Origin of the sequence: Streptomyces sp. NPDC059816 (assembly GCF_042732055.1) — a bacterium.
In the GTDB taxonomy this organism is placed as follows: domain Bacteria; phylum Actinomycetota; class Actinomycetes; order Streptomycetales; family Streptomycetaceae; genus Streptomyces.
Genome location: NZ_JBHWIQ010000003.1, coordinates 260225 through 316056, shown reverse-complemented (window position 1 = coordinate 316056; position 55832 = coordinate 260225). Strand labels below are relative to the sequence as shown.

The window sequence follows — 55832 nt, the reverse complement described above, 5'->3', positions numbered from 1 at the left end:
GGACGCCACTGCCTCGGCAGGATGGCCTAGGAGTAGCTGGCACGCTGCCCTTTGGGCCTCGACGTACGCGGGGACGCAGTATCCGCCGAGTTGGTCAGCCCGGGTGGCCCGGGTTCCCGCGGCGAGTTCGTGTGCGGTCGCTATGGCACGGGCCGCCTCGGTGCCGTCGCCGGCCAGGGCATGGCCGTGGGCCCGCTGAATGTGTGCGGAGGCCCGGACGCGTTCCGGTACATCGCCTCGGACGAGCAGTGCGGCCGAGGCCAAGCCGATGGCCCGCTGTCGCTGGTTCAGGCCGACGGACTGCTGGGCCTTGCGCATCAGGACGAATGCTTGAAGCGCGGGGTCGTCCGCCTCCTGTGCCCATTCCATGGCGCGGTCGGACCACCACAGTCCCACCTCCGGCTGCCCGAGGTCCTCGTGGAGCCAACCGGCGAACTCGGCCCATTCGGAGGCTGTCCGGAGGACACCGGCGCGGAGGTTTCCCGAGGCCGAGGAGAGGACCTGTTCCTCGATCACGGCGAGGTGGTCTCGTACCGCCCCGATGACGCAGTGCGGGCCGTAGAGGCTGTCGGACTGGACGAGGGTGGCACGGAGACCGCGGAGATGAGCGACAACGGCAGGGTTCAGGGGACGACGGCGCGAGCTGTCGCCGGACGGCGGCAGACCCAAGCTGGCGGCCGTGCCGAGGAGCTGACGCCGGTTCATCGGACGAGTGGTGCCTGCACGGTGATTGTAGGGGCCGTTCCCCGCGAGTCCGAGGAGGGTCGGGGAGATACCGAGCCGGTCGGCGACCATCGAGAGCACGTCCATGTCTTTGGCTGACTGGCGTCCGCGCTCCAAGCGACTGACCGTGGATTGGCTGTATCCGCACATGTCCGCGAGCTGCCGCTGAGTCCATCCACGCTCTCGTCGTGCGGTTCTGATGGCCTGGCCGTTGCTGCGGTGACGGGGTGTCTGCTCCATGCTCCGGTCCCGGGATGCGGTGGCAGGGGGTCGTCCCAGGGATACCCAAGGTAGTGACTTCGGTTCGAGTCTGTATGCAGCTCGTGCATAACGACAGCGTGTGCTGCATACGGGCAAGCCTGCTGGGCGAAGGACGCGTTCTCCTTGCTGCAAGAGCTCATCCTCAGGGAGACGATCATGGACAGTAGGCGGCGGCAGCTGACGCCGGACGCGGCAGCGCGCACCCGCACAACGAGGGGCGGCACGGCACCGCGTCGGCTCCTGATCGTCACGTGCGTGGTGCCCCTCAAGGACCGGGGGACCGCCCCACCCGTGCGCCCAGCGGCCGACAGGACCGCGTTCACCCAGTCGCTACCGAGGGCGCCGCAGTCAGCGGGGGTCGCACGGCGTCTGGTCTCCTCGGCTCTTCGAGCCTGGGGGGCGGATGCGGTGGAGGACGCGGCGTGGCTGGTGGTCACCGAGCTCGTGTCGAACGCCGTCGTGCACACAGGGGTCGGTTCCGTTCGACTGACCGTGACCCGGCGCAACGAACGCTTCGTACGGATCGCCGTAGCGGACCGGTCGCTACGGGTACCGCGGTCGTTCTCCCCTGACCCGGGTGACGAGTCAGGGCGAGGACTCTCGATCGTGGCCGCGCTGTGCGGTGGTCGATGGGGCGTGGACCGGCTGAGTCGGGGCAAGTGCGTGTGGGCCGAGTTGCCCGCCACCGCCGAGCCACCGCGGTGAACTCGGCGTCGGCCCGTTCCCCCGGTGGCGACTCACGGGGGCCCGGGGCCGAGCAGGGTGAAGGCGCCGTACGCACCGGAGGCGAGTGCCGCCGCACCCACGACCGCCCCCGCCAGGGCCCCGCGCCGCACCCCCGCGAGAGCCACCGCCGCCGGGAGCAGCAGGGGGAACGCCGGCATCATCAGCCGCGGCCTGGAGCCGAAGTACCCGGAGCCGATCAGTGAGATCACCACGACCGCGGTGCCGTAGACGATGACAGGGAGGGGCTGCCGCTGGCGCAGGCACAGCCATCCCACCCAGAAGAGGAGACCGAAGGCCGCGCACAGCCCGAGGCCCGCGAGGACGTTGCGGCCGAACTGCTCCACCACGAACGAGGCGAGCGCCACGCCCCCGTCGATCCGGTTGTTCCACCCCGCCTGTACGTCGAAGTACGCGAACGGCCGGCCCTCGTGCACCGCCACGAAGACGATGTACGCGAGCCAGCCCAGCGGGGCCAGACAGACCCCGGCGATCATCCGTGCGTGCCCGCGCAAGGACTCGCCCGCGCGGTACGCGGTCACCAGCCGCCACACTGCGGTGATCCCGATCGCCGCGATCAGCGCCGCCGCGGTCGGCCGGGTGAGCCCGGCCCCGGCGCACAGCAGCCCGGCCGTGATCCAGCGCTCGGTCAGGACGGCGTACAGCGCCCAGGCCGCGAGCGCCGTGAACAGCGTCTCGGTGTACGCCATGGACTGCACGAACGCGGTCGGGTAGGCCCCCCACAGCGCGGCCAGCAGAACGCCAGCCCGAGGCCCGTACGCCCGTGCGCCGACGGCGTAGATGCCCCAGGCGGCCACCAGCGAGGCGAGCCACGACACCAGCAGGCCCGCGCCCGCGGCGTCCAGCGGGAGCAGGGCGGACAGGCCCCGCTCCAGGGCGGGGAGCAGCGGGAAGAACGCCAGGTCGGAGTGGACCGAGCCGTCCGCGAGCCGGACCTCGTACCCGTAGCCGTTCTCGGCGATCCGCTGGTACCAGACCGCGTCCCAACGGCCGCTCAGCCGGTGCAGCCCGTCCCCGTCCGTGGCGGCCGAGACCACCGAGAGGAGCGCGAGGCCGGTCAGCCGCACCGCGGCGTACGCCAGCAGCGCGGGCGCGGCCCGCCGCAGGGTCGGCCGTGGCGGGTGGACACCGGGACCGGGCGCCGCCGTCGTCGGCGCGGGCAGGGTGAGGGGGGCGGCCTTGGTGTCGGGCATGGGGGCGATTCTCCCGGACCCGAAAGCGGGGCACCCCGGCGGAGTCAATTCCCCGGGCGCCGCGGTGGCGAACGGCCGGGCCGGCGTATCTGCGGCACGGAAATCCGGGGAATTCGCTCCGGTATACGGGAATGATCAGCGGACCGGCCCGGCGCCCCGGACGGGGGAGTCCGGTGGCGGGTGGGCACCCGGTCGGTGAGAGTGGCGTCGAACGGCCGCGGTCGCCCGGGGCGGGCCCGGGCGCCGCGGGGGCGCACGTGTGACGAACGCGACCCCTCGGCGCGCCGACGGGACCGGGGGCGCGGGTGAGAAACGCGGCCATCCGGGAAACTGAAGAAGGAACGGTAAGCACAGGTGAGCGTGTGGGAACACACGGCTACGGCCGGGCGTTCTTCCGTAACGGAAGGGGAAAGATCCTCCCTAGGCACTAGGGGAGATGCTTTGCCCGCACATTACTCTTGAGGCCAAGGCCGCGCAGCGCGGCCATGGAGGAGTGAAATGAGGAGCAGTAACCCGGTCTTCTCGCGTCGGGGGTTCAGCCGCGACAACGGCTACGCGGGGTTCAACGCCGCGCCGCAGGCCGGGGGACCCGCCGTCCAGACCCAGGGCAACCCGTACGCGCAGGGCGCCCCCGCGCCCACCAACCCGTACGCCCAGAACCCTTACGCCCAGCCGGACGGCCTCCAGGGCACCGGCACGTCGGCCCCGGCCGGCACCGGACGCATGACGATGGACGACGTCATCATGCGCACGGGGACGACCCTCGGCATTCTCATCGTCACGGCCGCACTGGCCTGGGCGCTGCTGCCCGTGGACGACGCGAACATCGCGCGGTCCATCGGGGTCGCCGTCGTCGCGGGTCTCGCCGCGATGGTGCTGGGCCTCGTCCAGTCCTTCAAGCGCAAGGCGTCGCCCGCGCTGATCGTGACGTACGCGGCCCTGGAAGGCGTCTTCCTCGGCGTCATCTCCAGCATCGTGGACAACCGCATCGCGAGCGGTGCGGCAATGCAGGCCGTGATCGGCACGATGGCGGTCTTCGCCGCGGTGCTCGTCGCCTACAAGGCCGGCTGGATCCGCGTCAACCGCCGCTTCTACGGCTTCGTGATGGCGGCGGCGCTCGGCTTCATGCTGCTGATGGCCGTGAACCTGCTGTTCGCGGTGCTCGGCGGCGGTGACGGCCTCGGCTTCCGCAGCGGCACGCTCGGCATCATCATGGGCATCGTCGGTGTCCTGCTCGGTGCGGCGTTCCTGGCCATCGACTTCAAGCAGGTCGAGGACGGTATCGCGTACGGTGCGCCCCGCGAGGAGGCGTGGCTGGCCGCGTTCGGCATGACGCTGACGCTCGTGTGGATCTACATGGAGTTCCTGCGGCTGATCGCCATCCTCCAGAGCAGCGACTAGTCAGTTCCGACGGCGGCCCCGCGAACCCTTCCGGTTCGCGGGGCCGTTCCGTTTCCCCGCGGCCCCTTCGGGTGCGTTCACCTGGCGGTGAGCTGTCCGGTGCGGTGCGCTGGGCCGTTGCGCAGTTCCCCGCGCCCCCTTCGGGTGCGTCCCCCTGAGGGTTCGCTGTTCTGCTCGGGTGCGCTGGTGTTTCGCGCAGTTCCCCGCGCCCCTTATCGGGCCGCTTCCAGCGCGGGTGCGCCCTGCCGTGCGGATGGGCGGACGACGGCGGCGAGGAGCGCCCCAGATCCAGGGGCGCGGGGAACTGCGCGAATCCACAGCGCACTGCACAGGACAGCGCACCTCCAGTGGAACGCACCCGAAGGGGCGCGGGCGAGCAGGACAGCGCAGCCAGAGGCGGACGTACCGAAGGGGCGCGGGGAACTGCGCGGGCAACCACTACGCACCCGCGGTGAACAAACGACCCGCTAGGGTTCGTACCGTGCTTGATACGACGCCGCTGACCGCCGCCGTGGACCGTTTCGCCGACCACCTGAGAGCGGCCCCGCAGAGCCGGCTCCAGCGAGGCGCAGCGGCCGAGGCCCTGTCCCTGGCCAGGGAACTCTCGGTGCGGGCGCAGCAGATCGAGGCCCCCGGCACGGAGCCCCGGGAGATGCCCGACGCGGGCATGTTCGCCGTCGCCGACCAGATCACCGTGGCGGGCCGGGACCTGGCGGTGGCCCTCAGGGAGCCCGATCAGCTCGCGGAGGCGATCGCCTTGGTCGAGGAAGCGCAGAAGCGCGCCGGCGTCTGACCCGCGCCGAGGGCGTGCGCCCCGCGCCGGACACGTCAGGCCCCGGGACGGCCGGACCCCGGGCTCAGAGCGAGGCGATGACGCGGTCCGCGAGTATGTACACGGTTTCCGTGCCGCAGGAGAAGGTCAGCGCGTACGCCCCCGACAGCCCGGAGCCCCCGAGCAGCACGGGCGGCTCGCCGGACCGCAGCGCGGAGGCGAGCCGTTCGGCGGTCTCGCGGTGGCCGGGGGTCATGCAGAGCGTGGTGCCGTCCTCGAAGACGTAGACGTCCAGGGTGCCGAGCGGGCCGGGCCGCACATCGGCGAGGGCGGCGCCGGTCGCCGCCAGTTCCTCCAGGCACAGCACCGTGCGCTCGTGGTCCCCGGTCGGGGTGAACGGCCCGGAGTGCGTGGCCTGGGCGGGGACGAAGTCCGGGTGCGAGGGGTGGCGACGGCGGGCGGCGGCGAGTTCGGGGGAGTCGCCGGGGTGGCCCTCGACCGTGTCGGGACCGGTGAGCGTCGCGGTCTCGGTGTGCCCTTCCGCGGCATCGGCGCCGGGACCGTCCGACCCGTCGACGCCGTCCGGTGCGTCGAGGTCGGCGGATTCCACGAGGCCCACGAAGTCGGCGTGCCGGGGCAGGTACAGATCGTCGTCGGTGAGACCGAGCAGTGAGGGGGCGTCGGCGGCGTCCCGGGCCTCCTGCGCGGCCCAGAAGGCGCGCGCCTCGGCCAGTTCGCGCTCGCGCTCCTGGGCGAGGGCGGCGACGACCGCCGCGCGTATCTCCTCGGTGTCGGCGGACCGGGCCGCGGGCACCAGCGCGCGGGTGTCGGGAGCCGGGTGCCGGGCGAGCTCGGTACGCAGGGCGGTGATCTGGCGGCGCAGTCCGAGCACGACGTGCAGGGCGGCGGCGCCCACGGCCGTGGCGGCGGCCGTGGTGACCAGCAGAACGATGGGCAAGGCGCTCACGAAGTACTCCCGGTGTCAGTCGACCCCCGACTTCCTACCTCAGCTTGAAGTGCGGACCCCTGGCCTGTCAGTGCATTACGTCACGAATTGGACAGGTTTCTGAAGTGGGGGTTTGCCTCAGGATCAAGTGTGAGCTGCGCAAACGCGTCTCCCCCAGGAGATACATCACATCCTGGGGGAGATTGGGTCACGATTCGCCGTGCGCGCCCGGGGCGCACTCCGTCAGCTGAGCCGCTCGATCACCATCGCCATGCCCTGGCCCCCGCCCACGCACATCGTCTCCAGCCCGAACTGCTTGTCGTGGAACTGGAGGCTGTTGATCAGCGTCCCGGTGATCCGGGCCCCGGTCATCCCGAACGGGTGCCCCACGGCGATGGCGCCGCCGTTCACGTTGAGTCGGTCGAGGTCGACGCCGAGTTCCCGGTACGAGGGGATCACCTGCGCCGCGAACGCCTCGTTGATCTCGACCAGGTCGATGTCCCCGATGTTCAGTCCCGCCCGGGCGAGGGCCTGCTGGGAGGCCTCGACCGGGCCCAGGCCCATGATCTCGGGGGAGAGCGCGGACAGCCCGGTGGAGACGATCCGGGCGAGCGGGGTGAGCCGGAGGTCCCGGGCCTTGGTGTCGCTCATGATGACCAGGGCCGCGGCGCCGTCGTTGAGCGGACAGCAGTTCCCGGCGGTGACCAGGCCGTCGGGGCGGAACACCGGCTTCAGGCCCTCGACGCCCTCCAGGGTGACTCCGGCGCGCGGGCCGTCGTCCCGGCTGACGACGGTGCCGTCCGGGGTGGTGACCGGGGTGATCTCGCGTTCCCAGAAGCCGTTGGCGATGGCCTGCTCGGCGAGGTTCTGGGACCTGACCCCGAACTCGTCCATCTCCCGTCGGGTGACGCCCTTCCATCGGGCGAGGTTCTCGGCGGTCTGCCCCATCGCGATGTACGCGTCGGGGAGCACCCCGTCCTCGCGCGGGTCGTGCCAGCCGGCGCCCGACGACTGCGCGACCGCCGCCGTGCGGGCCTCCGCCTCGGCGAAGAGCGGGTTGCGCGTGTCGGGCAGGCTGTCGGAGTTGCCCTTGGTGAAGCGGGACACCATTTCGACGCCCGCCGAGACGAAGACGTCGCCCTCGCCCGCCTTGATCGCGTGCAACGCCATCCGGCTGGTCTGGAGGGACGAGGAGCAGTACCGCGTGATCGTGCAGCCCGGCAGGTGGTCCAGGCCCATCTGCACGGCAACGATCCGGCCGAGGTTGTTGCCCTGTTCGCCGCCGGGCAGGCCGCAGCCCAGCATCAGGTCGTCGATGTCCCGCGGGTCGAGTCCGGGGACCTTGGCGAGGGCGGCGCCGATGATCGTGGCGGTCAGGTCGTCGGGGCGCAGGTCCTTCAGCGAGCCCTTGAACGCGCGGCCGATCGGGGACCGTGCGGTGGAGACGATCACGGCTTCGGGCATCGGGGTTCTCCTTGCCGGGGGGGCTCGGGTGTCGGTGTGCGGCGTCCGTGAGGGGGCGTGCCCGTGAAGTTACCGCTACGTAGCGCGTGGGTCACGGGGGTGGCCGTGTGACCCGGACCGCAATTTCCAAGCGCTTGCTCAGCGTACGCCCCGGCCCCGCACACCGGTTGTCGCCCCGGTCGGCCCGCTACCCGCCCTGTACGAGCTGGATCAGGTTCCCGCAGGTGTCGTCCAGGACCGCGACGGTCACCGGGCCCGCCTCCAGCGGCTCCTGGGTGAAGCGCACCCCCAGCGCGCGCAGCCGGTCGAACTCCGCACGGACGTCGTCCACGGCGAAGGCGGTGGCCGGGATGCCGTCCCTGACCAGCGCCTCCTTGTACGGCTTCACCGCGGGATGGCCGTCGGGCTCCAGTAGCAGTTGGGTGCCGTCGGGATCTTCCGGTGAGACCACGGTCAACCACCGGTCGGCGCCCACCGGGACCTCGACCTTCTTCACGAAGCCCAGGACGTCCGTGTAGAAGCGCAGGGCCTTGTCCTGGTCGTCGACGAAGACGCTGGACAGGTGGATCCTCATGGCTGCCCTCCGGTGCCCCGGGCCCGCGCCGGACCCGCGGATTCTCGTATGCGGATTCCAGTATGGGGAGCCGCCCGTCGATCGCGCACCGGGGGCGGCCCCGGGTCAGGCGGTGCGAGGGGACAGCAGTTCGTCCAGTTCGGCGGCGAAGAGCAGGGCGGGGTCGAAGTCCATGCCGGCGAAGTGACCGGCCACCTCCAGTGAGAGGAGGCCGTGCACCCGGGTCCACACGATCAGGGCCCGGTGCAGTGCGGCGGGCGGGGCCGGATGGTCGCCGGCCCACTCCCGGTGGGCCGCCACGTGGGTGTCGAACGGTGTCGCGGAGCCGTCCTGCACGAGCGCCGCGCACGCGTCGAGCAGGGTCGCCATGATCTCGGAGGAGATGCCGGTGATGTCCTCGGGCGCGTGGTAGCCGGGGACCGGGGTGCCGTAGACGAGCAGGTACCGCTGGGGGTCCTGGAGGGCCCAGTCGCGCAGGACGTGCACCAGTGCGGCCAGGTCGGCGCCGTCGTCGGAGGCCGCGCGCAGGGTCCCGGCGAGACTTCGGTACGCCTCTCGGACGAGTTCGGTGATCAGGTCGTCGCGGCTGGCGAAGTAGCGGTAGAGCGCGGGTCCGCTCATGCCCATCCGTTTGGCGATGGCGTTGAGGGACAGCGCGGACGCCCCCGCCGTCGCGATCTGCTCCCGGGCGTGTTCCTTGATCTCCGCGCGCACCTGGGCGCGGTAGCGCTCCCGCGGTGTCGTCGCGTCCCGCTCCGGCATGGCCCGCGCTCCCTCTCTCAGCTGTGAGGCTATAGCTCTGAAGTTTAGTTAGAAGGTATCACGAAGGCTGTTGACCTCCCGGGTTGCATGCAGTTATAACTTCTCACTAGAGCGAGATGGCGTCATCTTCGTTCGGTGTGCGGTGCGGCGACGCGCCCACCCGACGGCTACGGCGCGCTCGCCGAGCGGTCCACTCACCCACCGACAAGGGGAACCCCGTGCCCGGCACCCGCCACACCCGCACCCGCGCCGCCCTGTTCACCGTCCCGCTGCTCGCCGGCCTCCTCGGCACCGCGACCACCGTCCCGGCCGCCGCGGCCTCCGCCTCTGGGCCCGGCGCGTCCCTCACCTGCCGCGGGGAGGGCGTCGACCCCGACGCACGCGTCCGCCACCGCACCGAGACCGTGATCCACGCGCCGCTGCGCACCGTGTGGAAGCTCCAGACGGACGTGGAGCGCTGGCCGTCCTGGCAGGCCCACCTCACCGGTGTGGACCGCCTCGACCACGGCCCCTTCCGGACGGGCTCCGCGTTCCGGTGGACGGTGCCGGTGCCGCCCAATCCCGTCACCCCCGCCACCGAGCTGGACATCACCTCGACCGTCGAGCAGCTGCGCCGCCACTCCTGCATCCGCTGGACCGGTCCCGCGGTCGGTGAGGGGGTGCACATCGACGGCGTGCACGTGTGGACGTTCACCGAGGTCAAGGGCGGCGTCCGGGTGCGCACCGAGGAGACCCACGCCGGTCCGCAGGTCGATGCGGACGTTCCCGTCGCGACGGCGATCCTGAGTCAGGGTCTCGAAGCGTGGCTGCGTGAGCTCAAGGCCGCGGCTGAGGCTCCTGCCCGGCGCCACTGACTCCGTGCCGTTCCGCCCCGTGGCTCTGGTGCGTTCACCGTCCGGTGTGGGGTTCCGTGAGGGTGCGCTGTTGTTTCGCGCAGTTCCCCGCGCCCCTGAATGGGTGCGTTCACCTGCGGTGCGCTGTCCTGCGGGGGTGCGCTGGTGATTCGCGCAGTTCCCCGCGCCCCTGGTCGGGTGCGTCTACTCCCGGTACGGGGTTCCGTGCGGGTGCGCTGGTGCTTTTGCGTAGTTCCCCGCGCCCCTGTCGGGGCCGCTCCGGCTTGGGTGCGCTGGCCCGTGCGGGTACGGACAGCCGGACTCCCGGACGAAGCGCCCCATCCAGGGGCGCGGGGAACTGCGCGAATCATCAGCGCACCCGCACGGAACCCGGTACCGGCAGGTGAACGCACCCGTTCAGGGGCGCGGGGAACTGCGCGGAACAACAGCGCACCCGCGCAGGACCCCGTACCGGGAGGTGGACGTACCGGGACGCCCCCGGAGGGCTACGCGGTGCGCGTGGCACCGCCCTCGTGGACATCCGGACCGGGACTGTGGATGCGCCGGCGCCGCCGCCGCTTGAGCAGCGCCCAGGGCCCCCGGGGCCCCGTCTGCGGCGCGGCCGTCACCTCCGTACCGCCCTCCTGCGCAGCCCGCGCCGCCGCCCGCGCCACCGGCAGGAACCCCTCGTCGCGGGAGGCGTCGGGCCGCTCCTCCTCGGGCCACACGCCGAGCGCCGCGCACACCGTCGGCAGCACGGCCATCGCGGCGGTGGCGTACCCCTCGGCCGAGGGGTGGAAGTTGTCCGGCCCGAACAGTTCCCGGGGGTTCGCCGCGAACTCCGGTCCCAGCAGGTCCCCCAGGGACACCGTCCGCCCGCCCTGCTCCACCGACCCGATGGTCTGCGCGGCGGCCAGCTGCCGGGAGGTCCGCCGGGCGAGCCAGCTCAACGGCTGGTACACCGGTTCGATGGTCCCCAGATCGGGGCAGGTGCCGACGACCACCTCCGCCCCGGCGGTCCGCAACCTGCGCACCGCCGTGGACAGCCAGCGCACCGACTGCGTCGGCGGGATGCGGTGCGTGACGTCATTCGCCCCGATCATGATCACGCAGACGTCCGGCATCCGCTGCGGCTCCGCCAGGACCAGCGCCACCTGGCGGTCCAGATCGTCGGAACGGGCGCCGGGCAGGGCGACCGTACGCAGCTCGACCGGCCGGTCCGCCACCGCCGCGAGCCCCGAGGCGATCAGCGCCCCCGGAACCTCCCGCGCCCGGTGGACCCCCACGCCCGCCGCCGTGGAATCGCCGAGCATCACCAGCCGCAACGGCTCCCCGCCGCCCGCGAGCCCCGCCCCGTAGCGGCCGTCGGCGCGCGGCGGCGCGGCGCCGTCCCCGCCGTGGTTGCCGACCCGCCGCTTCGCCAACTGCACCTCGGCCAGGACCACCCCGAGCGTCGCCACGCCCAGCAGACCGATCCCGCCACCGCCGTACGCGGCACCCGCGGCGATCCGCCGTGCCACTCTCGCCCTCGACATGCGTCGCAGCCACCTCCTTCGAGCCGTACACCCACTCCTTGCCCCGCCGGGGCGGTGGGCCAATCGCGTGCGACGGGTGAACGGTCCGGGGCCGAACGGCTGCGAACACCCGGCCGAAGCCGCCGGGGCGCGTGCGCGGGGCGGGGCGGACGGGTCGGGAGGGTCGACGGCCCGCGGCAGGCCCCGGGTACCGGTGCGGGGCCGTAGGGTGAGGGGCAAATCCTGTCCTTCTTCGCAGCCCGGAGACAACGGTGCACTTCCACGACTCGATGATCAGCCTCGTCGGCAACACCCCGCTGGTGCGGCTCAACCACGTCACCGACGGCATCCAGGCGACGGTGCTGGCGAAGGTCGAGTACTTCAACCCCGGCGGTTCCGTGAAGGACCGCATCGCCGTACGCATGATCGAGGCCGCCGAGCAGAGCGGCGCGCTCCAGCCGGGCGGCACCATCGTCGAGCCGACCAGCGGCAACACGGGCGTGGGCCTGGCGATCGTGGCCCAGCAGAAGGGCTACAAGTGCATCTTCGTCTGCCCCGACAAGGTGTCCACGGACAAGATCAACGTGCTGCGCGCGTACGGCGCCGAGGTCGTCGTCTGCCCGACCGCCGTGGACCCGGAGCACCCCGACTCCTACTACAACGTGTCCGACCGGTTGGTCCGTGAGACCCCCGGCGCCTGGAAGCCCGACCAGTACAGCAACCCGCAGAACCCGCTGTCGCACTACCACTCCACCGGTCCCGAGCTGTGGGAGCAGACCGAGGGGAAGATCACGCACTTCGTCACGGGCGTCGGCACCGGCGGCACCATCTCCGGGACGGGCCGCTACCTGAAGGACGCCAGCGACGGCGCGGTCAAGGTCATCGGCGCGGACCCGGAAGGATCGGTGTACTCGGGCGGCTCCGGACGGCCGTACCTGGTCGAGGGCGTGGGCGAGGACTTCTGGCCGACCGCGTACGACCGGACCGTCGCCGACGAGATCGTGCCCGTGTCCGACAAGGACTCCTTCCAGATGACGCGCCGGCTCGCCAAGGAGGAGGGCCTGCTCGTGGGCGGCTCCTGCGGCATGGCGGTCGTCGCGGCGCTGCGGGTCGCCGAACGGCTCGGCCCGGACGACGTCGTCGTCGTGCTGCTGCCGGACAGCGGCCGGGGCTACCTCTCGAAGATCTTCAACGACGAGTGGATGGCGGACTACGGCTTCCTGGAGGACAGCGGCAACTCGGCCCTGGTCGGGGACGTCCTGCGGGACAAGGAGGGCGCGATGCCCTCGCTGGTGCACATGCACCCCGACGAAACGGTCGGCCAGGCCATCGAGGTGCTGCGCGAGTACGGGGTCTCGCAGATGCCGATCGTGAAGCCGGGCGCGGGGCACCCCGACGTGATGGCCGCGGAGGTCGTCGGTTCGGTGGTCGAACGCGAGCTGCTGGACGCGCTGTTCACCCAGCGGGCCTCGCTGGCCGACGCGCTGGAGAAGCACATGTCGGCGCCGCTGCCGCAGGTCGGTTCGGGGGAGCCGGTGGCCGACCTGATGTCCGTCCTCGGTGTGGCGGACGCGGCGATCGTCCTGGTCGAGGGCAAGCCCACGGGTGTGGTGAGCCGTCAGGACCTGCTCTCCTTCCTCGCGAAGGCGGCGGGCTAGCCGTCTGCGGAACGGGCTGACGTGGGGCGGGTCTAGCGCAGCAGCGCGAGGACCCGCCGCCGCAGCGAACGGTCCAACGCTCGTACCGTGGAGGAAGTCGACCGCTTCGCCCCCGTTCAGCGAAGAGAAGTAGTGCTCGGTCGTGCTGTAGCGGCTCACGTGCTCGCCCGCGTTTGTCGCGGACGTATCCCGCAGGCGAGTGGTGGGGGCGGGGTCGTCGGGGTGGGCTCCGTGCGCTGCGCCCGGGCTGGTTCACGTGGTGAGGCCCGTTCGCTGGGCCATCCCCATCAGCTTCGGGCGCGCCCTCTGGTGCAGGACGAAGAGCACTCGGACGACTTCTCGGGCCATGGGATGCACCTCGGCCATCTGAGGTGCGACCAGGAACGCCTTGTCGAGGGCTTCCTCCGTACCTGCGTAGTCCTTCACGTCGAGCCGAGCCCGAGCCATGTCGATGTACATGCGGCCCAGGCGGTTCGGAGTCAGTGTGGTGGGAGGTCGCTCAAGCAACGGACCGGCCATCTCGGCCGCCTTGTGCGGATTCCCCAGCTCTACGTGGGCGGCCAGTTCGTACAAGGCCGTGTTCTCCTGGCCGAAGGTCAGGTTGTGCCGCAACACGTCGTGCGGAATTCCCTCGGCGTACAGCTTGGCCTTCGCCAAGTGATCTGCGGTGGCCTGTTTGTCCTTCTCCCGGGAAGCCAGGACGATTCCCCTGAGGTGCAGGGAGCCGAGGGAGACCGCTTGAGTCAGTGAGCTGCTCCCGGACGCCCTCTCGTACCGGATGACGGCCCTCTCCACGATGGCCAAGCCGTCATCGTATTGTCCGGCTGACTGGTAGGTGCCGGCCTCGTTCCAGGCCGCGGCGACCTCGGCCTCCGGGTTCCACGTCTGGCGGGCAGCCCAAGCCTGGCGGGACACGATCATGTCGGCGAGGTCCGGCTGCGCCAACCGGTGTGCAGCGGCGTAGGCACAGCCGTAGACGTCTACCACCTGGGTCCAGGCGCCCGCTTCTCCCGAGGCGGAGGACAGCGCCGTCGCGGTGACCTGGCCCAACAACTTCGGGAGCACCCCGAGGAGTTCCAAGTAGTTCGTATCCGCCCGCAGTTGCATGGCCCTCGCCACGTCCGCCGCCAGCTGCCCCGGAGCGGGCACGTCCTCCCGTGGAAGCGTGTACCGCCGCACGGTGCTCCGGAGGTCGTTGAGGAGGTCGGCCTGCTCCGATGGGCCGAGGAACGGTTGTCCGTAGATGCGTTGCGTGGGGACGCGCATGGCCTTGGCCAAGGCGGCGACGACGGGAGGCGTCACCGGCCGCGTGCCGACCTCGATCTTGCTGAGATAGGACACGGAGATTCCAGCCGTCCGAGCCAGCTTGGCCTGTGCGAGGCCACGTGCCTTGCGCAGGACGGCGATGTTCTCGCCGGGTGCGGGGGTGCTCTCCATGTACTCAATGTTCCACGTTCCTCCGAAAGCGATCCGTCAGATTCGGTGCCTTCGCGCTGCGTTGTGCTTCTTTTGTGTGAACTGATCTTGGTCTGCCGCAGTTGACTGTTTGCCGATAGCGAGAGGAGACGTGATGGCAGACGAAGTCGAATGTGGCGCGGCCGGCAAGGAAATCGAGCCCATCGATGTGGTGAGGGTCTACGAGATCACGGACAAGGTCATGGGGTTGTCACTCGCCACCTCGACACGGGACGTCATCATGGCCCACGCGGTGACCCTCTCCCGTCATCTGGACCGGCTGGTGCGCGAGGAACTGGGGGCCGACGCGGATACCGCTGCGCGGGATCTCATCCGGAAGGCGTACGCCCTCTTGGCTGCAGGACCTCCAGAGGAGGGGACACCGTGCTTCAGCGCCTACTCGTACATGAAGGAAGCGGCGAGCATCACCCGGAGTCTCCTCTGGATCTGGGCGGAACGGAACGCCTTCGAGGCTTGCCACGGCCCACACGTCGAGTTGTCCGTAGAGGCAAGGAACCAGGATCCGTCGCAGGTGAACGAGGAGCGATCATGACTGCGAACCTCGCGGTGCATCACTTGGACCGCATCCGCCCCCGCGTCCAGGAGGAGACCCGGCGCGCCCGATGGGGTGTGTACCGGTGAGGGCGGTGGACGTGCGGGCCGGGACCGTCGGCGAGGACGTGTTGACCGTGCACGCCCTGGAGGTGCGGCAGGAGGACGACCGAGCACCGTACGCCCGGCCCCTGTGCGACGCCGGGCAGGACGGCGACGAGACCTGCGAGTGGTTGCGCCGCGTCAACTGCGAGGCGTGCCTACGGGCGATCACCGCGCAGAAGGGCCTTGCCGCACCAGCGGACCTCGCCGTACCGAAGGGCCCGCGCCGTGCGTAAGTGCACTGCCGCCGCCGAAGTCCCGCACCGCGAGGTCTTCTTCGCGATCCTCGCCGCCCACCGTCGCGTCACCAGCGCCGACCTGGCGCGCGTTCCGAACGGGCTGCGCTGCGAGCTGGCCCTCGTGCACGAGGGGGAGCACGCCGACCACGTGTGGGACTGGGACCACCGGCCGTCGCACGCGCTGTGGGCGCGCTGGACGGCGGACGGGACGACCCGGCTGGAGTCGGTGCCCTGGTGCGAGGCGGCGCATCCCTCGGCGGACGAGGCGTGCACGTTGTACGGGGACCATGGCGGCGCGCACGCGTGGGAGCTGAGTGACCCGGAGTACGACGCGTTCGTCCGTCGGCTCTGCGCGCAGGCCCCCGAGTGGGAGGTGCTGCTCCGGGCGCGGCCGGGGTGACGGGGGCGAAGGCGTGACGACGCAGACCTCGACCTGATCGACGTCCCCGAGCCATTGGGTCACCAGCGAGCCCATGGGTGCTCTGTGGCACACTCCGCCCCAGGTCGTGGGTCGTATGCCCCGGGCTCGGGGAGGTAGGAACTGTGCGCAGGACGAAGTGGTTCGCGGTGGCGGTGGCGGTCACGGTGCTGGGAGCCGTGGGTTGCGGTGCGGACGAGCCCGGCACCGGGGAGGCCGCCACGTCCGCGTCGCCCCGGCCGGAGGGCACAGGGCCGCTCACGAAGGCGGTCGTGCGCGCGGACCTCGACGACTCGGCCGCCGGCGCGAACGTTCCGGCGGACGAGGAGTTCGCCCGTGGTCACGAGGACGCGCGGGCCGGAACGCCGCGGTCGTGCAGTGTCGCGCTCAAAGCCTGGGCCACCGACCCCGGGACTGACACGGACACCGCCACGATCGACATCGCCCGGTACGAAGCGGTGGTGCGCGAGTTGCGCGAGCGCGCATGGCGGGTCCAGGACCGTAGGGCGCGCAAGACTCCGGACGGTGGGACGGACTACGCCCGGATGATCTTCAAGCAGCGTGGTTGGACCCTGTTCGCGGAGTTCATGCCCTTGGGGGAGAACGGCGTGATCACCCTGATGGCCAGCGAGGACGCGTGCATGAAGAAGGTCGGGGCCAGCGTGGATCAGGCCGCCTGATCGCGCCCCGCCCCGCCGGGCAGCTGCTCGGCGGACGCCCACCCGGACCCGATCGCGAGGTCGGCCTCCGCGAGTCCGGCGCACGGTTCGCGGAATCGGTACGTGCACGACATGTTCGCGCAGCACGCGGTTAACAGCGGACCGGCACAGTGGTGGACGTCGGAGGGGCGGGCGCGGCTCCCCGCCCCACCCGGCAGCGAACGGCGACCTCGGCCACTCCGGAGCGGCTCCCGGACCGGCCGGACGCCATGGACACGCGGACCGTCGCCCTGAACCGGCCCGTGTCCCCGCGGGGACCGTCGTCGTCCCGCCCCGGGGTCACCCGGGGGTGCGACGGTTCCCGCGCACCGCTGCCCCCACCGCGGCCCGTGCTCCTACGGCGGCCGGTGCCCTCACTTCTGCCAGTCCGAAGCGCGCTCCTCGTCGTTGTGCCTGCGCGACCAGAGCGAACGCAGCGACCACGGGCGGGCGGAGTGGACGGCGTTGACCCCCACGATGCCCAGCCAGCTGACGATGAGGCCGAGCTTGCCGCCCTGGACGGCTCCGATGGCCGAGAGCGGGATCGCCAGGATCAGGCTGATCATGGCGAAGCCGAAGCGGTCGCCCCAGTTGTCGGGGGAGCGGGAGGGGCCGGTGCCCCGGGCGACGACCATCTGCTGTTCGGCGAGTTGCCGCCGGACCCGTCGGTCCACGGCGGTGTCGACGCGCTGTTCGATCTTTTCCAGGAACGAGTCCACGAAGGCGGACTCGTACTCCTCGCCCAGGTCCCTGCGGGCCTGGAGGGTGGCGTCGAGTTCCTTCTTGAAGTCGGCATCGCGGGCTTCCATGGGGCCACCCTAGGAAACGGGTCCGGGGCTGCACACTGGGGACAGCCCCCCTTTTCCCGTGTGGTTCCCCTCCTACGAGGTCCGCGGCCGGCGCCCGATTCCCCCGGTGCCCGATTCCCCGGCGCCCGATTCCCCCGGCGCCGGGCTGGGGCATGGACTGGGCCGAACCCCCTCGGCCCACTCCGTCTGCTGCGCACCGGGCGCCCCGTGCCTCAGCCGGGCCGTGTTCCCCCACGGTCCAGCCGTCGTCGTCCTACACGGCCACCTCGTGCGTGTCCGCACCTGCATAGACGCCCAGTTCCTGGGCACGGGCCCCCAGGGCCACCCTGCCGTTCACCTCCCAACGCTTCATCAGGTCGTGCACCCTGCGCTGGACCGTGCGGTGCCCCACACACAGACGACGGGCCACTGCCGCGTCGTCCAGTCCTTCGTGCAGCAGGCGCAGGATGCGGATCTCCGTTTCGGTTGCTTCCGGTATGACAGTCATGTGGTGCTCCCCGTACATGGCGATCGATGGTCAGCGATCCGCATCCACTGTAAGAAGCCCGCATGCCTCTCGGCAGGCCCATAATTTCCACCAAAGGTAAGTAAAGGGGCGGTCTAGCTGGCGCAATTGCGCCAAGTCGCTTCCGGCGGTGCACGGGGTGGGGCTCGGCTGCGTCCTGGGTGCATACCGTCATGCAGAGTCCGGTCATCCTGAATAGATTGGGCCGGGAAGGGGCGCCGAGGGAGCGTCGCGGAAGGGGGACGAGGATCATGGGCGAAGGCGCGGCGGAGCGACTACGGCAACTGTTCGAGGGGCACCGGCTGACCCCCACCCAGCGGCGGATCGCGCACTGCATGGTCCGTCGGGCGGACGAGGTTCCGTTCCTGTCCAGCGTGGAGCTGGCCGAACGCGCCGGAGTCAGCCAACCCTCGGTCACCCGGTTCGCGGTCGCCCTCGGCTTCGACGGGTACCCCGCCCTGCGCCGGCACCTGCGCGAGGTGACCCCCTCGGACGGCCCGGCGGAGCACGTCGAGCGCACCGCCTACCAACAGGCGGTGGACGCCGAGATCGCCAATCTGCGGCACCTCGCCGGACTGCTCGCCGACCCGGCCCCCGTCCGGGACGCCGGGGCGCTGCTCGCCGCGTCCCGCCCGCTGCCGGTCCTCGGACTGCGGGCGGCGTCCGCGCAGGCGCGCGGCTTCGCCTACTTCGCGGCGAAGGTGCACCCCGACGTCCGGCTGCTCGACGAGGGCGGGTCCATGCTCGCGGACCGGATCGACCGTGCCGTGCGGGCCGGGGCCACCGCCCTGCTCTGCTTCGCGCTGCCCCGCCACCCCCGGGAGACCGTCGAGGCCCTGGAGTACGGGCGCAACGCGGGGCTGCGCGTGGTCACCGTCGCGGACAGCGCCTTCGCACCCGTCGCCGCTGCCTCGGACCTCCTGCTGCCGGCACCCGTCGGCACCGGGCTCGCCTTCGACACGGCGTGCGCGCCGATGCTGCTCGGCCGGGTGCTGCTGGAGGCGATGTGCGACGCGCTGCCCGACGCGCAGGCCCGACTGGAGGACTTCGACGCCGGCGCGGCGGCCCGCGGGCTGTTCGTCGAGTGAACCGCACCGCCCGGTGACGGGAATCCGCCGCGCGTCTTCATGACGTACTCAGAAACCGCCGGTAACCTGCCTGCCCGCCGTGCGGTGGAACGCCACCACGAGTTGCGGGGAACGGCACCACGAGTTGCGCGGAACAGGAGGCGGTCGTGTCGCGCGGAAGAAGTGGACGCAGCACGGGCAGGGGCGGTCGGCACGCGCGGACCGGCGGACGGCCCGGTACGCAGGACGGCGCGGGGACCCGGGCCCAGCAGAACGACCGGGGCGGCCAGGGGAACCAGGTCCTGGCGCGGGTCGCCGTCGTGGTGCGCGCGGGCGCCGCTCCCCTGTGGTGGACGGGGGTGCTGGCCGCCGGGGTCGGCCTCCTCGTACCGGGCCTGACGGGGCGCCGCATCGGCGTCCTCGCGGGCGCCGCGCTGTTCCTGATCGCCGCGGCGGCCGTCGGGTGGACGGGATTTCGCCGGTACGCGGAGCTGGCCGGTTCCGCGACCCGCGCCGCCCGGCACGACCTGCTCCAGGACCGGGCGGTCACCCTGCGGGCCTGGCGGCGGGGCCACCTCTGGTGGCTCGGCGCCGCGCTGCTGCTCGCCGTGGGGTCCTCGTTCGTGCTGCCCTCCGCCGTGGGCATGCTGCTCGCCGGAGCGGGCGTCGGACTGTGGTGGAAGGCCGACCGGATCGGTCGTCGGGAGAGCGCCGACGGCGTCCTGTTGTGGGTCCGCGCCGACCGCCTGAACGCCCGGGGCGGACGGCCCGCGGGCGCCACCGTGCCGGAGTACCGCACCACGGGACAGGGCGCGGGCGACGCCGCCCCCGGTGGGGCGCGCCGCCGCGCCCACGCCTGAGTCGTTCCGGTGCCCTTCGTGGCCTCCGGAGTCAGACCTCCAACTCGGCCTCGATGCGGCGCAGTTGGTGGCGGGCCATCGCCAGGTTGGCGCGGCCCTTGTCCAGGGCGAGGTACAGGAACAGCCCGGTGTGGCCGCGGCCCCTGATGAGCCGGATCAGGTGGTACTGGGTGCCCAGGGAGATCAGGATGTCCTCGATCTCGTCCTGGAGGCCGAGGAGTTCCATGGTCCGCAGTTTGGAGCGGACCACGTCGGTGTTCCCGGCGGCGGCGACCGCGAGGTCGAAGTCCTTGCCGCCGCCTATCGTCCCCAGGGCCATTCCGCTGGTGTAGTCGACGAGGGCCGCGCCGATGACCCCCTCGATCGAGGTCGTCGCGTCCTTCAGTGCGTTCTCGGTGGTGCTCATGTCCGGTGCTCCTCGTTGGCTGTTGGCTGGCTGCGGGTACGTGGTGTCTCGGGTGGTGGTTCAGAAGCCGTTCGGTCGGCGCGGGGGGCCCACCGGGCGGGGCGGTAGGGGTGGTCGGTGGCCCGCCTGCGCCGCGGGCCCGGGTGTGCCGTACCTCGTCGGGGGCCCGCTCGGTCCGGGTGCGGTGGGCGGTCGGGCCGCCGCCGCGACGAGTTCACCGATCCGTGCACTGCACCGGCGGCCCTCCAGATGGAGGCGGCCCACGTTCACCCGGGCCTCGGCGAGCAGGGTGAGCACGGCGGACGGGCCCGCCGCATAGGTGGCCGCGTAGCCGTCGGTGCCGCGCACCAACAGTTCGCGGAAGGGGCCCCGGCCGGTCGCCTCGGTCAGTCGGCTGCCCACGCCGAGGGCCGCGGCGGTGAGGGCGGCGACCCCGTCGGCCTCCACCCCCTCGGCGTCCTGGGCGAGGACGAGCCCGTCGGCGCTGGCGGCGAGCGCCCCGGTGATCTGGGGGACCCGGGCGCGCAGTCGCACCAATTCGTCGAGCACGTCGGTTTCGACGGCCATCAACTGTCTCCTCTCGGCGCGCTGTCGGAGCGCGAAGAGCTTCATGAGGCCGGGCGGCGGCGCGTTTTCGCGACGGTGGCGGTGGCAGCGGCTGGCGTGGCGGCAGCAGGGCTGTGGCGGGCGCCCGTGCGGGCGCCGCTCCGGGTGCGGGCGCTCACTCCAGGACCAGTCGTCGTACGAGGTCGCGCAGTCTGATGCGGGCCATCGCCAGATTGCCGGTGTCCCGGTCGAGCCACAGGTACAGGAAGGCCCGGGAGTCGAACGTCGGCTCCGCGAAGTGCATCAGGTGGTAGGCGGACCCCGTGGTGACCAGCAGGTCTTCCACAGCGGGAGCCCGTACGGGTTCGGGCAGGTCACCGAGCGGGGCACGGTGGCCGGGGGGTGCGAAGACGGTGTACTCGGCGGCGGCGCGGGCCATCTCCGCGGTCTCCGCGGCCGTCGCCTCGTGGTCGCCGTTCGCGGACTCCCCGATGGAGCCGAGGGCGAGTCCGCTGGTCCAGTCGACGAGGGCCGCTCCCCGGGCGCCGGGCAGGGTCATTGCTTCCAGCAGGCACGCATCGATTCCGGGCACGCCGGTTCCCTCCCCTTGGCCGCCTGGGCGCGGTGGCGTGAGTCCCGGGACGCGTGAGGCGTCCCGGTGTCCGGGAGGCTACGCAACGCACATCTGTTTGGGGGGCCTCTGGCATTTTCCTCTGGAACATGCGCGAGAACGATCAAATTTGATCGCGGAAGGAGCTGTTTCGGTCGTATTTTGAACGAACTGCTAGCGGGCCTGTCGTGGGGAGTGTCCCCCGCGGGACCTCGGGTTCGGGCCGGCCAGGGCTGGCCCGGCAGCCGCTACGACCCCCGGCAGGACCACGGCCCGGGGTGGGGGCATCTGTGCGTAGGGCGCACCGTTCACTCAACTCACCCCAGAATCATGGGTGTTGCCCCTATAGGGTGGGTGCACTGCCCATGAACGAGCCGTTCTCGGGCCTGAGGTGTCGACTCGCGCCCGCGCGACGGGCGATGCCCCCGGCGCTCGACGGCTCGACGGCCGTCGATCTGGAGGAGAACCGTGAACGGCAGCCTCAGGAGAATCCTCGTGGCGACGACGCTCTGCGGACTGGCCGTGGCGGCCGGTCCACCCGCGGGCGCCGTGGCCGCGCCCGGCCCGGATGCGGCCACGGCGGCCCCGACCGCCACAACGGCCCCGGCGGCCCCGACGGCGGACTGCCCCGCTCAGCCGTGGGTCGGAGGACTACGCCTCGCCACGTCGGTGGCACCCGACGACAGCCGCACGAGCACGGTGCTCCACCCCCGAGCCGACGGTCCGAAGATGCAGTGCGGGGCCAAGGAGACCACCCTCCGCAAGGACATCACCTACGCGACCGTCCCGGGAGCCGGTGGGCAGCCGCGCGAACTGAAACTCGACGTCCTGGCACCGACGACGGGCGGTCCCCGTCCGCTCGTCGTGTTCCTGCCCGGCGGCGGGTTCGTCACGGCGAACAAGTCCGGCTCCCTCGGGCGACGCACGCACCTCGCCGAACAGGGCTACGTGGTGGCGTCGGTCGAGTACCGCACGACCCGGGACGAGGCGACCTACGTCGACGGCGTGGCGGACGCCAAGGCCGCGATCAGGTTCCTGCGGGCGCACGCCGCCGCGTACGGCATCGACCCGAGCGAGGTCGCCGTCTTCGGTGAGTCCGCGGGCGGGTACCTGGCGTCGATGGTCGGCACGACCGGCGGCGTGCAGCGGTTCGACGCGGGTGCGCACCTGGACCAGAGCAGCCGGGTCCGGGCGGTGGTCAACTGGTACGGACTGTCCGACCTGGCGAAGCTCGCCGCCGACTTCGACCCCGCGACCCGTGCGGCCCATGAGAACTCCACCGACAGCGCCGCGGTGAAGTACGTCCTCGGTCCGAACGACCCGACCCGGCTCCAGGACGCGCCGGCCGCCGTCGCCGCGGCCGACCCCGCCACCTACGCGGGGCCCGGCGATGCCGCGTTCACGCACTTCCACGGGACCGACGACCGGGTCGTCTCGCCGAGTCAGACCGTGCTGCTCCACCACGCCCTGTTGGCGAGGGGGGTACCGACCGCGAGGTTCGCGCTCAAGGACGCCGGCCACGGTCCCGTCGTTCCCGAAGGGGACACCTCCGCCCGGATGTGGGAGACCCAACACGTGATCCGCCCCCTCACGGCCTTCCTCCGGTGGCAGCTGCACTGACGCGGTCCGCGCCGGTGGGTGGGGAGGGACTGCCTCAGAACAGCAGGCCCTCCCCGTACGCTCCGCCCGACTCGGCCACCACCTCGCTGATCGTCTGTGCCGCCCGCACCCGGGCGAAGCGCACCCGTGCCCCGTCCTCCTCGATCAGGAATCCGTGGACTGCCGGCCGGGGCAGCGAGTTGTACGCGTAGGGGTGCGCGAAGGCGTAGCCGCCGGTGTCGAGCGCGGCGACGTGGTCGCCCGGCGCGAGCAGCGGCAGCGCGCGCCCCCGGGCGAGGAGGTCACCCGCGAAGCACGCGGGGCCTGCCACGTCCTGGACCTCGACCGATCCGGTCGACGGCAGCCCCTGCGCGTCGTACGAGGCGACCCGCAACGGCCACTGCTCCGGTGCGTAGACGGTGCGCGCCGCGATCTGCGCCCCCGCGTGGGTGACCGCGATCCGCCGCCCGCCCGCCGACTTGGTGTACTCGACCCGGGTGAGCACCAGCCCGTGCTTGGCCACCAGCGCCCGTCCGAACTCGGTCACCAGCCCGTACCGTCCGTCGAACAGCCCCGGCACCCGGTGGGCCAACAGCCGTGCGTACTCCTCGAACCCGGGGCCCCGCTCGTCGGAGGTGAAGTCGACGGGCAGTCCGCCGCCGATGTCCACGGTGTCCACCTGCTGCCGACCGGCCCGGGCATTGACCTCCTCGGCGAGTGCGTACGTCTGGGCGACGCCTTCGGCCATCAGCTCCAGGGGCACCCCCTGCGAACCGGTGTGGACGTGCAACCGGGTGAGCCAGGGGCGGTCCAGGAAGGCGCGCACCACCCAGTCGCGCGCCCCCGGGTCCCGTAGTGCCACACCGAACTTGGCGGTCGCGGTGGCGGTGGACAGCGCGTCGATCGAGCCCGCGCCGACCTGCGGGTTCACCCGTAGCCCGAGGGGTGGCAGAGCGCGGATGTCGTCCCCGCCCACCCGGTCGACCAGCTCGTCCAGTCGGGCGAGTTCCTGTCGGCCGTCGGCGTTCACGGCGATGCCGAGGGTCAGCGCCTCGCGCAGTTCGGCGGGCGTCTTGGCGGGGGAGTCGAGGACGGTGTGCGCCGCGGCCGTTCCGGCGACCCGGGCGAGGGCGAGTTCGCCGGGGCTCGCGACCTCCGCGCCGACGCCCTCGTCCCGCAGCAGCCGCACCACCGCGACCAGCGGGCACGCCTTGACCGCGAAGGTGTGGAGCACCCGGGCGCCCGGGGCGGTGACCTGGTCGAACGCGGTGTGCAGCGCGCGGGCGCCGGCGCGGATGCCCGTCACGTCCAGCAGGGCCACGAGCGGGTCCCCGGGGCCCACGAGCCCCTGCGCGACCGCTGCCCGTACGGCGGCGTTCCGTCGCGCGACGGCGGCTGGACCGTGGGTGGCTGGACCGGAGGTGGCAGGGCCTGGGGCGGCGGGGCTTGGGGTGTCGGAGGGGGCCGGGCGCGGGTCCGATGGGCGTTCCGTCATGGAACCCAGCGAACCACCGCAACGGCGGCCCGGCCCCGCACACCACCCTATTGACTAGTTCTATTCATGAGATCAGGATGTGAATGGAATTCGCCATGGGCAGCCGCATCCCGGCCCGCGACACCCGGCACGGCACCCCGTCCGAGGAGGCAGACCATGTCAGGACCCCGCCCCGTACGAGCAGCGCGCGGTACGGAACTGAGCGCCCTGGGGTGGCAGCAGGAGGCCGCGCTGCGGATGCTCCAGAACAACCTCGACCCCGAAGTGGCCGAACACCCCGACCGGCTCGTCGTCTACGGCGGCACCGGCAAGGCCGCCCGCGACTGGGCCTCCTACGACGCCATGGTCCGCACCCTGCGCACCCTGAAGCAGGACGAGACGATGCTCGTCCAGTCGGGCCGCCCGGTCGGGGTGATGACCACCCACGAGTGGGCGCCCCGGGTGCTCATCGCCAACTCCCACCTGGTCGGCGACTGGGCCAACTGGGACGAGTTCCGCCGCCTCGAAGCCCTCGGGCTCACCATGTACGGGCAGATGACGGCCGGTTCCTGGATCTACATCGGCACCCAGGGCATCCTCCAGGGCACCTACGAGACCTTCGCCGCGGTCGCCGCCAAGCGGTTCGGCGGCACCCTCGCCGGGACGATCACCCTCACCGCGGGGCTCGGCGGCATGGGCGGCGCCCAACCCCTCGCCGTCACCATGAACGACGGGGTGGCGATCTGCATCGACTGCGACCCACGGGCCATCGAACGCCGGATCGCCCACCGTTACCTCGACGTGCGGGCGGACTCCCCCGCGCACGCCCTGCGCCTGGCCGTCGAGGCCCGCGACGCCCGCCGCCCGCTCTCCATCGGCCTCCTCGGCAACGCCGCGGACCTCCTGCCGCAGCTGCTCGCCGAGGGCGCGCCGATCGACGTCGTCACCGACCAGACCTCCGCCCACGACCCGCTCGCCTACCTCCCGGTCGGCGTGGACTTCGCGGACATGGCGACCTACGCGGCCGAGCGGCCCGCCGGGTTCACCGCCCGGGCCCGGGAGTCCATGGCCCGGCACGTGGCAGCCATGGTCGGCTTCATGGACGCGGGCGCCGAGGTCTTCGACTACGGGAACAGCATCCGCGGCGAGGCCCAACTCCACGGCTACGAACGCGCGTTCGACTTCCCGGGTTTCGTGCCCGCCTACATCCGGCCACTGTTCTGCGAGGGGCGCGGCCCGTTCCGCTGGGCGGCCCTGTCCGGCGACCCGAAGGACATCGCCGCCACCGACCGCGCGGTCCTCGACCTGTTCCCGGAGAACGAGTCGCTGCGCCGCTGGATCACCCTCGCCCAGGACCGGGTCCACTACCAGGGCCTGCCCGCCCGGATCTGCTGGCTCGGCTACGGCGAACGGGACCGGGCCGGGGAACGCTTCAACGACATGGTCGCCAGCGGTGAACTGTCCGCACCCGTCGTCATCGGCCGGGACCACCTGGACTGCGGATCGGTCGCCTCCCCGTACCGGGAGACCGAGGCCATGCGCGACGGCTCCGACGCCATTGCCGACTGGCCGCTGCTGAACGCCATGGTCAACGTGGCCTCGGGCGCCTCCTGGGTCTCCCTCCACCACGGCGGCGGGGTGGGCATGGGCCGCTCGATCCACGCCGGGCAGGTCACCGTCGCGGACGGCACCCCGCTCGCGGGCGAGAAGATCCGCCGGGTGCTCACCAACGACCCCGGGATGGGCGTGATCCGCCACGTCGACGCCGGCTACGAGGAGGCCGAACGGGTCGCCGCGGGGCAGGACGTGCGCATCCCCATGCGGGAGGGGCGGGCGGACGCATGAACTTCCCTCAGATGTGGGGCGAGCTCGCCCCGCTCGGCCGGGACCGCCGCACCGGCGGCTACCGCCGCTTCGCCTGGACGGGCGCCGACGCCGAGTGCCGTGCCTGGTTCCGCGAGCAGGCCGGGCGGCGCGGCCTGACCCAGGAGACCGACCGCAACGGCAACCAGTGGGCGTGGCTCGGCGATCCGACCCGGGGCGATGCCGTGGTGACCGGCTCGCACCTCGACTCGGTCCCCGACGGCGGCGCCTTCGACGGCCCCCTCGGAATCGTCTCCGCCTTCGCCGCGCTGGACGAACTCCGGTACAGGGGAGCCGAGTTCCGCCGGCCGCTCGCGATCGTCAACTTCGGGGACGAGGAGGGCGCCCGCTTCGGTCTCGCCTGCGTCGGCTCCCGACTCGCCGCCGGCCGGCTCACCCGGGCGGAGGCGTTCGCGCTCACCGACGCGGACGGCACCACCCTGCCCGCGGCGATGGAGGCCGCCGGGTACGACCCCGAGACCATCGGCCCCGACCCCGAGCGGCTGGCCCGCATCGGCGCCTTCGTGGAACTCCACGTCGAACAGGGGCGGGCGCTCGACCTGACCGGCGACGCGGTGGGCGTGGCCTCCGCGATCTGGCCGCACGGCCGCTGGCGCTTCGACTTCCGGGGCGAGGCCAACCACGCCGGCACCACCCGGATCGAGGACCGCCGCGACCCGATGCTCCCGTACGCGCAGACCGTGCTCGCGGCCCGCCGGGCGGCCCGGCTCGCGGGCGCGGTCGCCACCTTCGGCAAGGTCGCCGTCGCCCCCAACGGCGTCAACGCCGTGCCGTCCCTCGTCCAGGGCTGGCTGGACTCGCGTGCCACCGACCAGCCCACCCTCGACCGGGTCGTCACCGAGATCGAACGGGCCGCCCACGAGCACGCCGGACGCCACGGCGTCGACCTCGCCGTGGTCCGCGAATCGTTCACCCCCGTGGTGGAGTTCGCGCACGCCCTCCGCGACGAGCTGGGCCGGCTGCTCACCCGCGGCGGCAGCCGCCCGCCGGTCCCCGTCCTCGGCACGGGCGCGGGACACGACGCCGGAATCCTCTCCGGGAGCGTCCCGACCGCGATGCTGTTCGTGCGCAATCCCACCGGCGTCTCCCACTCCCCGGCCGAACGGGCGACCGAGGACGACTGCCTGGCGGGGGTGGCCGCGCTCACCGACGTACTGGAAGGACTCGCATGTCGATGACGGCGGACCTGGGCGGCGGCGTGCCGCGCACGTACTGGCTGGAGTACGCCTGGCTGGAGAAGTCCGCCGAACCGGGCGTCCTGCTGCGGACCGGCCCGGACGGCCGCATCCACACGGTCCGCACCGGGGTCGCCGCCCCGCCCCCGGGCGCCGAAGTCCTGCGGGGCCTGACGCTGCCCGGCCTCGCCAACGCCCACTCGCACGCCTTCCACCGGGCGCTGCGCGGCACCGCCCAGGCCGGTGCGGGCACCTTCTGGACCTGGCGGGAGGTCATGTACTCGGTGGCCGACCGGCTGGACCCGGACACCTACCTGGCGCTGGCCCGCGCGGTGTACGCGGAGATGGCCCTCGCCGGGATCACCGTCGTCGGGGAGTTCCACTACCTCCACCACGCCCCGGGCGGCGCCCGCTACGGCGACCCCAACGCGATGGGCGAGGCCCTGATCGAGGCGGCGGCCGACGCCGGCATCCGCATCACCCTGCTGGACACCGCGTACCTCTCCGCCGGCTTCGGTGAACCCCCCACCCACCACCAGCTCCGCTTCTCGGACGGCTCCACCGGGGCGTGGGCCGAACGCGTCGACGACCTGCGGGAGTCACCGCACACCCGCATCGGCGCGGCGATCCACTCGGTCCGGGCCGTGCCCGTCGACCAGTTCCCCGCCGTCACGCAGTGGGCCGCCGAGCGCGGGGCGCCCCTGCACGTGCACGTCTCGGAACAGCCCGCGGAGAACGAGGGCTGTCTGCGCGCGTACGGCTGCACGCCCGTCCGGCTCCTCGCCGACCACGGGGTCCTCGGTCCCCGCACCACCGGCGTCCACCACACCCACCTCACCCCCGAGGACATCGAGCTGATCGGCGCGCGGGCGACCGGCACCTGCATGTGCCCGACCACCGAACGCGACCTCGCCGACGGCATCGGCCCCGCCCACGACCTCCAGAAGGCCGGCTCGCCGCTCTGCCTCGGCTCCGACAGCCATGCCGTGATCGACCTGCTGGAGGAGGCCCGGGCGCTCGAACTGAACGAACGGCTCCGCACCCGCATCCGGGGCCACTGGACCACCGCGGCACTGCTGCGGGCCGCGTCCCCCGACGGGTACGCGGCCCTCGGCTGGCCCGACGGCGGCACGCTCGCGCCGGGCGCCCTCGCCGACTTCACCACCGTCGCCCTCGACAGCGTCCGCACCGCGGGCCCGCCGCCCCGGCTGGTGGCCGAGGCGGTCGTCTTCGCCGGCACGTCCGCGGACGTCCGCCACACGGTGGTCGCCGGGCGGCACGTGGTCCGTGACGGCGTCCACGCCCTCGTTCCCGAGCCGGCGCGCGTCCTGCGCGAGGTGATCGCGGCACTGAAGGAGTAGGGCCGCCCCTTCAGTACCCCCACCTCTGGCTGCGCCGTCCCGCTCGGTGCGCTGCGGTTTCGCGCAGTTCCCCGCGCCCCCTATCGGGCGCGATCTGGTGGGCGTCTGGTGTTCCCAGCGGGCGGGCGGATCTGCTCCGGTGAGACGCGCCCCCGATAGGGGCGCGGGGAACTGCGCAAGACCACCGCGCACCCGCACAGGGCCAGCGCACGCCCGCCAGGACGCACCCGATAGGGGCGCGGGGAACTGCGCAGAACAACCGCGCACCTGCACAGGACAACGCACCACCAGGTGGACGCACCCGAAGGGGCGCGGGGAACTGCGCGGGCAACCCCCGCGCACCCGCCGTCCGCTCAGGACCGCTTCGGCTCCAGCCGCAGCGCGGTGATGCCGCAGGCGAACGGACGGGCGTCGACGAGACGGAAGTGCCGGTACGCCCCCGGGCCCCCGAAGACGGGCATCCCGCCGCCGAGCGCGACCGGGTTGACGAACACGTGCAGCTCGTCGATCAGCTGCCGCTTGATCAGCTCGGCCACCAGAGTGCCGCCCCCGTAGGCGATGAGGTCCCCGCCGGGCTGCTCCTTGAGCCGGGTGACGGTCTCCGTCAGGTCGCCGCCCTCGATCACCGTGTTCTCCCACGGCGATGCGGTGAGGGTGCGGGAGATCACGACCTTGTGCGCCTGGTTGATCTGGTCGACGGCCTCCTTGGGCTCGTCCTCGGGCCCGGCCGCCCAGTGCGGGATGAAGCCCTCGGCGAGCTTGCGGCCCAGCACGATGGTGTCGACCCGCTCGGCCAGCCCGGTCGTGTACGCGCTGATGTCCTCGCCCTCGGGGTACGTCAGCCAGTCCATTTCCCCGTTCGGGCCGGACATGTAACCGTCGACGCTCATCTGCACCTGGAGCTTGAACGTGCGCATGGTGGTTCCTCTCGGTTTCGCCGTCCTGATCTGCTCTCAGCGTGCCGGTAGCCGCTTACGGATCACTTACGGTCGTCTTCCGCCGTACGCGACGGGGTGCGACACCGGTGCCCGACGGCTGGCGCCGCCTACCGCTTCGGCAGATGGCCCGCGGCGCGAATCCGACTTCGTCCCGCCCCCCGTTGATCGTTTATGCCCGGTTGTCCAAGGGGCGCTCCGAGAATGCGCTGAACACCGTAGGCGCTACGGAATAGGTATGGACCACTCGGTCCGTCGGGTCCCTGGAAAAGTGTTCCCACTTGCACGGGAACACCCCGTTCCCGGCCGGGAACACCTTTCCCCCGGGTGACACTGAGATGACCGCAAGACGGCTCCGGTGCTCCCGTTCGTCCGAGTGCGGAGCCCCCCGTGTCCAGGAGGGTTCACGTGAATCGATCTCTGCTGACCCCGCGCTCGGCGTTGGTTCTGCTGTTGGGTGTTCTCGTCGGTGTGGGAGCAGGGATACTTACCGTCTATTCCCGCGGCGGCGACCATGCACAGCCGGTCATGGTAGGGGTGGCGGCATTCGCCGCAGCCGTGGCGTTCTTCAACTCCATCATCGATTAGGCGCACTTCCCGGAGTCAATGATCAAATGCGGGAACAGGAACGATCCGTCCGCGCGTCCGGGTTCTTCGACGAACGTCCCGGGGAGGTCGGGGAGGAGACGGTGGTGACGGAAGACGCTGATCACGAGGAACCGTGCTTCGACGAGCTGGAGGGGCGCCAGTCGCTGTCGTCGAAGCTGAGTCCGCAGACACGGGACCTGGCGTTGGCCCTGCGCCGTCTGATGAAGGGATCGGGCCAGTCGCAACGGCAGTTCGTGGCCTACCACGACATCAGCACCGCCGCGGTCTCCCGCTATCTGAGCGGCGAACGCATTCCGCGCAAGGACTTCCTCGACTGGCTGCTCAAGTCGGCCTGCAAGGCCCGCGGGGTGGAGGTCAGCGCGCAGGCGCGGAGCAGGCTGTACCAACTGCACCTCGATGCGTTGCAGACGGATAACCCGGCCCGGTACCAGGAGCAGTTGGCCATGGACCGACTGGAGGACGCCGTCATGCACGAGGGGGAGCTGGAACTCGAACGCGGCGAACTGAGGACGGCCGTCGCGGGGGAGCGACGGGAACTGCGGGAACTCGCCTCACAGCTGCGTGAGGTCGAGGCGGCGCAGCAGCGGGAACGGGGCCTGTTGCGGGTGGACCTGGAACGGCACCGGGCGCGCAAGGAGGAACTGGAGGGGGCCTGCACCCGCCTGCGGGACAAGGTCACCCATCTGGAGAAGCGGCTGCGCGAGGCCGAGCAGGAACGGGACGGCGTACGGGTGCGCTGCAAGTTGCTGGAAGCGGAACTGGGCGTCGCCCAGGAGGCGGCCGAGCGGGAGGAACAGCAACGGCAGGAGCGGCAGGAGCAACAGCGCCGGGTCGAGGCCGCCGAACGGGCCGGGCGCCGCCGGGAGGACCTGGAGAGCGCCGAGCGGGAGGCCCGGCTGGTGCGTCAGGCCGCCGCCCGCCAGGCCGCCGCCCAGTTGGAGGAGGCCCGGGCTCGGGCGAACGACCTGGTGCAGGAGGCGACGTTACGGGCCACGAAGGTCCGCCCCACGGTGCTCAAACGATCCACCGCGTTACGTCAACTCCGCGAAGCCGCCGAGGAGATGGCAGAGCAGCGGCTGCCCGAACTGGCCGAGAAGCTCTCCCGGGCCGAATCCGACGACGTGGACGTCTTCGTACGTTCCGTCGGCATCCACAGCCAGGACGACGTGGGGCAGGCGGCCCGGGCGCTGGACTCGGTGCACCGCGCCTCCGTGCAGATGGCCGTCGACCAGGCCGTCCTGCGCCGGAACCTCAACACGATGCTCGCCAACCTCTCACGGCGCTGCCTGGACCTGGTCCGGCGCCAGCTCACGTTGATCTCCGCGCTGGAGTCCCGCGAGGCCGACCCCCGACAGCTCGCCGCGCTGTTCCAGCTGGACCACCTCGCGACCCGCATGCGCCGCAACGGTGAGAACCTGCTCGTCCTCGCGGGTGAGGAGCCCGGCCGCTACTGGACCCGTCCGGTGCCGCTGGTCGACGTGTTGCGCGCCGCGGCCTCCGAGGTGGAACAGTACGAGCGGATCGCGATGTGGCTGGTGCCGGACACCGAGGTCGCCGCGCGTGTCGTCAACGACCTGGTGCACCTGCTCGCCGAACTCCTGGAGAACGCCACCTCGTTCTCCTCGCCGCAGACCCGGGTCAAGGTCACCGGGCACACCCTGCCGGACGGTCGGGTGCTCATCGAGATCAGCGACACCGGCATCGGTCTCTCCCTGGAAGCGCTGCACGCGACCAACGAACGCCTGGCCGCCCCGCCGACCGTGGACGTCTCGGTCTCCCGCCGCATGGGCCTGTTCGTGGTCGGCCGGCTGTCCCAACGGCACGGCATCCGCGTCCAGTTGCGCCCCTCGGACTCCGGCGGCACCACGGCCCTGGTGATGCTCCCCGCGGGCGTCACCCGACCCCGCGGCGGCGGTTCGGCAAGTCGAACCGCCCCTCCCCCGACGGAGGCGTGAACCGGTCCCCGAGATCATCTACCCGACAACGCGCATATCGGCGATGTGTCATAGACCGGTCGTCTGAGGCGGGCATACCGTCCTCGTGACAGCAGGGACCGCCCTGCGATCGAGGAGGAGAACATGGGTGTGCAAGGGCGTGAGGAACTGATCCGCCTTACCGGCAACACGGGCGGACCCACCTGTGACGACGACGACTGCCCGAACGTCTACCGGACCAGGAGGGGGTCGTTCGTCGTCCAGGGCGACGCGTCCGACGCGTTCACCCCGCCTGCCGGGGAAGGGTTGGTCGAGATCCCCGAACACGTCCTGAGGGAGGCCGTCCGTGCTCTTGGATGGTGAGGACTGGCGTCGCTTCTTCGACGCCTTCGAGCGCGAAGCGTGGCGGTTCGAGGCGCAGCCCACGTACACCATGCCCAACGAGCAGGAGAACGTGGCCCGCTTCCTGCGAGGTGAGGACAAGCCCACCGACCACAACGCCCGCTGGCACGAACGGGTGCGCGGATACGTCGAATCCGGCAAGCGCATCGGCCGGGTCCGCATCGTGCAGCAGCCGCTCACCGACTACCAGCGGTACCAGTTCGCCTGGGGCATCCCCGGGAACATCGCGGCCGGTGAAGACATCCGTATCCTGGATGTGACACAAAGCGATTTCGGGTTGCCGATCTCCGGGCAGGACTGGTGGATGTTCGATGACGTCCGCATCGCACACCTGAACTTCCGCCCGGACGGGACCCAGATCAACCGTGAATCATACGAAGGCGATGTCGGGGCCTACCGGGCGTGGCAGCACACGGCCCTGGAGCACGCAGCCCGTTTCGAGGAGTACGTGAAGGGTCTTGACGCTTGACCCCAGCCAGCTAGGTCGGTCAAAAGGAGACCTGGCAGAAACACTCCGCAGCATGCGCGAGCGGGCCGGCCGCACACAGGTCTGGCTCGCTCGCCGCTGCCATTTTTCGCAGACCAAGCTCAGCAACATCGAGACCGGACGGGCCACGCCCGGACTCGTCGATGTCGAACTGATCCTCAGAGCCCTTGAGGCGCCTCCTGAGCTCGTCATGGAGACGACCGCCCTCGCTCGCCTCGCCCATACGGAGTGGCAGGGGAAGCGGGCGTCCTGGCGCAGAGGTCTGGAGAAGCGGCAAGCGGAACTGGCCGGCCTGGAAGGCGAGGCGACGGTGCTTCGCTACTTCCTGCCCGCGATGGTGACCGGACTCCTGGCCACGCCCGACTACATCAGGGCCAGCCTCAGTCACTCCCCGGTGGACACCACCAAGACGGTCGCCAGGAAGCTGGACCGGCAAGCGGTCCTCTACGACACGACGAAGCGGTTCACGTTCCTCCTGACGGAACAAGCCGTGCGATGGGCCGTGGTTCCGCGCATGGCGATGGCCGTCCAGATGGACCACCTCGCCTCGATCTCCCACCTGCCTCATGTGCGTATCGGAATCGTCCCCACGGGCACGGTCGTCAGCCGTGGACCGTTGAACACCTTCACCGTCTACGACCAACGACTGGCAACGGTCGAGACGTTCACGGGTCGTGTCGTCTTCCAGGACGCCAGGGACATAGCGGAACACCTCGAAGTCTTCCACCTGTACGAGCGGCACGCGTTGTTCGGCGAGGAAGCACGGACGCTGCTCGCAGAGTGGGCCGCAGCCTGCCGTAAGTGATCGTCTACCCGACAACACCAATGAATTGAGGAACCCATCCCGATCCGGGGGACCATCGGTCCGCACGGAGAGCGCCCGACGGCCTTTCTTCGCCCCCACCAGGAATCCGGACCCCCGGAACAAATCGACCTACTGGGTGGGCCGTGCAGTGCCACGACAGGGAGGAACACACATGCACGACGTTCGCGCATTGCTCACCCCCGCGGCGTTCAGGGGTGTCACGTCAACCGTCATCGACAACAACCCCGGTATGGAGGAGGCCACTGCAAAGAAGGAAGCGTGAACGCTGAGCAGGCCCGACAGGTCGACACGGTGTTGCGGCGGTGGGGAATCGCCGGAGTGGTCGCACCACAGGACCCGGAGAACACGGCAGGGGGCTGGAGCGTGTACGACACGGCCGATCCTGCGACACGCCGGGAGGTGACCGCTGACGCGTTGGCCTCCGTGGCCGCCGTGTTCCTGGAGGGGCCGCGTCCGGGGCCGACGCGAGGATTCGTCGTGCCGCCTACGGACGGGTGACCGCCTGTTGGTGAACCGGCGAAGGTGCGCCCCTGTCGCGAACGGCAGGGGCGTCATCGTGAGGGGCTGACCTCCGTAGCCCCTTACGGAAGGTTCCGGGCCATGACGATGCGCTGGATCTGATTCGTGCCCTCGTAGATCTGGGTGATCTTCGCGTCCCGCATCATCCGCTCCAGCGGGTAGTCACGGGTGTAGCCGTAGCCGCCGAGGAGCTGTACCGCGTCCGTGGTGATCTCCATCGCGGCGTCGGAGGCGTAGCACTTGGCCGCCGCGCCGAAGAAGGTCAGCTCGTTCTCGGTGCCGCCCAGGGCGACGCGCTCCGACTTGGCCGCCGCCGCGTAGGTGAGTTGGCGGGCGGCCTCCAGCTTCATCGCCATGTCCGCCAGCATGAACTGGACGCCCTGGAAGTCACCGACCGGCTTGCCGAACTGCTTGCGCTCGCGGACGTAGCCCTTCGCGTAGTCCAGGGCGCCCTGGGCGATGCCGAGGGCCTGCGCGGCGATGGTGATGCGCGTGTGGTCCAGGGTCTTCATCGCGGTGGCGAAGCCGGTGCCCTCCTCGCCGATCAGACGGTCGGCGGGGATGCGGACGTTGTCGAGGTACACCTCGCGGGTGGGGGAGCCCTTGATGCCGAGCTTCCTCTCGGGGGCGCCGAAGGAGACGCCCTCGTCGGACTTCTCCACCACGAACGCCGAGATGCCGCGGGTCCGCTGCTCGGGGTCCGTGACCGCCATCACCGTGTAGTACTCGGACACGCCCGCGTTGGTGATCCAGCGCTTCACCCCGTTCAACACCCAGGAGTCGCCGTCCCGGACCGCCCGGGTCTTCATGCCGGCCGCGTCCGAACCGGCGTCCGGCTCGGACAGGCAGTACGAGAACATCGCGTCGCCCTTCGCCAGGGGGGCGAGGTACTTGCGCTTGAGCTCCTCGGAGCCGGCGAGGATCACCGGCAGCGAGCCGAGCTTGTTGACGGCCGGGATCAGGGAGGACGACGCGCAGGCGCGGGCGACCTCCTCGATGACGATTACCGTCGCGAGGGCGTCCGCCCCGGCGCCTCCGTAAGCCTCCGGTACGTGGACCGCGTGCAGATCGGAGGCGACGAGCGCGTCCAACGCCTCCTGGGGGAAACGGGCCTCCTCGTCCACCGCGGCGGCGAAGGGGGTGATCTTGGCCGCCGCGAGTGCGCGGACCGTCTCGCGGAGCAGGTCGTGCTCTTCGGACGGCCGGTACAGGTCGAATGCCGGGTTGTCTGCCGAGCCAGCCACGGTTCACGCTCCCAGTCTGCTAACTACCGTTAAGTAACTCGTTGGGTCACTCGAATTCTAGGGGCCCGCGGGTGGGGGGAACAGGTGACCTGGGCGACACGTTGCCGCGGCGGTCCGCCGCGTGACCTCGACGCGGACGACGGCCCCGTTCGTCGCCCCACTATGCTCGGCCGGGCGTGACCGGCACCCCGGATCGCCGCAGACCACGACCTTCGCTACGTACCGGAGCACTCATGGCCCCCCTCAAGATCACCGTGATCGGCACCGGGTACCTCGGTGCCACCCATGCCGCCGCCATGGCGGAGCTGGGCTTCGAGGTCCTGGGTCTTGACGTCGTCCCCGAGAAGATCGCCCTCCTCAGCGAGGGGCGCGTACCGATGTACGAGCCGGGCCTGGAAGAGCTGCTGCGCAAGCACGTGGCCGGGATCGAGGGGTCCACCGGGCGGCTGCGGTTCACGATGGACTGGGCGGAGGTCGCCGCCTTCGGGGACGTGCACTTCGTCTGCGTCAACACCCCGCAGAAGCACGGCGAGTACGCCTGCGACATGTCGTACGTCGACTCCGCCTTCGCCTCGCTCGCCCGACACCTGGAACGGCCCTGCCTGGTCGTCGGCAAGTCGACCGTGCCGGTGGGCAGCGCGGACCGGCTCGCCGCCCTGCTCGCCGAACTGGCGCCCGCCGGGGACGGCGCCGAGCTGGCCTGGAACCCGGAGTTCCTGCGCGAGGGGTTCGCCGTCGGGGACACCCTGCACCCGGACCGGATCGTCGCCGGGGTGCGCAGCGCGTCCGCCGAGAAGCTGCTGCGCGAGGTGTACGCCGTCCCCATCGGGGAGGGTGCGCCCTTCGTCGTGACGGACTTCCCCACCGCCGAGCTGGTGAAGACCGCCGCGAACTCGTTCCTCGCGACGAAGATCTCCTTCATCAATGCGATGGCGGAGGTCTGCGAGGCCGCCGGCGGGGACGTCGTCAAGCTCGCCGAAGCCATCGGCTACGACGAGCGGATCGGGAACAAGTTCCTGCGGGCCGGGATCGGGTTCGGCGGCGGCTGCCTGCCGAAGGACATCCGGGCGTTCATGGCGCGCGCCGGTGAGCTGGGCGCCGACCAGGCGTTGACGTTCCTGCGGGAGATCGACTCCATCAACATGCGGCGGCGCGGCCAGATGGTGGAGATGGCCCGCGAAGCGCTGGGCGGCGGGTCGTTCCTCGGGCGCCGGGTCGCGGTGCTGGGCGCCACGTTCAAGCCCGACTCGGACGACGTACGGGACTCGCCGGCGTTGAACGTCGCGGGGCAGATCCACCTTCAGGGCGGTCAGGTGACCGTGTACGACCCGAAGGGCATGGACAACGCGCGGCGGCTGTTCCCGACGCTCGGCTACGCGCAGACGGCGCTGGACGCGGTGCGCGGGGCGGACGTGGTGCTGCACCTCACGGAGTGGCGGGAGTTCCGCGAGTTGGACCCGGCCCGGCTGGGTGCGGTCGCTCGGGAGCGGGTGGTGCTGGACGGGCGCAATGCGTTGGACCCTGCGGTGTGGCGTTCTGCGGGGTGGGCGTTCCGTGCGATGGGGCGCCCTGCGGCTTAGCCCTTCGGGTGGATCGTAGGTTCTCGCTGCGGTGCGCTGTCCCGTGCGGGTGCGTGGTGGTTTTGCGCAGTTCCCCGCGCCCCTATCGGGTGCGTTCACCTGGCGGTGCGTTGTCCGGTGCGGGTGCGCCGTTGATTCGCGCAGTTCCCCGCGCCCCTATCGGGTGCGTTCACCTGGCGGTGTGCCGTCTGGTGCGGGTGCGCTGGTGCTTTCGCGCGGTTCCCCGCGCCCCTGATCGGGTGCGGGCGGTGCCTGGTTGCTCGCGCAGTTCCCCGCGCCCCTGCTGGGCGCGCAGCCAGGCTGGACAGCGCACATGTAGGCGGACGCACCCGATCAGGGGCGCGGGGAACTGCGCGAATCAACCGCGCACCCGCACAGAACCGCGCACCGCAGGCGGACGCACCCGATGGGGGGCGCGGGGAACTGCGCGAAACGCCAGCGCACCCGCACAGAACCGCGCACCGCAGGCGGACGCACCTGATCAGGGGCGCGGGGAACTGCGCAAAACCACCACGCACCCGCACGGGACAGCGCACCCGGGAGGGGCTACGGGCCGTCCAGGGCCTGGAGGGTCGCGGTCGACGGGGCCCGCCGCATCGCGAGGTCGCGCCCGACCGCCTCGCCGTCCGCCAGGACCCGAACCGAGTTGGACCACGTCAGCTTCGCGAGGTCCGCCCGGGACCACCCCCGCAGCCGCAGCTCCGCGATCAGGTTCGGATAGCCGGACACGTCCGAGAGGCCGTCCGACGTGAACGCCGTGCCGTCGTAGTCGCCGCCGATGCCGAGGTGGTCGACGCCCGCGACCTCCCGCATGTGGTCGAGGTGGTCCGCGACGTCCGCGACCCGCGCGACGGGCCGCGGCCGCTCCGCCTCGAACGCGCGGTGCGCCCGCATCGCCTCCGGGGTGGTGTCCAGGTGGTGGAAGCCGTGCGTCCGCAGGTTCTCGTCGGCGGCGGCCGTCCACTCGACGGCGGCCTGGAGGACGAACTTCGGCACGAAGGTCACCATCGCCACGCCCCCGTTCGCGGGCAGCCGTTCCAGTACGTCGTCGGGGATGTTGCGGGGGTGGTCGCAGACGGCCCGCGCCGAGGAGTGGGAGAAGATCACCGGCGCGACACTGGTGTCGAGCGCGTCCCGCATGGTCGTCGCCGCCACGTGCGAGAGGTCCACCAGCATCCCCAGGCGGTTCATCTCGCGGACCACCTCCCGCCCGAACTCCGTGAGGCCGCCCGCCGCGGGAACGTCCGTGGCCGAGTCCGCCCAGGGCACGTTGTCGTTGTGGGTGAGCGTCAAGTACCGCACGCCCAGCGCGTACAGGGCCCGCAGGGTGGCGAGCGAATTGTTGATGGAGTGGCCGCCCTCCGCCCCCATGAGGGAGGCGATCCGCCCCTCGCGGCGGGCCCGCTCCAGATCGGCCGCGGTGCTCGCCGGAGCCAGGTCCGCCGGGTGACGGTCCATCAACTGACGTACGCAGTCGATCTGTTCGAGCGTGGCGCTGACCGCGGTGTCGCCGCTGAGGTCGGTGCGGACGTACACGGACCAGTACTGGGCGCCGACCCCGCCGGCCCGCAGCCGGGCGAGGTCGGTGTGCAGGTGGGCGCTCTGGTCGGCGGCGAGGTCCCGCGCGGCGAAGTCGTAACGGACCTGCTCGCGCAGCGCCCACGGCAGGTCGTTGTGACCGTCCACCACGGGGAAGTCCGCCAGCAGGGCCCGCGCCTCCTCCAACGCCCGGGCCCGGGCGCCCGCGTCCGTCCCGTCGGTGGTGCGCGGGGCGGTCACTTGTTGCCCGCGAAGCCGAAGCCGCCGGTGGCCCCGCCCTCGACCTTGGCCCGCAGCCGCTTGCCCTTCTCGGTGGCCTGGTCGTTCAGCTGCTGCTGGAACTCCCGCATACGGGCGAGGAGTTCCTCGTCGTGCGCGGCGAGGGTGCGCGCCGCGAGCAGCCCGGCGTTGCGGGCGCCCCCGACGGACACCGTCGCGACGGGCACCCCGGCGGGCATCTGGACGATGGAGAGCAGGCTGTCCATGCCGTCGAGGTACTTCAGCGGAACGGGCACGCCGATGACCGGCAGCGGGGTCACGGAGGCCAGCATGCCCGGCAGGTGGGCGGCGCCGCCGGCGCCCGCGATGATCGCCTTCAGCCCGCGGTCCGCCGCCTGCTCGCCGTACGCGATCATCTCGTGGGGCATCCGGTGCGCGGAGACCACACCGACCTCGTAGGGGATCTCGAACTCGTCGAGGGCCTGGGCCGCGGCCTCCATGACGGGCCAGTCCGAGTCGGAGCCCATCACGATGCCCACGAGCGGGGCGGTGGACGGGCGGCTGAGCGTGGCGGTGGGCGACGGCGGGGTCATTCGGTGATCGTTCCTCTGAGGTAGCCGGCTGCGTGACGGGCGCGTTCCAGTACGTCGGCCAGGTCGTCGCCGTGGGTGTTGACGTGACCGACCTTGCGGCCGGGCTTCACGTCCTTGCCGTACATGTGGATCTTCAGGCCCGGGTCGCGGGCCATGCAGTGCAGGTACGCGGAGTACATGTCCGGGTAGTCGCCGCCGAGGACGTTGCACATGACCGTCCAGGGCGCGCGCGGGCGCGGGTCGCCGAGCGGGAGGTCGAGCACGGCACGGACGTGGTTCGCGAACTGGGAGGTGATCGCGCCGTCCTGGGTCCAGTGCCCGGAGTTGTGGGGCCGCATCGCCAGTTCGTTGACGAGGACCCGGCCGTCGGCGGTCTCGAACAGCTCCACCGCGAGGTGTCCGACCACCTCCAGCTCCTTGGCGATCCGCAGCGCCATCTCCTCGGCGTGCAGGGCGAGCTCGGGCTCCAGGTCGGGCGCGGGGGCGATGACCGTGTCACAGACCCCGTCGACCTGACGGGACTCCACCACCGGGTAGGCGACGGCCTGGCCGTGCGGGGAGCGCACCACGTTCGCGGCCAGCTCCCGGACGAAGTCGACCTTCTCCTCGGCCAGCACCGGCACCCCGGCGCGGAACGGCTCCGCGGCCTCCTCGGCGCTGCGGACCACCCACACGCCCTTGCCGTCGTAGCCGCCGCGCACCGTCTTCAGCACCACGGGGAAGCCGTCGGGGGAGTCCGCCGTGGCGCCCTGCGCGGCGAAGGCCACCACGTCCGCGGGGTCCGCGACGATGCGGTGCCGGGGGCAGGGCACGCCGATCTCGGTGAGCCGGGCGCGCATGACCCCCTTGTCCTGCGCGTGCACCAGCGCGTCCGGGCCGGGGCGCACGGGGATGCCGTCCGCCTCCAGGGCCCGTAGGTGCTCGGTGGGCACGTGCTCGTGGTCGAAGGTGATCACGTCACAACCGCGTGCGAAGTCCCGCAGGGTGTCCAGGTCGCGGTAGTCGCCGATGACGACGTCGCCGACGACTTGGGCCGCGGAATCCTGCGGGGTGTCGCTGAGGAGCTTGAACCTGATGCCGAGCGGGATGCCTGCTTCGTGGGTCATGCGCGCGAGCTGGCCCCCGCCGACCATGCCGACTACCGGGAATGTCACGCCCCCAGGGTATCCGCGTGGCCGAAACGGATGCCCACGGGCGGGTCAGAAGGGAGCTGGTTAGCATGGTGGGGTTGACGAATTCGATGGCGCGACCGACTGAGCGGGGACTGGGCGGCACCATGACCAACGGTGGTACGGGGGCCCCGGCGCGGTCGGAGGGTTCGTTGTGGCGGCGGGTGGAACGCCTGCGGCGCGAGTTGTTGAAGTTCGGCGCGGTCGGCGGAGCGGGCATCGTCGTGAACCTGCTCGTCTTCAACCTGGTGCGTGCGGTGTCCGAGCTGCCCGTGGTGCGCGCCGGCATCATCGCGACGATCGTCGCCATCGCGTTCAACTACCTGGGGTTCCGGTACTTCACCTACCGTGACCGCGACAAGAGCGGGCGCACCCGGGAGATGGGGCTGTTCCTGCTGTTCAGCGCGGTGGGCCTGGTGATCGAGAACGGCGTGCTCTACGCGGCGACCTACGGCTTCGGCTGGGACACCCCGTTGCAGAGCAACTTCTTCAAGTTCTTCGGCATCGGCGTCGCGACCCTGTTCCGCTTCTGGTCGTACCGCACCTGGGTGTTCCGCGCCCTGCCGACGGGTGCCGCGGTCACAGCGGCGGAACGTTTCCTTGAGGAACAGCCGGTGCCCGACCCCCGAGCGGCGGGCGGCGTCCACGGCGCCGGCGCGACCCCGCTGTCCGGCCAGCGGACGCGGTAGCTCACCTGACCTGCTTGTCGCCGCCCCGCGGCGGCCGGGCCACCTGGCTCCGGGACAGGAACAGCCCGAACACCGGCGGCCTGAGCTGGAGCATCTCCAGGCGTCCGCCGTCCGCCTCGGCGAGGTCGCGGGCGACCGCGAGGCCGATCCCGGTGGAGTTGTGCCCGCTGATCGTCCGCTCGAAGATGCGCGAGCCGAGGTGCGCCGGAACGCCCGGGCCCTCGTCCGTCACCTCGATGACCGCCTGGTTGCCGGTGACCCTGGTCCGCAGGGCCACCGTGCCCCCGCCGTGCACCAGGGAGTTCTCGATCAACGCGGCGAGCACCTGGGCGACCGCGCCGGGGGTGCCCACCGCCCGCAGGTGCCGCTTGCCGGAGCTGACGACCGCCCGGCCCTCGCTCCGGTACGCGGGACGCCACTCGGCGAGCTGCTGGGTGATCACCTCGTCCAGCTCGAAGGAGACGGCGGAGCCCGTACGGGGGTCCCGGGAGTTGGTGAGCAGGCGCTCCACCACGTCGGTGAGGCGTTCCACCTGAGCCAGGGCGATGGACGCCTCGTCACGGGCCGTGGTCAGGTCGTCGGTGACGGTGATCTCCTCCAACCGCATCGACAGCGCGGTCAGCGGGGTCCGCAGCTGGTGGGAGGCGTCGGCCGCGAGACGGCGCTCGGCGGTCAGCATCCGGGCGATGCGTTCCGCGCTGGAGTCCAGCACGTCGGCGACCCGGTCCAGCTCGGGGACGCCGTAGCGGCGGTGCCGGGGGCGCGGGTCGCCCGAGCCCAGGCGTTCGGCGGTCTCCGCGAGGTCCGTGAACGGGGAGGTCAGACGGTTGGCCTGGCGCACGGCGAGCAGGACGGCGGCGACGATCGCGAGCAGGGCGACCCCGGCGATGATCACCAGGGTGCGGCCCACCTCGCGGGTCACCGCGGAGCGGGACTCTTTGACGGTGACCGTCTCGCCCTGTTCCCCGTGGGCGGTCTCGGTGATCACGTCGCCGGTGGGGGGCTTGCCGATCTCCACGATGCCCTGGTCGGGGATGTCGATGCGGGCGTAGCGGCCGGAGCCGACCTGGGCGCTGAGGGCCGCGCTGGTGATGTGTTGGTCGCCGAGGAGGCGGCTGTCCACGATGCTCGCGAGCTGGATCGCTTCGGCTCGGACGCGTTCCTGGGCGCTGTCGCTGATCGTTCGGGTCTCCACGATGACCAAGGAGACTCCGAAGACTGCGATGACCACGAGGACGACCGCGAGGGTGGAGTGGATCAGCCTTCTGCGCATGCTCGTAACGTAGTGGTTGCCCCTTCCCCTACGTCCACCTGCGGTGCGCTGCCCGGTGCGGTGCGCGGTTGTTCTGCGCAGTTCCCCGCGCCCCTGAAGGGGCCCGTCTTCCGCGGAGGCCCGCCTTCCCCTGCGAGCACAGGCCAACGCACCCGACGCTGAACGGGCCCAACAGCGCACCCCCACGGGACAGTGCACTCGAGGCTGAGCGCACCCGATAGGGGCGCGGGGAACTGCGCAAAACCAACCGCGCACCCGCACGGGACAGCGCACCGCAGGTGGACGTACCTGATCAGGGGCGCGGGGAACTGCGCAGAAGGACAGTGCACCCGCACGGGACAGTGCACCGCAGGGGGGCGTACGGGGCGGTCACCGTAAGAGCCCCGCCGCGGGGAGCGGTCAGTTTTTTTCGAAGCGGAACCCGACACCCCGAACCGTCGCGATGTACCGCGGATTCGCCGCGTCATCCCCCAACTTCTTGCGCAGCCAAGAGATGTGCATGTCCAGCGTCTTCGTGGAGGACCACCACGTCGTGTCCCACACCTCCCGCATCAACTGGTCCCGGGTGACGACCCGCCCCGCGTCCCGCACCAGGACCCGCAGCAGGTCGAACTCCTTCGCCGTGAGCTGGAGCTCCTCCTCCCCCATCCACGCCCGGTGCGACTCGACGTCGATCCGCACCCCGTGCGTGGAGGGCGGCTGCTGGGGCTCGGCCGCGCCCCGCCGCAGCAGCGCCCGGACCCGGGCCAGCAGCTCGGCGAGCCGGAACGGCTTGGTGACGTAGTCGTCGGCGCCGGCGTCGAGCCCGACCACGGTGTCCACCTCGTCGGCCCGCGCGGTCAGGATCAGGATCGGCACCGTGTGCCCCTCCGCGCGCAGCCGTCGGGCTACTTCCAGGCCGTCCATCCCGGGCAGCCCCAGGTCCAGGACGACCAGGTCGACGCTGCCCTGCATGCCGGCTTCCAGCGCGGTGGGTCCGTCCTCACGCACTTCGACCTCGTAACCCTCCCGGCGCAGGGCGCGGGCCAGCGGCTCCGAGATGGACGCGTCGTCCTCGGCGAGCAGTACACGGGTCATGACCCGATGGTAGTCCGGTGGGGGGCCGCCCAGGGAGACGACGGGAGTCGAGGACGGGGCGGGATTTCGGCCCTGCGGGAGTGGGGTGTCACTCTGGTTCGTACCTTTGAATGCGTGTCGATAAGGCATGTGCCCCTGTGTTCCATCTCTCAGGTGCGGGCATAGGCTTCCGAATTCCCGCAAGTCGTGTCGTATGGTGTGAGAACGCCTGTAGCACGTACCGAGGACCCCGTGGCCGCTATGGCGCGCCCGGGGTCCTTCGTCGTGCGGGCCGACCGCCCGTCGGCCTCGAAAGGAATGACCTGTGGCCGGGCCCCGGTGCGAGAACGCGCGCGGGGCGTGGCTCCCGGTGTCTCCCGCCCTTCGTTCCCGCCGGTCCGTCCGGACACCGGAACGGATCCCCCCTTGGGCGTAAGGGTGGGCGGTGCGGCGCCGGTGCCGGCCAGCCCCCCACCGGGCGCGCTCCCGTTCCACGCCGCGCGTCCCGAACACCAAGGATCGACCCATGGCGTCCAGCCTGACGAAGGAATCACCCGGCATCCCCGGTGAGAAGACCTTCTTCGGCCACCCCCGTGGCCTGGCCACCCTGTTCATGACCGAGATGTGGGAGCGCTTCAGCTTCTACGGCATGAGGGCCCTGCTCCCGCTGTACCTGGTCGCACCCGGAGGTCTGAACCTCAGTGCGACCACCGCGACCGCGATCTACTCGATCTACCTGGCGATGGTGTACCTCCTCGCCATGCCCGGCGGCTGGTTCGGTGACCGCGTCTGGGGTCCCCGCAAGACCGTCGCCGTCGCCGCCTCGGTGATCATGGCCGGGCACATCACCCTGGCCCTGCCGGGCCAGGCCCCGTTCTTCGCCGGTCTGGCGCTCGTCGCGATCGGTTCCGGGCTGCTGAAGGCCAACATCTCCACGATGGTCGGCCACCTGTACGACGGCCCGGACGACCCCCGTCGGGACGGCGGCTTCACGGTCTTCTACATGGGCATCAACCTGGGTGCCTTCGCCGCACCGCTGATCATCGGCACCATCGGTGAGAGCGTGAACTGGCACCTCGGCTTCGCGCTCGCCGCGCTGGGCATGGCCATCGGCCTGATCCAGTTCCTGCTGGGCACCCGTCACCTGAGCGCGCGCTCCAGCGTGGTGCCGACGCCGCTGACGGACGTCGAGCGCCGGTCGACCCTGCGCAAGGGTCTGATCTTCCTCGCGATCGCCGTCGTCTTCTACGGCGTCGTGGGCGGTGCGGGCCTGTACACCCTGAACTGGGCGCTGGTCCCGATCACCCTCGCCGGTCTGATCATCCCGATCGTGGTCCTCACCCGGATCAAGCGGGACAAGGACCTGTCCGCGACCGAGCAGTCCCGGATGACCGGTTTCATCTGGTTCTTCGCGGCCGCCGCGGTGTTCTGGATGATCTACGACCAGGGCGGCTCGACGCTGGCGCTGTTCGCGAGCGAGTCCACCAACACCACGGTCCTCGGCTTCGACTTCCCCGTCTCCTGGTTCCAGTCGATCAACCCGGTGCTGGTGATGGCGCTGGCCCCGGTCCTCGCCTGGTTGTGGCTGGCGTTGAACCGGATGGGCAAGGAGCCCAGTACGGTCGTCAAGTTCTCGTCGGCGCTGATCCTGGTCGGCGCGTCGTTCCTGGTCTTCCTGATCCCGCTGACCATGTCGGGGGACGGGACGAAGGTCGCAGTGTGGTGGATGGTCGCCATCTACTTCGCGCAGACGCTGGGCGAGCTGTGCCTGTCCCCGGTCGGGCTTTCCGTCACCACGAAGATGGCGCCGGCGAAGTACGGCTCCCAGATGATGGGCGTCTGGTTCCTCGCGGTGACCGCGGGCGACTGCACCACCGGCCTGCTGTCGATCGCCGGGGTCAACCTCAACAAGTCCGGGATCGTCGCCCTGGAGGCGACGCTCGCGATCCTCGCCGGCGTGGGCTTCTTCCTGTACCGCAAGCAGGTCAAGACCCTGCTGGGCGGCGTGCGGTAGGACGCGCGGGAGTACGACGTTCCTCCGGGGGCGTGACCGGGACCCATCGGGTCGCGGTCACGCCCCCGGAGGCGTTCTCGGAGGTGTTCTCGGGTGGGGGCGGGTCAGCCCGGTGCGCCGAGTTCCGCCCACACGGTCTTGCCGGACACGCCGGGGGTGCGGACCACGCCCCAGTCCAGGCAGAGCCGTTGGACGATGAACATGCCGTGTCCGCCGGGCCGTCCGGCGCGGTGCGGGGTGCGCGGTGCGGGCGCCCCGCTGCCCCGGTCGACCACCTCGACCCGCAGCACCTTGCCCCGGTGACAGATCGTCATCTCCTCGGGCCCCCCGGCGTGCAGGCACGCATTGGTGACCAACTCCGAGACGACGAGGAGCACGTCCTCGGCGGCGGCCCGCCGGTCGGCGCCCGAGGCGGGGAGCCACCCCCAGTCGTAGAGGGCCTGCCGGGCGAAGTCCCGGGCCAGCGGTACGACCCCGGGCGCGTCGCGCAGGGCGACCCGGCGCAGACCGGGGGCGCCCGCGTCCGAGGTGCTCGGTGCGGGCGCGTCGGGGGGCGCCGGGGCCGGGGCGGTACCGGACACGGAGTTCCGTGGCTCCGGGCCGCGGTCGCCCGGCGGACGGGGCCGGGTGGTGCTCATCAGCGCTTCACCTCACCGATTCACCGGTTCACCAGTTGCAGCATGTGCCAAGTTCCCAAGTTCCCACATGATCCGGCCGGGTGGCGGGCCTACCGTACGATCCCGCCCCGTCTGCGCGTGTGGCGTCCGGGGCCGAGTGGTCTCCTGCCCGGCGTATCCGTGAGAACACCCACTTTTCCCGCCCACATGGTCATGCCGGGTGTGACTCCGGCAACTTCACGTGGGAAGTGCCCGGAGCAGGGGTGGGGGAGGGGGATACGGGACCGGGGTCGACGCAGACCCGTGCGGTCATTCGCGCAGTGCGTCGTCCACGGTCGCGTGCACCGTGAACACGGCATCGGCTCCGGTGATCTCGAACACCCTCGCCACCACGGGCAGCATGCCGGCGAGGTGCACTCCGCCGCCGGCGGCTTCGGCCCTGAGCCGGGCGCCGAGGAGGACGTTCAGCCCCGTCGAGTCGCAGAACTCCAGGCGGGAGCAGTCCACGACGAGGCGGGTGACGCCCTCGTCGACGAAGGCGTCGAGGGGTTCCTGGAGCAATTCGGCGGTGTGGTGGTCAAGCTCACCCGCCGGGGTCACGACTGCGCTCGATCCGTGCGTGTGCACGTCCACCAGAAGGCGGTTCGTATGCGCGCTGCCGACCGTCCCGCGGTCCATGCCGTCTCTCTCTTTCGGGCCCTCCGTGCTGCGTGCGGGCCCTTGGGGATGGGGGTGGATGTGAGGGGGTGACGCCCTTGCACAGTACGCCCTGCGCGACACACGGAACACCCGAACAACCGCAACAAAAGGGACATTTGCGAATCTAAGAAAACTTGCAAGTGATTCAACAAAGCGGGTAGGGCTAGTAGAGACCGCACTCGAAACGGCCGGCACGGAGGCAAGCCAGACCGCAGGATCGCATGGCACCGGCAGCCTCATGCCCGGACACGATGGAGGACGACATGTCACCCCGGCTCGACGTATCGCAGCCCCTCGAAGCGACGTCGGCATCCCGTCCCGCAGTTCCCGACGACACCGCAACACCTGATGAACCCCCCGTTGCCACGCGGCAGGCATCCGTCGCCGTCGCCGTCGCCGACCGGCCCACCGACGTCCGGCCCGACACCCTGGCGGACCTCCCGCCGATCCCCCCGTTCGACGAGGTCGCCCCGTCCGACGCACGGGCGCTGTCGAAGATCTTGTTCGCCCGGCTGGAGACCCTCGAAGAGGGCACCCACGAACACGCCTACGTCCGCAACACCCTGGTCGAGCTGAACCTCGCCCTGGTGAAGTTCGCCGCCTCGCGCTTCCGCACCCGCAGTGAGCCGATGGAGGACATCGTCCAGGTCGGCACGATCGGTCTGATCAAGGCGATCGACCGCTTCGAGCTCAGCCGCGGAGTGGAGTTCCCCACCTTCGCGATGCCGACCATCGTCGGTGAGATCAAGCGTTTCTTCCGGGACACCAGCTGGTCGGTCCGGGTGCCGCGCCGGCTCCAGGAGCTCCGGCTCGACCTCGCCAAGGCCGGCGACGAACTGGCGCAGCGCCTCGACCGCGCCCCCACCGTCGCCGAACTCGCGGCGCACCTGGAGCTGTCCCGCGACGAGGTCGTCGAGGGCATGGCCGCGGCCAACGCCTACACGGCCAGCTCGCTGGACGCCCAGCCCGAGGAGGACGACTCGGAGAGCGCGCTCACCGACCGGATCGGCTACGAGGACCACGGACTCGAAGGCATCGAGTACGTCGAGTCCCTGAAGCCGCTGATCGCCGGGCTCCCGCAGCGCGACCGGCAGATCCTCTCGCTGAGGTTCGTGGCGAACATGACCCAGTCGGAGATCGGTGAGGAACTGGGCATCTCCCAGATGCACGTCTCCCGACTGCTCTCCCGGACCCTGGGCCGGCTGCGCAAGGGGCTCACCGCCGAGGGGTAGGCCACGGCAGGGCTGGACCGCGGGCCGTCGGCAGGACGGTCGTCGTCGCCCGGGCGGTGTCGTCGGGGCGGGCAGTGGAGTGCGCCGCTGCCCGCCCCGACGCCACCGCCCGCGCCGCTTCCCGGCCCGGGCGCGTGTCGTGTTCAGACCTCCCGGGTGCCGCGCCGCCACACCCGGGAGACCAGGGGCACCCCCGGCCGGTACGCCAGATGGACGTGACTGGGCGCGTCGAGGAGCAGTAGATCCGCGTACGCCCCCGGCGCGATCCGTCCCACGTCCTCGCGCCGTAGCGCCCGCGCGCCCCCCGCGGTCGCCGCCCACACCGCCTCGTCGGGGGTCAGGCCCATGTCCCGCACGGCGAGGGCGATGCAGAACGGCACGGACGAGGTGAACGAGGAGCCGGGGTTGCAGTCGGTGGACAGCGCCACGGTGACCCCCGCGTCCCACAGCCGCCGGGCGTCCGGCCACTCGGCGCGGGTGGAGAACTCCGCGCCCGGCAGCAGCGTCGCCACCGTGTCGCTCGCCGCGAGCGCGGCCACGTCCGCCTCGCTGAGGTACGTGCAGTGGTCCGCGCTGGCCGCACCCGTTTCCACCGCGAGCTGTACCCCCGGCCCGTGGCCGAGCTGGTTGGCGTGCACCCGCGGAACGAGCCCCCGGGCGGCGCCGGCCGTCAGCACGGCCCGCGCCTGGTCCGCGTCGAAGGCGCCCCGCTCGCAGAACACGTCCACCCAACGGGCGTGCGGGGCGCAGGCGTCCAGCATCGGACCGGTGACCAACGCGACGTAGGCCGCGGGGTCGTCCGCGTACTCGGGCGCCACGACGTGGGCGCCGAGGTAGGTGACCTCGTCGGTGTGGCGGGCGGCGATCCGCAGGGCCCGCTCCTCGTCCGCGACGGTCAGCCCGTACCCGGACTTGGTCTCGAAGGTCGTCGTCCCCTGCCGCAGCGCCTCGCCCAGGTACCGGACGAGGTTGGCCTCCAACTCCGTGTCGGTGGCGGCCCGGGTCGCCGCGACCGTGGTGCGGATGCCGCCGGCGGCGTACGGGCGGCCCGACATCCGGGCGGCGAACTCCTCGGTGCGGTCACCGGCGAACACCAGGTGGGAGTGGGAGTCCACGAACCCGGGGAGGCCGGCCCGGCCCTGCGCGTCGTACACCTCGTCGGCGTCCGGTGCCCGGTCGGCGGGACCCACCCAGGCGATCCGCTCGCCCTCGACCACGACGGCGGCGTCCCGGAGCAGCCCCAGCGGGGACCCGTCGCCCGCGCCGGGGTCGTTGGTGACGAGGGAGCCGATACGGGTGATGAGGGTGGTACTCATGGGGTCCTCTCCGGGCAGCAGCGGATCAGGGGCACCTCCAGGCTCCCACGCCCCGTGCGCCGCAGCCCGGCCCCCGTCCCCGGTCAGCGCAGCTGCGTCGCCAGGTCGCCCAGCGCGGCGGTCGTCCGGTGCAGCAGCCCCGGACCGAAGGTGATCCGGGTGGCACCGAGTCCGCCCAGCTCCCGCAGCGACCCCCGCAGGGCGTGAGCCGGGCCGGTGACCTCCGCGACCACGTTCAACGGTCCGTCAACACCCGCCCGCAGCGACGGAATCGCCGAGCGGGGGGCCAGGATCGGGTACACGCAGTCCGCGCCGGCCGCGATGTACGCCCGGGCCCGTTCCACCGCCGCCGCGGGGTCCCGGGCGCCCCGGACGAAGGTGTCCACCCGGGCGTTGAGGAACAGCCGGTCGCCCGCCGCAGCCCGGACCTCGGCCAGCCAGTCGGCGTGCTGCCGGGGGTCCCTGAGGGTGCCGTCCGGGCCGGTGTCCTCCAGGTTGCAGCCCACCGCCCCGGTCTCCAGGAGCCGTTCGACCAGCTCGGCGGGCGGCAGTCCGTAGCCACCCTCGACGTCCGCCGAGACGGGCGGCGCACCCAGGGGCCGCACCGCGCGGACGATCCGGGCCACCGCCGCGAACATCTCGGCGGGCGGGGTGCTGCCGTCCTCGTAGCCGAGGCTCGCCGCGATCCCGGCGCTGGGGGTGGCCAGCGCCGGGAAGCCCGCGGTGACCAGGGCCCGGGCGCTGGCCGCGTCCCAGGGCCCCGGGAGGACCAGCGGATCGTCGGGGGCGCGGTCGTGGTGGAGGGCCCGGAAGACGTCCACCGGGCGCTGCGTCGTCGCCACCTCAGACTCCCTTGTACTGGCCGGGCGTGTAGTGGCCGGGGGCCGCCCGGAAGGCCACCCCGAACCGGTTCCAGGTGTTGATCACGGCGATGGACGCCACCAGCTGGGACAGCTCGGCCTCCGCGAAGTGCGCCGCCGCCCTCGCGTACACCTCGTCCGACACGAAGCCGTCCTGGAGGACGGTGATCGCCTCGGTCAGTTCCAGCGCCGCCAACTCCTTCTCCGTGTAGAAGTGCCGCGACTCCCGCCAGGCGCTCAGCTGGATCAGCCGCTCCGGGGTCTCCCCGGCTGCCAGGGCGTCCTTGGAGTGCATGTCGAGGCAGAGGGCGCACTGGTTGAGCTGGGAGGACCGGATCTTCACCAGCTCCAGCACGACGGGGTCCACGCCCTTCGCGGCGGCCGCGGTCACCTTGACCATCGCCTTGAAGACCTCGGGGGAGTGGGCGGCCCACGACATGCGCGCGGGCTCCTCGGGCGCGTACTCGGTGACGGTGGTTCCGGTCGGCGCGTCGTTACGTGTCGTCGTCATGAGGACGAGCCTAGGGACGGAGCAGCCCAGGAGTAGGGTCCATTCGGCGCCCGGGATCTTGGGCCACTTCCGTGGTGGCCCCGCTCGATGCGGCGACCGCGACGGACCGACGGGAGGGGCGGGAGATGGGTACGGACCCGGGGGCGGGGAGGGTGCGCGGCGGCGGGCTCGGCATCGATCTGCACATCGAACCGGCCGGCCCCGGCGGACTCCGCAAGGGCCTCACCAGCGCACTGCGCGAAGCCGTCCGCGGCGGTCGGCTCACACCGGGCACCCGGCTGCCCTCCTCCCGGACCCTCGCCGCGGACCTCGGCATCGCCCGCAACACCGTCGCCGACGCGTACGCCGACCTCGTCGCCGAGGGCTGGCTCACCGCCCGCCAGGGCTCGGGCACCCGGGTCGCCGACCGGGCCGTACCCCGCCCCGAGACGCCAGCCCGGGGCCGCCGCGTCCCCGGGCGCCCCGAGTTCACCCTCCAGCCGGGCACCCCCGACCTGTCCGCCTTCCCCCGGGCCGAATGGCTGCGGGCCGCCCGCCGCGCCCTGGCCCGGGCCCCGCACGACGCCCTCGGTTACGGGGATCCGCGCGGCCGTCCCGAACTGCGGCAGGCCCTCGCCGGGTACCTCGCCCGGGTGCGGGGCGTGCGCACCCACCCCGACCACGTCGTCGTCACCGCGGGGTTCGCGCAGGCCCTGCTCGTCCTGGGGCGGCTGCTGGCGCGGCGGGGCGTGCGCGAGGTGGCCGTGGAGTCCTACGGGCTCGACCTCCACCGGGACCTGCTGACCGACCCGGGGCTGCGTACCCGCGCCCTGCCCTGGGGGCCGCGCGGCACCGACACCGGTGCGCTGGACGCCCTCGCGCCCGGCGCGGTGCTGCTCACCCCGGGCCACCAGTTCCCCATGGGGCTCCCGCTGTCGCCCGAGGGCCGGGCCGCCGCTCTCGGCTGGGCCCGGCGGACCGGCTCACTGGTCCTGGAGGACGACTTCGACGGCGAGTTCCGCTACGACCGGCAGCCGCTGGGAGCGCTCCAGGACCTCGACCCCGACCGGGTGGTGTACCTGGGCTCGGCCAGCAAGTCCCTCGCGCCCGGGCTGCGGCTCGGCTGGATGGTGCTGCCCGGGCGGCTCGTCGCCGAGGTCACCGCGGACAAGGGGCCCGGCTGGGCGTGCGGGGCGCTCGACCAGCTCACCCTCGCGGAGTTCCTCACCTCCGGCGCTTACGACCGGCACGTGCGCGCGATGCGGTTGCGCTACCGCCGCCGTCGGGACCAGCTGGTCGCCGCGCTTGCCGAGCGGGCTCCCGACGTCAAGGTCACCGGGATCGCCGCAGGGTTGCACGCCGTGCTGGAGCTGCCGCCGGGCACCGAGCGGTCCGTCCTCCAGGCCGCGGCTCGCCAGGGGCTCTCCCTGTGCGGGCTCGGCATGTTCCGGCATCCGGAGGCGGTGACCCACCGGCAGCCGGACGCCCTCGTCGTGGGTTACGGCGTTCCCTCCGACAGTGCTTGGCCGGGCACGCTGGATGCTCTGTGCGCGGTGCTGCCCTGAGGGGGCCTCCCGGAGGTTCGTCGTCCCGTGCGGGTGCGTGGGGGTTGCTCGCGCAGTTCCCCGCGCCCCTTGGTGGTGCGACCTGGTGGGCGTGCGCTGTTCTGTGCGGGTGCGCTGGTGTTGTGCGCAGTTCCCCGCGCCCCTATCGGGGCACGCCACGCCATCGCATCCCCCCGCCCCGACAAGGACCGCGAGCAACCCCGACGCACCCGCACAGGACAGCGCACGCCTGCCAGGGCGCCCCGATAGGGGGCGCGGGGAACTGCGCAATTCACCAGCGCACCCGCACGGGACAGCGCACGCCTGCCAGGGTGCCCCGATAGGGGGCGCGGGGAACTGCGCAATTCACCAGCGCACCCGCACGGGACAGCGCACGCCTGCCAGGGTGCCCCGATAGGGGGCGCGGGGAACTGCGCAATTCACCAGCGCACCCGCACGGGACAGCGTGTCGCTAGCCGACGACCTCGCGCAGGCGGTCCAAGCCCCAGTCGAGGTCCTTCTCCGCGATGACCAGCGGCGGGGCGATCCGGATGGTCGACCCGTGGGTGTCCTTGACCAGGACACCCTTCGCCAGCAGCCGTTCGGAGATCTCCCGCCCGGTGCCCCGCTCCGGGTCGATGTCGACGCCCGCCCACAGTCCGCGCCCCCGGACCTTCCGCACCCCGCTGCCCGGCTCCCCGGCCAGCGCCGCCAGCTCCCGGTGCAGGTGCTCGCCCAACTCCGCGGCCCGCTGCTGGTACTCACCCGTCCGCAGCATCGCGATCACCTCCAGGGCCACCGCGCAGGCCAGCGGGTTCCCCCCGAACGTCGACCCGTGCTCGCCCGGCCGGAACACCCCGAGCACCGCCTCGCTCGACACCACCGCCGACACCGGCACCACCCCGCCGCCCAGCGCCTTCCCCAACAGGTAGACGTCCGGGACCACGCCCTCGTGCTCACAGGCGAAGGTCCGCCCGGTCCGCCCCAGACCCGACTGGATCTCGTCCGCGATGAGCAGCACGTTGCGCTCCCGGGTCAGCTCCCGCACCGCCGGCAGGTACCCGGCCGGCGGCACCAGCACCCCGGCCTCGCCCTGGATCGGTTCGATCAGCACGGCGACCGTGTTCTCCGTCAGCGCGTTCCGCATCGCCGTGGCGTCCCCGTACGGAACGATCTCGAAGCCCGGCGTGTACGGCCCGAAGTCCGCCCGGGCTTCCGGGTCGGTGGAGAAGCTCACGATGGTCGTCGTCCGGCCGTGGAAGTTGTCCGCCGCCACCACGATCTTCGCCATGTTGTCGGGCACCCCCTTCACCCGGTAGCCCCACTTGCGGGCCGTCTTCACGGCCGTCTCCACCGCCTCGGCGCCCGTGTTCATCGGGAGCACCGTCTCCATCCCGCACAGCGCGGCGAGCTCGGCGCAGAACCGCCCGAACAGATCGTGGTGGAAGGCCCGCGAGGTGAGGGTCACCCGGTCCAGCTGGGCCTTGGCGGCGTCGATCAGCCGCCGGTTGCCGTGGCCGAAGTTCAGCGCCGAGTACCCGGCGAGCAGATCGAGGTAACGCCGCCCCTCGACGTCCGTCATCCAGGCGCCCTCGGCGGTGGCGATCACCACGGGCAACGGGTGGTAGTTGTGGGCACTGTGCGCCTCCGCCGAGGCGAGGAACCGAGCTGTCGGACTTTCGGTGCTGGACACGGGTTCTCCGTTCATCCTGCGGCCGGCGGGCGCGGTGGCACCCCTTCCTGCCGCTTCTTCCCTGTCGACCGGGCGTTCTTCTATCGTCGCGCGGATCGCAGCCGATCAAACCTCCCCGGTCGACAGGTGTGCGCCACCCGCTACGCTGGCCCCGGGCACGGCGACTGGCGAACAGGGAACCAACCCTGGGGGAGCCGGGCCCGGTCGGGGCGCCGCGCGCCCCGCCGCACGAGGTGTCGTCCGCCTGGGCACCCCGGGACCACGACGGATCCAACCGCTCGCCCGGAGGACACCATGCCGCTCCCGTTGCCCCATCCCGCCCTCACCGCCACCGACCCGGAACTCGCCGGGCTCATCGCCGCCGAGGAACAGCTCCAGGCCGACACGCTGCGGCTGATCCCCAGCGAGAACTACGTCTCCGGCGCCGTCCTCGAAGCCACCGGCACCGTCCTCCAGAACAAGTACAGCGAGGGCTACCCCGGCCGCCGCTACTACGAGGGCCAGCAGGTCATCGACCAGGTGGAGCGCCTCGCCACCGACCGGGCCACCGCCCTGTTCGGCGTCGACCACGCCAACGTCCAGCCCTACTCCGGTTCCCCCGCGAACCTCGCCGTGTACCTCGCCTTCGCCGAGCCCGGTGACCCGGTCATGGGCATGGCGCTGCCGATGGGCGGTCACCTCACCCACGGCTGGGGCGTCTCGGCCACCGGCACCTGGTTCCGCGGCGTCCAGTACGGGGTCCGCCAGGACACCGGCCGCATCGACTTCGACCAGGTCCGCGACCTCGCGCTCAAGGAACGCCCCAAGCTGATCTGGTGCGGCGGCACCGCGCTGCCCCGCACCATCGACTTCGCCGCGTTCGCCGAGATCGCCGAGGAGAGCGGGGCGCTCCTCGTCGCCGACATCGCCCACATCGCCGGGCTGATCGCGGGCGGCGCCCACCCCTCGCCCGCCCCCTACGCGGACGTCATCTCGACCACCACCCACAAGACCCTCCGCGGCCCCCGGGGCGCCATGCTGATGTCCCGCGCGGAGCACGCCAAGGCCCTCGACAAGGCGGTCTTCCCCGGCCTCCAGGGCGGCCCCCACAACCACACCACCGCCGCCATCGCCCTCGCTCTGCACGAGGCGGCCCAGCCCGCGTTCCGCAGCTACGCGCACGCCGTCGTCGCGAACGCCCGGGCCCTCGCCGAAGCGCTGCTCGCCCACGGCCACGACCTGGTCTCCGGCGGCACGGACAACCATCTGATCCTGATCGACCTGACCGCGAAGGACGTCCCCGGCAAGCTCGCCGCCCGGGCCCTGGACCGGGCCGGGATCGTCGTCAACTACAACACCGTGCCCTTCGACCCCCGCAAGCCCTTCGACCCCTCCGGCATCCGCATCGGCACCCCGTCGCTCACCTCCCGCGGCCTCACCCCGGAGCACATGCCGACCGTCGCCGCCTGGATCGACCGGGCCGTCACCGCGGCCCGCACCGGCGACGAACCGGCGCTCACCACCATCCGTGCCGAGGTGGCGGAGCTGATGGCCGCCCACCCGGCCCCCGGGCTGCCCACCGGCGACTGAGCAGCCGGGGGGGGGGCCCGGGGGGGGGGGGGGGGGCGGGGCCCCCGCGGGGCGGAGGGGGCCGGCGGGGGGGGGGGGGGGGCCCCGCGCCCCGGGCCCGGGGGGTTATAAAAAGATAG

Annotated in this window: 53 protein-coding genes and 2 pseudogenes (1 of these 55 cut by a window edge); 27 read left to right on the top strand and 28 right to left on the bottom strand. The window is 71.8% G+C overall.

Features of this window, described 5'->3' with window-relative positions:
* On the bottom strand, positions 1-705 hold the 5' portion of the coding sequence (locus ACFV88_RS06200) for a hypothetical protein (protein ID WP_385486759.1). 258 nt of this gene lie to the left of the window's left edge; the window shows 705 of its 963 coding nt (coding positions 1-705); its start codon is at positions 703-705; the stop codon falls past the left edge of the window.
* Between the two features lie 63 nt (positions 706-768).
* Positions 769-963: pseudogene (locus ACFV88_RS06195) on the bottom strand (helix-turn-helix domain-containing protein); the annotation flags it as partial.
* Between the two features lie 177 nt (positions 964-1140).
* Between ACFV88_RS06195 and ACFV88_RS06190 the strand changes: the two are divergent.
* Positions 1141-1689: an ATP-binding protein gene (locus ACFV88_RS06190; RefSeq protein ID WP_385486550.1), complete on the top strand. Its 549-nt coding sequence runs from the start codon at positions 1141-1143 to the stop codon at positions 1687-1689.
* A 32-nt stretch (positions 1690-1721) separates the two neighbouring features.
* Here the strand turns inward: ACFV88_RS06190 and ACFV88_RS06185 are convergent, their stop codons facing one another.
* Positions 1722-2921, bottom strand: a complete 1200-nt coding sequence (locus ACFV88_RS06185; RefSeq protein WP_385486548.1) for a glycosyltransferase family 39 protein — start codon at positions 2919-2921, stop codon at positions 1722-1724.
* Between the two features lie 498 nt (positions 2922-3419).
* Between ACFV88_RS06185 and ACFV88_RS06180 the strand changes: the two genes are divergently transcribed.
* Positions 3420-4322: a Bax inhibitor-1/YccA family protein gene (locus ACFV88_RS06180; protein ID WP_385486546.1), complete on the top strand. Its 903-nt coding sequence runs from the start codon at positions 3420-3422 to the stop codon at positions 4320-4322.
* 481 nt (positions 4323-4803) lie between these two features.
* Complete coding sequence (locus ACFV88_RS06175) at positions 4804-5115, top strand: hypothetical protein (RefSeq protein WP_385486544.1); 312 nt, start codon at positions 4804-4806, stop codon at positions 5113-5115.
* Positions 5116-5179: 64 nt separating this feature from the next.
* On the opposite strand, the gene ACFV88_RS06170 is transcribed toward ACFV88_RS06175, so the two are convergent.
* From ACFV88_RS06170 to ACFV88_RS06155, 4 genes are all read right to left on the bottom strand, one after another.
* A complete protein-coding gene (locus ACFV88_RS06170) occupies positions 5180-6061 on the bottom strand; it encodes a hypothetical protein (RefSeq protein ID WP_385486542.1) in 882 nt (293 codons plus the stop codon).
* A gap of 222 nt (positions 6062-6283) precedes the next feature.
* A complete protein-coding gene (locus ACFV88_RS06165; protein WP_385486540.1) occupies positions 6284-7504 on the bottom strand; it encodes an acetyl-CoA C-acetyltransferase in 1221 nt (406 codons plus the stop codon).
* Positions 7505-7691: 187 nt separating this feature from the next.
* The gene (locus tag ACFV88_RS06160; RefSeq protein ID WP_385486538.1) at positions 7692-8078 is read right to left on the bottom strand and encodes a VOC family protein; all 387 of its coding nucleotides are present in this window, start codon (positions 8076-8078) and stop codon (positions 7692-7694) included.
* A 105-nt stretch (positions 8079-8183) separates the two neighbouring features.
* Positions 8184-8840, bottom strand: coding sequence for a TetR/AcrR family transcriptional regulator (locus ACFV88_RS06155; protein ID WP_385486536.1), 657 nt, complete (start codon positions 8838-8840; stop codon positions 8184-8186).
* A gap of 218 nt (positions 8841-9058) precedes the next feature.
* On the opposite strand from ACFV88_RS06155, the gene ACFV88_RS06150 reads away from it, so the two are divergent.
* The gene (locus tag ACFV88_RS06150) at positions 9059-9694 is read left to right on the top strand and encodes an SRPBCC family protein (protein ID WP_385486534.1); all 636 of its coding nucleotides are present in this window, start codon (positions 9059-9061) and stop codon (positions 9692-9694) included.
* A 485-nt stretch (positions 9695-10179) separates the two neighbouring features.
* Here ACFV88_RS06150 and ACFV88_RS06145 read toward each other — a convergent pair whose 3' ends face one another.
* The gene (locus ACFV88_RS06145; RefSeq protein ID WP_385486532.1) at positions 10180-11208 is read right to left on the bottom strand and encodes an SGNH/GDSL hydrolase family protein; all 1029 of its coding nucleotides are present in this window, start codon (positions 11206-11208) and stop codon (positions 10180-10182) included.
* A 251-nt stretch (positions 11209-11459) separates the two neighbouring features.
* Here ACFV88_RS06145 and ACFV88_RS06140 point away from each other — a divergent pair, with 251 nt between their 5' ends.
* Positions 11460-12845: a cystathionine beta-synthase gene (locus ACFV88_RS06140; protein ID WP_385486530.1), complete on the top strand. Its 1386-nt coding sequence runs from the start codon at positions 11460-11462 to the stop codon at positions 12843-12845.
* A gap of 252 nt (positions 12846-13097) precedes the next feature.
* Here ACFV88_RS06140 and ACFV88_RS06135 read toward each other — a convergent pair whose 3' ends face one another.
* Positions 13098-14282 carry a helix-turn-helix domain-containing protein gene (locus ACFV88_RS06135; protein ID WP_385486528.1) on the bottom strand — a complete coding sequence of 395 codons (1185 nt, stop codon included), beginning with the start codon at positions 14280-14282 and terminating at the stop codon, positions 13098-13100.
* Between the two features lie 133 nt (positions 14283-14415).
* Here ACFV88_RS06135 and ACFV88_RS06130 point away from each other — a divergent pair, with 133 nt between their 5' ends.
* From ACFV88_RS06130 to ACFV88_RS06115, 4 genes are all read left to right on the top strand, one after another.
* Positions 14416-14853, top strand: a complete 438-nt coding sequence (locus ACFV88_RS06130; RefSeq protein WP_385486526.1) for a hypothetical protein — start codon at positions 14416-14418, stop codon at positions 14851-14853.
* Between the two features lie 85 nt (positions 14854-14938).
* Entirely contained in the window at positions 14939-15190 is a 252-nt protein-coding gene (locus tag ACFV88_RS06125) for a hypothetical protein (protein ID WP_385486524.1), read from the top strand.
* A complete protein-coding gene (locus tag ACFV88_RS06120; protein ID WP_385486522.1) occupies positions 15183-15593 on the top strand; it encodes a hypothetical protein in 411 nt (136 codons plus the stop codon). Before ACFV88_RS06125 ends, ACFV88_RS06120 begins: the two co-directional genes overlap by 8 nt.
* 143 nt (positions 15594-15736) lie before the next feature.
* The gene (locus ACFV88_RS06115; RefSeq protein ID WP_385486520.1) at positions 15737-16291 is read left to right on the top strand and encodes a hypothetical protein; all 555 of its coding nucleotides are present in this window, start codon (positions 15737-15739) and stop codon (positions 16289-16291) included.
* Positions 16292-16683: 392 nt separating this feature from the next.
* Here the strand turns inward: ACFV88_RS06115 and ACFV88_RS06110 are convergent, their stop codons facing one another.
* Entirely contained in the window at positions 16684-17118 is a 435-nt protein-coding gene (locus ACFV88_RS06110; protein ID WP_385486518.1) for a hypothetical protein, read from the bottom strand.
* A 253-nt stretch (positions 17119-17371) separates the two neighbouring features.
* Complete coding sequence (locus tag ACFV88_RS06105; RefSeq protein ID WP_385486516.1) at positions 17372-17605, bottom strand: helix-turn-helix domain-containing protein; 234 nt, start codon at positions 17603-17605, stop codon at positions 17372-17374.
* Between the two features lie 269 nt (positions 17606-17874).
* Here ACFV88_RS06105 and ACFV88_RS06100 point away from each other — a divergent pair, with 269 nt between their 5' ends.
* Both ACFV88_RS06100 and ACFV88_RS06095 read left to right on the top strand, forming a co-directional pair.
* The gene (locus tag ACFV88_RS06100; RefSeq protein WP_385486514.1) at positions 17875-18711 is read left to right on the top strand and encodes a MurR/RpiR family transcriptional regulator; all 837 of its coding nucleotides are present in this window, start codon (positions 17875-17877) and stop codon (positions 18709-18711) included.
* A 281-nt stretch (positions 18712-18992) separates the two neighbouring features.
* Positions 18993-19550: a hypothetical protein gene (locus ACFV88_RS06095; RefSeq protein ID WP_385486749.1), complete on the top strand. Its 558-nt coding sequence runs from the start codon at positions 18993-18995 to the stop codon at positions 19548-19550.
* Positions 19551-19581: 31 nt separating this feature from the next.
* Here ACFV88_RS06095 and ACFV88_RS06090 read toward each other — a convergent pair whose 3' ends face one another.
* From ACFV88_RS06090 to ACFV88_RS06080, 3 genes are all read right to left on the bottom strand, one after another.
* Positions 19582-19956 (bottom strand): hypothetical protein, encoded by a 375-nt coding sequence (locus tag ACFV88_RS06090; RefSeq protein WP_385486512.1) that lies wholly within the window; start codon positions 19954-19956, stop codon positions 19582-19584.
* Between the two features lie 60 nt (positions 19957-20016).
* Positions 20017-20523 carry a roadblock/LC7 domain-containing protein gene (locus ACFV88_RS06085; protein WP_385486510.1) on the bottom strand — a complete coding sequence of 169 codons (507 nt, stop codon included), beginning with the start codon at positions 20521-20523 and terminating at the stop codon, positions 20017-20019.
* Between the two features lie 154 nt (positions 20524-20677).
* A complete protein-coding gene (locus tag ACFV88_RS06080; protein WP_385486509.1) occupies positions 20678-21094 on the bottom strand; it encodes a hypothetical protein in 417 nt (138 codons plus the stop codon).
* 486 nt (positions 21095-21580) lie between these two features.
* On the opposite strand from ACFV88_RS06080, the gene ACFV88_RS06075 reads away from it, so the two are divergent.
* Positions 21581-22732, top strand: a complete 1152-nt coding sequence (locus ACFV88_RS06075) for a carboxylesterase family protein (protein WP_385486508.1) — start codon at positions 21581-21583, stop codon at positions 22730-22732.
* 34 nt (positions 22733-22766) lie between these two features.
* Here ACFV88_RS06075 and ACFV88_RS06070 read toward each other — a convergent pair whose 3' ends face one another.
* Entirely contained in the window at positions 22767-24206 is a 1440-nt protein-coding gene (locus ACFV88_RS06070; protein WP_385486507.1) for a diaminopimelate decarboxylase, read from the bottom strand.
* A 156-nt stretch (positions 24207-24362) separates the two neighbouring features.
* On the opposite strand from ACFV88_RS06070, the gene hutU reads away from it, so the two are divergent.
* The 3 genes from hutU to ACFV88_RS06055 are packed head-to-tail and all read left to right on the top strand — an operon-like array spanning position 24363 to position 28605.
* Positions 24363-26030: a urocanate hydratase gene (gene hutU / locus ACFV88_RS06065; RefSeq protein WP_385486505.1), complete on the top strand. Its 1668-nt coding sequence runs from the start codon at positions 24363-24365 to the stop codon at positions 26028-26030.
* Positions 26027-27247 (top strand): allantoate amidohydrolase, encoded by a 1221-nt coding sequence (locus ACFV88_RS06060; RefSeq protein ID WP_385486503.1) that lies wholly within the window; start codon positions 26027-26029, stop codon positions 27245-27247. Before hutU ends, ACFV88_RS06060 begins: the two co-directional genes overlap by 4 nt.
* Positions 27238-28605: a formimidoylglutamate deiminase gene (locus tag ACFV88_RS06055; RefSeq protein WP_385486501.1), complete on the top strand. Its 1368-nt coding sequence runs from the start codon at positions 27238-27240 to the stop codon at positions 28603-28605. Before ACFV88_RS06060 ends, ACFV88_RS06055 begins: the two co-directional genes overlap by 10 nt.
* A gap of 353 nt (positions 28606-28958) precedes the next feature.
* On the opposite strand, the gene ACFV88_RS06050 is transcribed toward ACFV88_RS06055, so the two are convergent.
* On the bottom strand, positions 28959-29522 hold the full coding sequence (locus ACFV88_RS06050; RefSeq protein ID WP_385486499.1) for a dihydrofolate reductase family protein: 564 nt from the start codon (positions 29520-29522) through the stop codon (positions 28959-28961).
* Between the two features lie 426 nt (positions 29523-29948).
* Between ACFV88_RS06050 and ACFV88_RS06045 the strand changes: the two genes are divergently transcribed.
* From ACFV88_RS06045 to ACFV88_RS06020, 6 genes and pseudogenes are all read left to right on the top strand, one after another.
* Entirely contained in the window at positions 29949-30128 is a 180-nt protein-coding gene (locus tag ACFV88_RS06045) for a hypothetical protein (protein WP_385486497.1), read from the top strand.
* A 1085-nt stretch (positions 30129-31213) separates the two neighbouring features.
* Positions 31214-32050: pseudogene (locus ACFV88_RS06040) on the top strand (sensor histidine kinase); the annotation flags it as partial.
* Positions 32051-32227: 177 nt separating this feature from the next.
* A complete protein-coding gene (locus ACFV88_RS06035) occupies positions 32228-32446 on the top strand; it encodes a hypothetical protein (protein WP_385486495.1) in 219 nt (72 codons plus the stop codon).
* Positions 32430-32954, top strand: a complete 525-nt coding sequence (locus tag ACFV88_RS06030) for a DUF6879 family protein (protein ID WP_385486493.1) — start codon at positions 32430-32432, stop codon at positions 32952-32954. Before ACFV88_RS06035 ends, ACFV88_RS06030 begins: the two co-directional genes overlap by 17 nt.
* A complete protein-coding gene (locus tag ACFV88_RS06025; RefSeq protein ID WP_385486491.1) occupies positions 32944-33777 on the top strand; it encodes a helix-turn-helix domain-containing protein in 834 nt (277 codons plus the stop codon). Before ACFV88_RS06030 ends, ACFV88_RS06025 begins: the two co-directional genes overlap by 11 nt.
* A gap of 279 nt (positions 33778-34056) precedes the next feature.
* A complete protein-coding gene (locus ACFV88_RS06020; protein WP_385486489.1) occupies positions 34057-34296 on the top strand; it encodes a hypothetical protein in 240 nt (79 codons plus the stop codon).
* Between the two features lie 83 nt (positions 34297-34379).
* Here the strand turns inward: ACFV88_RS06020 and ACFV88_RS06015 are convergent, their stop codons facing one another.
* Positions 34380-35561 (bottom strand): acyl-CoA dehydrogenase family protein, encoded by a 1182-nt coding sequence (locus ACFV88_RS06015; protein WP_385486488.1) that lies wholly within the window; start codon positions 35559-35561, stop codon positions 34380-34382.
* Positions 35562-35794: 233 nt separating this feature from the next.
* Between ACFV88_RS06015 and ACFV88_RS06010 the strand changes: the two genes are divergently transcribed.
* Positions 35795-37141, top strand: coding sequence for a UDP-glucose dehydrogenase family protein (locus tag ACFV88_RS06010; protein WP_385486486.1), 1347 nt, complete (start codon positions 35795-35797; stop codon positions 37139-37141).
* A gap of 546 nt (positions 37142-37687) precedes the next feature.
* On the opposite strand, the gene ACFV88_RS06005 is transcribed toward ACFV88_RS06010, so the two are convergent.
* From ACFV88_RS06005 to ACFV88_RS05995, 3 genes are read right to left on the bottom strand one after another with little or no spacing between them, the layout of a single operon-like run.
* Positions 37688-38920 (bottom strand): dipeptidase, encoded by a 1233-nt coding sequence (locus tag ACFV88_RS06005; RefSeq protein WP_385486484.1) that lies wholly within the window; start codon positions 38918-38920, stop codon positions 37688-37690.
* Positions 38917-39492 carry a 5-(carboxyamino)imidazole ribonucleotide mutase gene (gene purE / locus ACFV88_RS06000; protein ID WP_385486482.1) on the bottom strand — a complete coding sequence of 192 codons (576 nt, stop codon included), beginning with the start codon at positions 39490-39492 and terminating at the stop codon, positions 38917-38919. Before purE ends, ACFV88_RS06005 begins: the two co-directional genes overlap by 4 nt.
* Positions 39489-40646, bottom strand: coding sequence for a 5-(carboxyamino)imidazole ribonucleotide synthase (locus ACFV88_RS05995; RefSeq protein WP_385486480.1), 1158 nt, complete (start codon positions 40644-40646; stop codon positions 39489-39491). The genes purE and ACFV88_RS05995 overlap by 4 nt, the downstream gene beginning before the upstream one ends.
* 122 nt (positions 40647-40768) lie before the next feature.
* Between ACFV88_RS05995 and ACFV88_RS05990 the strand changes: the two genes are divergently transcribed.
* Positions 40769-41350 carry a GtrA family protein gene (locus ACFV88_RS05990; protein ID WP_385486747.1) on the top strand — a complete coding sequence of 194 codons (582 nt, stop codon included), beginning with the start codon at positions 40769-40771 and terminating at the stop codon, positions 41348-41350.
* Position 41351: 1 nt separating this feature from the next.
* Here the strand turns inward: ACFV88_RS05990 and ACFV88_RS05985 are convergent, their stop codons facing one another.
* Positions 41352-42623: an ATP-binding protein gene (locus tag ACFV88_RS05985; protein WP_385486478.1), complete on the bottom strand. Its 1272-nt coding sequence runs from the start codon at positions 42621-42623 to the stop codon at positions 41352-41354.
* Between the two features lie 399 nt (positions 42624-43022).
* Complete coding sequence (locus ACFV88_RS05980; protein ID WP_385486476.1) at positions 43023-43700, bottom strand: response regulator transcription factor; 678 nt, start codon at positions 43698-43700, stop codon at positions 43023-43025.
* A 505-nt stretch (positions 43701-44205) separates the two neighbouring features.
* Here ACFV88_RS05980 and ACFV88_RS05975 point away from each other — a divergent pair.
* Positions 44206-45693: a peptide MFS transporter gene (locus tag ACFV88_RS05975; protein ID WP_385486474.1), complete on the top strand. Its 1488-nt coding sequence runs from the start codon at positions 44206-44208 to the stop codon at positions 45691-45693.
* 104 nt (positions 45694-45797) lie between these two features.
* Here the strand turns inward: ACFV88_RS05975 and ACFV88_RS05970 are convergent, their stop codons facing one another.
* Together ACFV88_RS05970 and ACFV88_RS05965 are read right to left on the bottom strand one after the other, a co-directional pair.
* Positions 45798-46331 carry an ATP-binding protein gene (locus ACFV88_RS05970; RefSeq protein ID WP_385486472.1) on the bottom strand — a complete coding sequence of 178 codons (534 nt, stop codon included), beginning with the start codon at positions 46329-46331 and terminating at the stop codon, positions 45798-45800.
* 288 nt (positions 46332-46619) lie between these two features.
* Positions 46620-46988 (bottom strand): STAS domain-containing protein, encoded by a 369-nt coding sequence (locus ACFV88_RS05965; RefSeq protein WP_385486470.1) that lies wholly within the window; start codon positions 46986-46988, stop codon positions 46620-46622.
* Between the two features lie 272 nt (positions 46989-47260).
* Here ACFV88_RS05965 and ACFV88_RS05960 point away from each other — a divergent pair, with 272 nt between their 5' ends.
* The gene (locus tag ACFV88_RS05960) at positions 47261-48241 is read left to right on the top strand and encodes an RNA polymerase sigma factor SigF (RefSeq protein ID WP_385486745.1); all 981 of its coding nucleotides are present in this window, start codon (positions 47261-47263) and stop codon (positions 48239-48241) included.
* A 143-nt stretch (positions 48242-48384) separates the two neighbouring features.
* Here ACFV88_RS05960 and hutI read toward each other — a convergent pair whose 3' ends face one another.
* The 3 genes from hutI to ACFV88_RS05945 form a co-directional block, all read right to left on the bottom strand.
* Positions 48385-49557 (bottom strand): imidazolonepropionase, encoded by a 1173-nt coding sequence (gene hutI, locus ACFV88_RS05955; protein ID WP_385486468.1) that lies wholly within the window; start codon positions 49555-49557, stop codon positions 48385-48387.
* Between the two features lie 83 nt (positions 49558-49640).
* Complete coding sequence (locus ACFV88_RS05950) at positions 49641-50399, bottom strand: isocitrate lyase/phosphoenolpyruvate mutase family protein (RefSeq protein ID WP_385486466.1); 759 nt, start codon at positions 50397-50399, stop codon at positions 49641-49643.
* A 1-nt stretch (position 50400) separates the two neighbouring features.
* Positions 50401-50928, bottom strand: a complete 528-nt coding sequence (locus tag ACFV88_RS05945) for a carboxymuconolactone decarboxylase family protein (protein ID WP_385486465.1) — start codon at positions 50926-50928, stop codon at positions 50401-50403.
* Between the two features lie 125 nt (positions 50929-51053).
* Here ACFV88_RS05945 and ACFV88_RS05940 point away from each other — a divergent pair, with 125 nt between their 5' ends.
* The gene (locus tag ACFV88_RS05940; RefSeq protein WP_385486463.1) at positions 51054-52472 is read left to right on the top strand and encodes a PLP-dependent aminotransferase family protein; all 1419 of its coding nucleotides are present in this window, start codon (positions 51054-51056) and stop codon (positions 52470-52472) included.
* Positions 52473-52923: 451 nt separating this feature from the next.
* Here ACFV88_RS05940 and rocD read toward each other — a convergent pair whose 3' ends face one another.
* Entirely contained in the window at positions 52924-54159 is a 1236-nt protein-coding gene (rocD, locus tag ACFV88_RS05935; protein ID WP_385486461.1) for an ornithine--oxo-acid transaminase, read from the bottom strand.
* A gap of 279 nt (positions 54160-54438) precedes the next feature.
* Here rocD and glyA point away from each other — a divergent pair, with 279 nt between their 5' ends.
* Positions 54439-55713 carry a serine hydroxymethyltransferase gene (gene glyA, locus ACFV88_RS05930; RefSeq protein WP_385486459.1) on the top strand — a complete coding sequence of 425 codons (1275 nt, stop codon included), beginning with the start codon at positions 54439-54441 and terminating at the stop codon, positions 55711-55713.
* Positions 55714-55832 lie beyond the last annotated feature (119 nt).

Excerpts from the sequence above, each read along its gene's own strand:
- ACFV88_RS05940 (WP_385486463.1), top strand. The coding sequence starts at position 51,054 with ATGGGTACGGACCCGGGGGCGGGGAGGGTGCGCGGCGGCGGGCTCGGC.
- hutU (WP_385486505.1), top strand. The coding sequence starts at position 24,363 with ATGTCAGGACCCCGCCCCGTACGAGCAGCGCGCGGTACGGAACTGAGC.
- ACFV88_RS06160 (WP_385486538.1), bottom strand. The coding sequence starts at position 8,078 with ATGAGGATCCACCTGTCCAGCGTCTTCGTCGACGACCAGGACAAGGCC.
- ACFV88_RS05960 (WP_385486745.1), top strand. The coding sequence starts at position 47,261 with ATGGAGGACGACATGTCACCCCGGCTCGACGTATCGCAGCCCCTCGAA.
- ACFV88_RS06070 (WP_385486507.1), bottom strand. The coding sequence starts at position 24,206 with ATGACGGAACGCCCATCGGACCCGCGCCCGGCCCCCTCCGACACCCCA.
- ACFV88_RS06155 (WP_385486536.1), bottom strand. The coding sequence starts at position 8,840 with ATGCCGGAGCGGGACGCGACGACACCGCGGGAGCGCTACCGCGCCCAG.
- ACFV88_RS05945 (WP_385486465.1), bottom strand. The coding sequence starts at position 50,928 with ATGACGACGACACGTAACGACGCGCCGACCGGAACCACCGTCACCGAG.
- ACFV88_RS05965 (WP_385486470.1), bottom strand. The coding sequence starts at position 46,988 with ATGGACCGCGGGACGGTCGGCAGCGCGCATACGAACCGCCTTCTGGTG.
- ACFV88_RS06110 (WP_385486518.1), bottom strand. The coding sequence starts at position 17,118 with ATGGAAGCCCGCGATGCCGACTTCAAGAAGGAACTCGACGCCACCCTC.
- ACFV88_RS06010 (WP_385486486.1), top strand. The coding sequence starts at position 35,795 with ATGGCCCCCCTCAAGATCACCGTGATCGGCACCGGGTACCTCGGTGCC.
- ACFV88_RS06055 (WP_385486501.1), top strand. The coding sequence starts at position 27,238 with ATGTCGATGACGGCGGACCTGGGCGGCGGCGTGCCGCGCACGTACTGG.
- ACFV88_RS05990 (WP_385486747.1), top strand. The coding sequence starts at position 40,769 with ATGACCAACGGTGGTACGGGGGCCCCGGCGCGGTCGGAGGGTTCGTTG.
- glyA (WP_385486459.1), top strand. The coding sequence starts at position 54,439 with ATGCCGCTCCCGTTGCCCCATCCCGCCCTCACCGCCACCGACCCGGAA.
- ACFV88_RS05970 (WP_385486472.1), bottom strand. The coding sequence starts at position 46,331 with ATGAGCACCACCCGGCCCCGTCCGCCGGGCGACCGCGGCCCGGAGCCA.
- ACFV88_RS06100 (WP_385486514.1), top strand. The coding sequence starts at position 17,875 with ATGGGCGAAGGCGCGGCGGAGCGACTACGGCAACTGTTCGAGGGGCAC.
- ACFV88_RS06145 (WP_385486532.1), bottom strand. The coding sequence starts at position 11,208 with ATGTCGAGGGCGAGAGTGGCACGGCGGATCGCCGCGGGTGCCGCGTAC.
- rocD (WP_385486461.1), bottom strand. The coding sequence starts at position 54,159 with ATGAACGGAGAACCCGTGTCCAGCACCGAAAGTCCGACAGCTCGGTTC.
- ACFV88_RS06190 (WP_385486550.1), top strand. The coding sequence starts at position 1,141 with ATGGACAGTAGGCGGCGGCAGCTGACGCCGGACGCGGCAGCGCGCACC.
- ACFV88_RS06050 (WP_385486499.1), bottom strand. The coding sequence starts at position 29,522 with ATGCGCACGTTCAAGCTCCAGGTGCAGATGAGCGTCGACGGTTACATG.
- ACFV88_RS06105 (WP_385486516.1), bottom strand. The coding sequence starts at position 17,605 with ATGACTGTCATACCGGAAGCAACCGAAACGGAGATCCGCATCCTGCGC.
- purE (WP_385486482.1), bottom strand. The coding sequence starts at position 39,492 with ATGACCCCGCCGTCGCCCACCGCCACGCTCAGCCGCCCGTCCACCGCC.
- ACFV88_RS06180 (WP_385486546.1), top strand. The coding sequence starts at position 3,420 with ATGAGGAGCAGTAACCCGGTCTTCTCGCGTCGGGGGTTCAGCCGCGAC.
- ACFV88_RS05985 (WP_385486478.1), bottom strand. The coding sequence starts at position 42,623 with ATGCGCAGAAGGCTGATCCACTCCACCCTCGCGGTCGTCCTCGTGGTC.
- ACFV88_RS06085 (WP_385486510.1), bottom strand. The coding sequence starts at position 20,523 with ATGGCCGTCGAAACCGACGTGCTCGACGAATTGGTGCGACTGCGCGCC.
- ACFV88_RS06130 (WP_385486526.1), top strand. The coding sequence starts at position 14,416 with ATGGCAGACGAAGTCGAATGTGGCGCGGCCGGCAAGGAAATCGAGCCC.
- hutI (WP_385486468.1), bottom strand. The coding sequence starts at position 49,557 with ATGAGTACCACCCTCATCACCCGTATCGGCTCCCTCGTCACCAACGAC.
- ACFV88_RS05975 (WP_385486474.1), top strand. The coding sequence starts at position 44,206 with ATGGCGTCCAGCCTGACGAAGGAATCACCCGGCATCCCCGGTGAGAAG.
- ACFV88_RS06090 (WP_385486512.1), bottom strand. The coding sequence starts at position 19,956 with ATGAGCACCACCGAGAACGCACTGAAGGACGCGACGACCTCGATCGAG.
- ACFV88_RS06185 (WP_385486548.1), bottom strand. The coding sequence starts at position 2,921 with ATGCCCGACACCAAGGCCGCCCCCCTCACCCTGCCCGCGCCGACGACG.
- ACFV88_RS06060 (WP_385486503.1), top strand. The coding sequence starts at position 26,027 with ATGAACTTCCCTCAGATGTGGGGCGAGCTCGCCCCGCTCGGCCGGGAC.
- ACFV88_RS06165 (WP_385486540.1), bottom strand. The coding sequence starts at position 7,504 with ATGCCCGAAGCCGTGATCGTCTCCACCGCACGGTCCCCGATCGGCCGC.
- ACFV88_RS05980 (WP_385486476.1), bottom strand. The coding sequence starts at position 43,700 with ATGACCCGTGTACTGCTCGCCGAGGACGACGCGTCCATCTCGGAGCCG.
- ACFV88_RS06135 (WP_385486528.1), bottom strand. The coding sequence starts at position 14,282 with ATGGAGAGCACCCCCGCACCCGGCGAGAACATCGCCGTCCTGCGCAAG.
- ACFV88_RS06035 (WP_385486495.1), top strand. The coding sequence starts at position 32,228 with ATGGGTGTGCAAGGGCGTGAGGAACTGATCCGCCTTACCGGCAACACG.